This window comes from Pseudoclavibacter sp. AY1H1 (assembly GCF_002931055.1).
Lineage (GTDB): Bacteria > Actinomycetota > Actinomycetes > Actinomycetales > Microbacteriaceae > Pseudoclavibacter.
The window spans coordinates 1-57671 of record NZ_PSXX01000017.1 but is presented as its reverse complement, the minus strand read 5'-3'; the positions used below and the strand labels follow the sequence as shown (position 1 = coordinate 57671).

48 protein-coding genes and 1 tRNA gene are annotated in these 57671 nt (G+C 68.6%); 19 read left to right on the top strand and 30 right to left on the bottom strand.

The window, feature by feature from the left end:
* Positions 1–1058 precede the first annotated feature (1058 nt).
* The 11 genes from serA to C5E05_RS18570 all read right to left on the bottom strand — a co-directional run bounded on the left by serA (position 1059) and on the right by C5E05_RS18570 (position 14854).
* The gene (serA, locus tag C5E05_RS18620) at positions 1059–2651 is read right to left on the bottom strand and encodes a phosphoglycerate dehydrogenase (protein ID WP_104298334.1); all 1593 of its coding nucleotides are present in this window, start codon (positions 2649–2651) and stop codon (positions 1059–1061) included.
* A gap of 184 nt (positions 2652–2835) precedes the next feature.
* A complete protein-coding gene (gene ilvC, locus C5E05_RS18615; protein ID WP_104342769.1) occupies positions 2836–3861 on the bottom strand; it encodes a ketol-acid reductoisomerase in 1026 nt (341 codons plus the stop codon).
* A 69-nt stretch (positions 3862–3930) separates the two neighbouring features.
* On the bottom strand, positions 3931–4437 hold the full coding sequence (gene ilvN, locus C5E05_RS18610) for an acetolactate synthase small subunit (protein ID WP_104240428.1): 507 nt from the start codon (positions 4435–4437) through the stop codon (positions 3931–3933).
* 3 nt (positions 4438–4440) lie between these two features.
* Positions 4441–6246 carry an acetolactate synthase large subunit gene (locus C5E05_RS18605; protein ID WP_104240427.1) on the bottom strand — a complete coding sequence of 602 codons (1806 nt, stop codon included), beginning with the start codon at positions 6244–6246 and terminating at the stop codon, positions 4441–4443.
* Between the two features lie 62 nt (positions 6247–6308).
* A complete protein-coding gene (gene ilvD, locus C5E05_RS18600) occupies positions 6309–8009 on the bottom strand; it encodes a dihydroxy-acid dehydratase (protein ID WP_104240426.1) in 1701 nt (566 codons plus the stop codon).
* 50 nt (positions 8010–8059) lie between these two features.
* The gene (mnhG, locus tag C5E05_RS18595) at positions 8060–8557 is read right to left on the bottom strand and encodes a monovalent cation/H(+) antiporter subunit G (protein WP_104342768.1); all 498 of its coding nucleotides are present in this window, start codon (positions 8555–8557) and stop codon (positions 8060–8062) included.
* Positions 8544–8828 (bottom strand): monovalent cation/H+ antiporter complex subunit F, encoded by a 285-nt coding sequence (locus C5E05_RS18590; protein WP_104240424.1) that lies wholly within the window; start codon positions 8826–8828, stop codon positions 8544–8546. The genes mnhG and C5E05_RS18590 overlap by 14 nt, the downstream gene beginning before the upstream one ends.
* Positions 8828–9535: a Na+/H+ antiporter subunit E gene (locus tag C5E05_RS18585; RefSeq protein WP_104306085.1), complete on the bottom strand. Its 708-nt coding sequence runs from the start codon at positions 9533–9535 to the stop codon at positions 8828–8830. The genes C5E05_RS18590 and C5E05_RS18585 overlap by 1 nt, the downstream gene beginning before the upstream one ends.
* Positions 9532–11097 (bottom strand): Na+/H+ antiporter subunit D, encoded by a 1566-nt coding sequence (locus tag C5E05_RS18580; protein ID WP_104240422.1) that lies wholly within the window; start codon positions 11095–11097, stop codon positions 9532–9534. Before C5E05_RS18580 ends, C5E05_RS18585 begins: the two co-directional genes overlap by 4 nt.
* On the bottom strand, positions 11094–11780 hold the full coding sequence (locus C5E05_RS18575) for a Na(+)/H(+) antiporter subunit C (protein ID WP_104306084.1): 687 nt from the start codon (positions 11778–11780) through the stop codon (positions 11094–11096). The genes C5E05_RS18580 and C5E05_RS18575 overlap by 4 nt, the downstream gene beginning before the upstream one ends.
* Positions 11777–14854 carry a Na+/H+ antiporter subunit A gene (locus tag C5E05_RS18570; protein WP_104342767.1) on the bottom strand — a complete coding sequence of 1026 codons (3078 nt, stop codon included), beginning with the start codon at positions 14852–14854 and terminating at the stop codon, positions 11777–11779. The genes C5E05_RS18575 and C5E05_RS18570 overlap by 4 nt, the downstream gene beginning before the upstream one ends.
* A gap of 97 nt (positions 14855–14951) precedes the next feature.
* Between C5E05_RS18570 and C5E05_RS18565 the strand changes: the two genes are divergently transcribed.
* Genes C5E05_RS18565 through C5E05_RS20295 form a run of 4 tightly spaced genes read left to right on the top strand, consistent with a single transcriptional unit; the run spans position 14952 to position 18920 of the window.
* Positions 14952–16178 (top strand): DUF418 domain-containing protein, encoded by a 1227-nt coding sequence (locus tag C5E05_RS18565; protein ID WP_104342766.1) that lies wholly within the window; start codon positions 14952–14954, stop codon positions 16176–16178.
* A 28-nt stretch (positions 16179–16206) separates the two neighbouring features.
* Positions 16207–17172 (top strand): magnesium transporter CorA family protein, encoded by a 966-nt coding sequence (locus C5E05_RS18560; protein WP_181059738.1) that lies wholly within the window; start codon positions 16207–16209, stop codon positions 17170–17172.
* A gap of 60 nt (positions 17173–17232) precedes the next feature.
* On the top strand, positions 17233–17592 hold the full coding sequence (locus tag C5E05_RS18555; RefSeq protein WP_104342764.1) for a PadR family transcriptional regulator: 360 nt from the start codon (positions 17233–17235) through the stop codon (positions 17590–17592).
* Positions 17589–18920 carry a hypothetical protein gene (locus C5E05_RS20295; RefSeq protein ID WP_181059737.1) on the top strand — a complete coding sequence of 444 codons (1332 nt, stop codon included), beginning with the start codon at positions 17589–17591 and terminating at the stop codon, positions 18918–18920. Before C5E05_RS18555 ends, C5E05_RS20295 begins: the two co-directional genes overlap by 4 nt.
* A 130-nt stretch (positions 18921–19050) precedes the next feature.
* On the opposite strand, the gene C5E05_RS18540 is transcribed toward C5E05_RS20295, so the two are convergent.
* A complete protein-coding gene (locus tag C5E05_RS18540; RefSeq protein ID WP_104240417.1) occupies positions 19051–20430 on the bottom strand; it encodes a cation:dicarboxylate symporter family transporter in 1380 nt (459 codons plus the stop codon).
* 161 nt (positions 20431–20591) lie between these two features.
* Here C5E05_RS18540 and C5E05_RS18535 point away from each other — a divergent pair, with 161 nt between their 5' ends.
* The 3 genes from C5E05_RS18535 to C5E05_RS18525 are packed head-to-tail and all read left to right on the top strand — an operon-like array spanning position 20592 to position 23871.
* Positions 20592–22289, top strand: coding sequence for a sensor histidine kinase (locus C5E05_RS18535; protein WP_181059735.1), 1698 nt, complete (start codon positions 20592–20594; stop codon positions 22287–22289).
* Positions 22279–23001 (top strand): response regulator, encoded by a 723-nt coding sequence (locus C5E05_RS18530; protein WP_104306079.1) that lies wholly within the window; start codon positions 22279–22281, stop codon positions 22999–23001. The genes C5E05_RS18535 and C5E05_RS18530 overlap by 11 nt, the downstream gene beginning before the upstream one ends.
* A gap of 54 nt (positions 23002–23055) precedes the next feature.
* Positions 23056–23871 carry a sugar phosphate isomerase/epimerase gene (locus C5E05_RS18525; RefSeq protein ID WP_104240414.1) on the top strand — a complete coding sequence of 272 codons (816 nt, stop codon included), beginning with the start codon at positions 23056–23058 and terminating at the stop codon, positions 23869–23871.
* 132 nt (positions 23872–24003) lie between these two features.
* Here C5E05_RS18525 and C5E05_RS18520 read toward each other — a convergent pair whose 3' ends face one another.
* Genes C5E05_RS18520 through C5E05_RS18510 form a run of 3 tightly spaced genes read right to left on the bottom strand, consistent with a single transcriptional unit; the run spans position 24004 to position 29809 of the window.
* On the bottom strand, positions 24004–26226 hold the full coding sequence (locus C5E05_RS18520; RefSeq protein WP_104342760.1) for a YhgE/Pip domain-containing protein: 2223 nt from the start codon (positions 26224–26226) through the stop codon (positions 24004–24006).
* Positions 26223–29183: an MMPL family transporter gene (locus C5E05_RS18515; RefSeq protein ID WP_104342759.1), complete on the bottom strand. Its 2961-nt coding sequence runs from the start codon at positions 29181–29183 to the stop codon at positions 26223–26225. Before C5E05_RS18515 ends, C5E05_RS18520 begins: the two co-directional genes overlap by 4 nt.
* A gap of 29 nt (positions 29184–29212) precedes the next feature.
* Positions 29213–29809 carry a TetR/AcrR family transcriptional regulator gene (locus C5E05_RS18510; protein ID WP_104240411.1) on the bottom strand — a complete coding sequence of 199 codons (597 nt, stop codon included), beginning with the start codon at positions 29807–29809 and terminating at the stop codon, positions 29213–29215.
* A gap of 178 nt (positions 29810–29987) precedes the next feature.
* Here C5E05_RS18510 and C5E05_RS18505 point away from each other — a divergent pair, with 178 nt between their 5' ends.
* Complete coding sequence (locus C5E05_RS18505) at positions 29988–30179, top strand: hypothetical protein (RefSeq protein ID WP_104240410.1); 192 nt, start codon at positions 29988–29990, stop codon at positions 30177–30179.
* Between the two features lie 253 nt (positions 30180–30432).
* The gene (locus tag C5E05_RS18500) at positions 30433–30942 is read left to right on the top strand and encodes a hypothetical protein (protein ID WP_104330602.1); all 510 of its coding nucleotides are present in this window, start codon (positions 30433–30435) and stop codon (positions 30940–30942) included.
* A gap of 101 nt (positions 30943–31043) precedes the next feature.
* Here C5E05_RS18500 and C5E05_RS18495 read toward each other — a convergent pair whose 3' ends face one another.
* Both C5E05_RS18495 and C5E05_RS18490 read right to left on the bottom strand, forming a co-directional pair.
* Entirely contained in the window at positions 31044–31691 is a 648-nt protein-coding gene (locus C5E05_RS18495) for a vitamin K epoxide reductase family protein (protein WP_104240408.1), read from the bottom strand.
* Positions 31692–31703: 12 nt separating this feature from the next.
* A complete protein-coding gene (locus tag C5E05_RS18490) occupies positions 31704–32495 on the bottom strand; it encodes a thioredoxin domain-containing protein (RefSeq protein ID WP_104240407.1) in 792 nt (263 codons plus the stop codon).
* 135 nt (positions 32496–32630) lie between these two features.
* On the opposite strand from C5E05_RS18490, the gene C5E05_RS18485 reads away from it, so the two are divergent.
* Positions 32631–33893 (top strand): MFS transporter, encoded by a 1263-nt coding sequence (locus tag C5E05_RS18485; protein ID WP_104240406.1) that lies wholly within the window; start codon positions 32631–32633, stop codon positions 33891–33893.
* Positions 33894–33929: 36 nt separating this feature from the next.
* Here C5E05_RS18485 and C5E05_RS18480 read toward each other — a convergent pair whose 3' ends face one another.
* The gene (locus C5E05_RS18480; protein WP_181059734.1) at positions 33930–35237 is read right to left on the bottom strand and encodes a D-arabinono-1,4-lactone oxidase; all 1308 of its coding nucleotides are present in this window, start codon (positions 35235–35237) and stop codon (positions 33930–33932) included.
* 210 nt (positions 35238–35447) lie between these two features.
* Positions 35448–35520: transfer RNA gene (locus tag C5E05_RS18475), tRNA-Lys, on the bottom strand.
* Positions 35521–35609: 89 nt separating this feature from the next.
* On the opposite strand from C5E05_RS18475, the gene bcp reads away from it, so the two are divergent.
* The gene (bcp, locus tag C5E05_RS18470; RefSeq protein ID WP_104240404.1) at positions 35610–36089 is read left to right on the top strand and encodes a thioredoxin-dependent thiol peroxidase; all 480 of its coding nucleotides are present in this window, start codon (positions 35610–35612) and stop codon (positions 36087–36089) included.
* Here bcp and C5E05_RS18465 read toward each other — a convergent pair.
* A complete protein-coding gene (locus tag C5E05_RS18465) occupies positions 36086–36502 on the bottom strand; it encodes a hypothetical protein (RefSeq protein WP_104240403.1) in 417 nt (138 codons plus the stop codon). The two genes, bcp and C5E05_RS18465, sit on opposite strands and share 4 nt — an antisense overlap.
* A 179-nt stretch (positions 36503–36681) precedes the next feature.
* Between C5E05_RS18465 and C5E05_RS18460 the strand changes: the two genes are divergently transcribed.
* Complete coding sequence (locus C5E05_RS18460; RefSeq protein ID WP_068476994.1) at positions 36682–36930, top strand: WhiB family transcriptional regulator; 249 nt, start codon at positions 36682–36684, stop codon at positions 36928–36930.
* A gap of 48 nt (positions 36931–36978) precedes the next feature.
* On the opposite strand, the gene C5E05_RS18455 is transcribed toward C5E05_RS18460, so the two are convergent.
* From C5E05_RS18455 to C5E05_RS18445, 3 genes are read right to left on the bottom strand one after another with little or no spacing between them, the layout of a single operon-like run.
* Positions 36979–38481: a sensor histidine kinase gene (locus C5E05_RS18455; RefSeq protein WP_104240402.1), complete on the bottom strand. Its 1503-nt coding sequence runs from the start codon at positions 38479–38481 to the stop codon at positions 36979–36981.
* A 9-nt stretch (positions 38482–38490) separates the two neighbouring features.
* Positions 38491–40002: a P-loop NTPase gene (locus C5E05_RS18450; protein ID WP_104240401.1), complete on the bottom strand. Its 1512-nt coding sequence runs from the start codon at positions 40000–40002 to the stop codon at positions 38491–38493.
* Between the two features lies 1 nt (position 40003).
* Positions 40004–40630, bottom strand: a complete 627-nt coding sequence (locus tag C5E05_RS18445) for a hypothetical protein (RefSeq protein WP_104240400.1) — start codon at positions 40628–40630, stop codon at positions 40004–40006.
* 125 nt (positions 40631–40755) lie between these two features.
* On the opposite strand from C5E05_RS18445, the gene C5E05_RS20655 reads away from it, so the two are divergent.
* Positions 40756–41067 carry a helix-turn-helix domain-containing protein gene (locus tag C5E05_RS20655; RefSeq protein WP_104240399.1) on the top strand — a complete coding sequence of 104 codons (312 nt, stop codon included), beginning with the start codon at positions 40756–40758 and terminating at the stop codon, positions 41065–41067.
* Positions 41068–41158: 91 nt separating this feature from the next.
* On the opposite strand, the gene C5E05_RS18435 is transcribed toward C5E05_RS20655, so the two are convergent.
* Entirely contained in the window at positions 41159–41755 is a 597-nt protein-coding gene (locus C5E05_RS18435) for a hypothetical protein (RefSeq protein WP_104342758.1), read from the bottom strand.
* Positions 41756–41893: 138 nt separating this feature from the next.
* On the opposite strand from C5E05_RS18435, the gene C5E05_RS18430 reads away from it, so the two are divergent.
* The gene (locus tag C5E05_RS18430) at positions 41894–42361 is read left to right on the top strand and encodes an Rv3235 family protein (protein WP_146081182.1); all 468 of its coding nucleotides are present in this window, start codon (positions 41894–41896) and stop codon (positions 42359–42361) included.
* 89 nt (positions 42362–42450) lie between these two features.
* Here the strand turns inward: C5E05_RS18430 and secA are convergent, their stop codons facing one another.
* From secA to mtrA, 6 genes are all read right to left on the bottom strand, one after another.
* Positions 42451–45405, bottom strand: a complete 2955-nt coding sequence (gene secA / locus C5E05_RS18425; RefSeq protein ID WP_104240396.1) for a preprotein translocase subunit SecA — start codon at positions 45403–45405, stop codon at positions 42451–42453.
* A 142-nt stretch (positions 45406–45547) separates the two neighbouring features.
* On the bottom strand, positions 45548–46216 hold the full coding sequence (hpf, locus tag C5E05_RS18420) for a ribosome hibernation-promoting factor, HPF/YfiA family (protein WP_104240395.1): 669 nt from the start codon (positions 46214–46216) through the stop codon (positions 45548–45550).
* A 111-nt stretch (positions 46217–46327) separates the two neighbouring features.
* Positions 46328–47116 carry a ComF family protein gene (locus tag C5E05_RS18415; protein ID WP_104240394.1) on the bottom strand — a complete coding sequence of 263 codons (789 nt, stop codon included), beginning with the start codon at positions 47114–47116 and terminating at the stop codon, positions 46328–46330.
* Positions 47117–47193: 77 nt separating this feature from the next.
* Positions 47194–48912 carry an LpqB family beta-propeller domain-containing protein gene (locus tag C5E05_RS18410; protein WP_104240393.1) on the bottom strand — a complete coding sequence of 573 codons (1719 nt, stop codon included), beginning with the start codon at positions 48910–48912 and terminating at the stop codon, positions 47194–47196.
* The gene (gene mtrB / locus C5E05_RS18405; protein WP_258064924.1) at positions 48909–51047 is read right to left on the bottom strand and encodes an MtrAB system histidine kinase MtrB; all 2139 of its coding nucleotides are present in this window, start codon (positions 51045–51047) and stop codon (positions 48909–48911) included. The genes C5E05_RS18410 and mtrB overlap by 4 nt, the downstream gene beginning before the upstream one ends.
* Before the next feature lies 1 nt (position 51048).
* Positions 51049–51738 (bottom strand): MtrAB system response regulator MtrA, encoded by a 690-nt coding sequence (gene mtrA, locus C5E05_RS18400; protein ID WP_104240392.1) that lies wholly within the window; start codon positions 51736–51738, stop codon positions 51049–51051.
* 118 nt (positions 51739–51856) lie between these two features.
* Between mtrA and C5E05_RS18395 the strand changes: the two genes are divergently transcribed.
* The 5 genes from C5E05_RS18395 to C5E05_RS18375 are packed head-to-tail and all read left to right on the top strand — an operon-like array spanning position 51857 to position 57463.
* Positions 51857–53182 carry a hypothetical protein gene (locus tag C5E05_RS18395; RefSeq protein ID WP_146081181.1) on the top strand — a complete coding sequence of 442 codons (1326 nt, stop codon included), beginning with the start codon at positions 51857–51859 and terminating at the stop codon, positions 53180–53182.
* Entirely contained in the window at positions 53182–53859 is a 678-nt protein-coding gene (locus C5E05_RS18390) for a DUF4129 domain-containing protein (RefSeq protein WP_104240390.1), read from the top strand. The genes C5E05_RS18395 and C5E05_RS18390 overlap by 1 nt, the downstream gene beginning before the upstream one ends.
* Entirely contained in the window at positions 53856–55154 is a 1299-nt protein-coding gene (locus tag C5E05_RS18385; protein WP_104240389.1) for a DUF4350 domain-containing protein, read from the top strand. Before C5E05_RS18390 ends, C5E05_RS18385 begins: the two co-directional genes overlap by 4 nt.
* Positions 55144–56097, top strand: coding sequence for a MoxR family ATPase (locus C5E05_RS18380; protein WP_104240388.1), 954 nt, complete (start codon positions 55144–55146; stop codon positions 56095–56097). Before C5E05_RS18385 ends, C5E05_RS18380 begins: the two co-directional genes overlap by 11 nt.
* Before the next feature lie 58 nt (positions 56098–56155).
* Complete coding sequence (locus C5E05_RS18375; protein WP_104240387.1) at positions 56156–57463, top strand: DUF58 domain-containing protein; 1308 nt, start codon at positions 56156–56158, stop codon at positions 57461–57463.
* Positions 57464–57671 lie beyond the last annotated feature (208 nt).

Genomic DNA, 57671 nt, shown 5'->3' with positions numbered 1-57671 from the left:
ACTCTCCCGGCAACGAGAATGCGGTTTGGGAAGGACACCGCCTCCGTGCTGCTGACGTGCTTTTCTGTGCATGCGGCTAGCGTTGCATTCGCGCGGTCCGCGGACCATCCTTCGAAAGTTCGACCCTTGGACAATTCACCTGATTCCACGCACCAATGCGTGTTTCGCCCGAACATTGGGCGACAAGCATCCCCACCACGGAGCCGCGCACTTCAGGTCCACCCCATCCCGAGCGCACAACAATGCTGCTTGTGTGCACAACCGCGGCGATCTGTGACGCCTCGGGTGTGAGTTCACGGGACATCGGTGACAGTTTTGCCCGCGAATGATCTGGAGCTGAACGGTGCCACCGGCGGCTGACTGATCGCGGGACCGACACGGGCATCAACAGGCTCATTCGACGACATGCCCCGGGTTGATCAGCACGCCCACCCAACCGATAAGCCCGAGAAGTGTCACTACCGGCCCCGCTCGAACTGTCACCGATGTCCCGCGACATGACGGATGCCAAAGAGGCCACTTGGCTGGCAGCGACGGGCGTCGCTCGCCTCGAGAGCGCCACTTGCCTGGCAGCGCTCGCGCCAGCGCAGCATCGTCCAACTTGCGTGATGGACGCGCCAGAACAGCCTCGCAAGGCCCCGCCGACCCGCATCCATCCCGGAAGTTGGTCACGCCACGAGCCGGCCGCGGCGACAGACCAACCACCGGGACCGTCCACGCCCCGCCACCCGCTCCGGCCCCGAGCCTCCATCGCTGCCCAGCAGTCGCCCTCCAGCCGGGGCGTCAGCGGGGCAATTGGCTGGCAGCGATCGCGCCCGCGGCGGGACGGGACGGGACGGGACGGGACGGCTCTCCACCCGCCCGGGCGTCGGCCAGCTTGCGTGACGGATGCACCGCAGCACGTCCACCGGGTCCCACCGGGCGGCATCCATCCCGCAAGCTGGCCATGACAGCCACTGACCAAAAAACGCTGCCTGCGTCTTCACCCCCGGCGAGCTCTCGCAGGGGGTGAAGACGCAGGCAGCGTTCGCCGGGGCGGCAGGCCGCCGCTGGAAGTGCTAGCTCTCGATGATGTCGATCTCGTGCAGCTCGGAGGCGCCGATCGCGTCGCGCAGCTTCGCGAGCAGCTCGTCGCTCGCGGGCTCGTCGATCGTGAGCACGGAGAGGGCCTGGCCGCCCTCTTCATCGCGCGCGATCTGCATGCCGGCGATGTTCACACCGGCGTCGCCGAGCGCGGCACCGTAGACGGCGACGACGCCGGGGCGGTCGCTGTAGACCATCACGAGGTGGTGGTTCGCGAGCGGCACTTCGATGCTGTATCCGTTGATGCCGACGAGCTTCTCGATCTGCTTCGGGCCGGTGAGCGTGCCGGACACGGAAACCGTCTTGCCGTCGCTGAGCGTCGCGCGGAGGGTAAGCACGTTGCGGTACTCGTCGCTGTCCTCATCCGCGTTCATGCGAACCTCGAGGCCGCGCTCCTCCGCGAGGAGCGGCGCGTTCACGTAGGAGACCTGCTCGGTAACCATGTTCGTGAAGAAGCCCTTGAGCGCGGCGAGACGCAGCGCCTTGATCTCGTAGCGTGCGAGCTCGCCGTGCACCTCGATGTCGAACGCCACCGGGGAGGCGCCGATGAGGCCCTGCAGGAACTGGCCGAGCTTCTCCATGAGCGGGATGCCGGGGCGCACGTACTCGTCGATGACGCCGCCGGCGACGTTCACCGCGTCGGGCACGAGCTCACCGGCGAGCGCGAGGCGCACGGAGCGGGCAACCGAGACGCCGGCCTTTTCCTGGGCCTCGTCGGTGGATGCGCCCAGGTGCGGCGTGAGCTGCAGGTTCGGCTGGTCGAGGAGGTCGCGGTTCGACGGCGGCTCGGTGACGAACACGTCGAGGGCGGCGCCGGCGATCTTGCCCGACTCGAGGGCGTCGCGGAGCGCGTTCTCGTCGATGATGCCGCCGCGTGAGCAGTTCACGATGCGCAGCTCGGGCTTGGCGAGCGCGAACTCCGCGTCGCCGATGAGCCCCGTCGTCTCGGGGGTGCGCGGGATGTGGATGGTGATGAAGTCGGACTGCGCCATGAGCTCTTCGAGGCTGAGGAGCTGCACGCCCAGCTGGGAGGCGCGGGCGGGCGTCACGTAGGGGTCGTAGGCGACGAGCGTCACGCCGAAGCCCTTGAGGCGGTCGACGACGAGCGTGCCGATGCGGCCGAGGCCGACGATGCCGACGGTCTTCTCGAACAGCTCGACACCCGTGTACTTCGAGCGCTTCCAGTCGCCGGCCTTCATCGACGCGTTGGCGTTCGGGATGTGGCGAGCGAGCGAGATGATGTGGCCGACCGCGAGCTCGGCGGCCGACGTGATGTTCGAGGTGGGCGCGTTGACGACCATGACGCCGGCCTTCGTGGCGGCTGGCGTGTCGACGTTGTCCAGGCCGACGCCGGCGCGCGCGATGATCTTCAGGTTCGGGGCTGCCGCGATCGCCTCGGCGTCGACCTGGGTCGCGCTGCGCACCAGGATGGCGTTGGCCTCGGCGAGTGCCTCGAGGAGCGCGGGACGGTCGGTACCGTCGACCTGGCGGACTTCGAAGTCGGGACCGAGCGCATCCACGGTTGCGGGGGAAAGCTGCTCGGCAAGCAGAACGACGGGCTTTGACACGTGAAGAATCCTCCAGTGGAGACAGGGAGTCTGCGGGCGCAGGCCGAACCGATCCTATCGCGGGGCGCGCCAGCGGCCCGCGCCGCCGTAACACGCGGCCCCTGGCATGCGCAGAAGGGCCGGCCCCGAGCGGATGCTCTGGGCCGGCCCCGTGCAGTTCAGGACTGCGGACGGCTGGTGACGCTTAGCGCGCGACCTGTCCGTCGACGTAGTCGCTGTCGGTCTGCTTCCAGGCGAAGAGCTTGCGCAGCTCCTGGCCGGTCTTCTCGATGGGGTGCGACTCGCCCTTCTTGCGGAACTCGGCGAACTCGACGCCGCCGTTGTCCTGGTCGTCGATGAAGCGCTTCGCGAAGGCGCCGGACTGGATGTCGGCGAGAACGGCCTGCATGTTCTCCTTGACGCTCGGGTCGATGACGCGCGGGCCGGAGACGTAGTCGCCGAACTCCGCCGTGTCGGAGACCGACCAGCGCTGCTTGGCGATGCCGCCCTCCCAGATGAGGTCGACGATGAGCTTCAGCTCGTGGAGCACCTCGAAGTAGGCGATCTCGGGCTGGTAGCCAGCCTCGGTGAGCGTCTCGAAGCCGTACTGGATGAGCTGCGACGTGCCGCCGCAGAGCACAGCCTGCTCGCCGAAGAGGTCGGTCTCGGTCTCCTCCGTGAAGGTCGTCTTGATGACGCCGGCACGGGTTCCGCCGATGGCGGCTGCGTAGGAGAGCGCGGTCGCCCAGGCGGTGCCCGACGCGTCGTTCTCGACGGCGATGATGTCCGGGATGCCGCGGCCTGCGACGAACTCGCGGCGCACCGTGTGGCCGGGGGCCTTCGGGGCGACGAGGATCACGTCGACGCCCTCGGGGGCGTCGATGTAGCCGAAGCGGATGTTGAAGCCGTGGGCGAACGCGAGCGTCTTGCCCTCGTTGAGCTTGTCCTTGACGCTGTCCGTGTAGATGGAGCGCTGGTGCTGGTCGGGGGCGAGGATCATGATGACGTCGGCCCACTCGGCTGCATCCGCAACGTTGAGGACCTCGAAGCCATCTTCCTGGGCCTTGGGGGCCGACTTGGAGCCGTCCTTCAGGCCGATCTTGACCTCGACGCCGGAGTCGCGAAGGTTCTGCGCGTGGGCGTGGCCCTGCGAGCCGTAGCCGACGATGGCTACCTTCTTGCTCTGGATGATGCTCAGGTCTGCGTCGGTGTCATACAGGATTTCAGCCACTTGTGTGCTCCTTGATTGTTGGCGTTCTGGCGTTTGGGTGGTGCTGAGCGGATGCGCGCGACGCGAGGGTCAGCGTGCGACCCGCTCGGTCATGGATTTGGCGCCGCGCCCGACGGCCACGAGGCCCGACTGGACGATCTCGCGGATGCCGTACGGCTCGAGCACGCGCAGGAAGGCCTGCACCTTGCCCGTGTCGCCCGTGGTCTCGATGACGAGCGCATCCGTCGCCACGTCGACGACGCGGGCCCGGAACAGGTTGACGGCTTCGATGACCTGCGAGCGCGTCGTCGCGTCGACCTTGACCTTCACGAGGAGGTGCTCGCGCTGCACGGAGGCGTCGTATTCGAGTTCGACGATCTTGATGACGTTGATGAGCTTGTTGAGCTGCTTGGTCACCTGCTCGAGCGGAAACTCCTCGACGTCCACGACGACCGTGATGCGCGAGAGCCCTTCGACCTCGCTCGTTCCGACGGCGAGCGACTCGATGTTGAAGCCTCGGCGGGCGAACAGCCCGGCGACGCGCGTCAGGAGGCCCGGCTTGTCCTCGACGAGGAGGGAAAGTACGTGCTTCGACATGTTCTACTCCCCCTCGAAGGTCGGGCTGTGTTCCTTGGCGTACTGGACGAAGCTGTTCGAGACGCCCTGCGGCACCATCGGCCACACCATGGCGTCGGCGCTCACGACGAAGTCGATGACGACGCTGCGGTCGTTGGTCTCGAGTGCGAGCTTGATCGCGGCGTCGATCTCCTCCTCCTTCGTGACGCGGATGCCGAGCGCCCCGTAGGCGTCGGCGAGCTTCACGAAGTCGGGGATGCGGACCGTCTCGTGCCCCGTGTTGAGGTCGGTGTTCGAGTGGCGTCCGTCGTAGAAGAGCGTCTGCCACTGTCGCACCATGCCGAGCGACGAGTTGTTGATGATCGCGACCTTGATGGGGATGTCGTTGATCGCGCAGGTCGCGAGTTCCTGGTTGGTCATCTGGAAGCATCCGTCGCCGTCGATCGCCCACACCGTGCGGTGCGGTTCGGCGACCTTGGCGCCCATCGCCGCTGGGATGGCGTAGCCCATGGTGCCGGCGCCGCCGGAGTTGAGCCACGCGTTGGGGCGCTCGTACTTGACGAACTGCGCCGCCCACATCTGGTGCTGGCCGACGCCCGCCGCGTAGATGGCTTCGGGCCCGGTGAGCTCGCTGATGCGCTGGATGATGCGCTGCGGCGAGAGGAGGCCGTCGCTCGGCTCGGTGAAGCCGAGCGGGAACTCCGCCTTGAGGCCGTTGAGGTAGGTCCACCACTCTTCGAGGCGCGAGGCCTCCGCGGGAGCGTGGTCGGTGACGGCGGCGAGGAGGTCGATGGCGACCTCGCGCGCGTCACCCACGATCGGCACGTCGGCCGTGCGGATCTTGGAGATCTCGGCGGGGTCGATGTCGACGTGGATGACCTTGGCGTTCGGCGCGAAGAGCGCCGACTTGCCGGTCACTCGGTCATCGAACCGGGCACCGATCGTGATGAGCAGGTCGGCTTCCTGCAGCGAGAGCACCGCGGGTACCGTGCCGTGCATGCCGGGCATGCCGAGCATCTGCGGGTGCGAGTCGGGGAACGCGCCGCGTGCCATGAGCGTCGTGACGGCCGGCGCACCGGTCTTCTCGACGAGGCGCTGCACTTCGGCGGACGCACCGGAGCGGACGATGCCGCCACCGAGGTAGAAGACGGGCTTCTTGGCCTGCGCGATGAGCTGCGCCGCGGCGAGGATCTGCTTGCCGTGCGCCTTCAGGACCGGGCGGTAGCCGGGCAGGTCGAGCTTCACCGGCCAGACGTACGGCGCCTTCTTCTGCTGCGCGTCCTTCGTGATGTCGACGAGCACGGGCCCGGGGCGACCGGTCGACGCGATGTGGTACGCCGCGGCGATGGCCGCCGGGATCTCCTCCGGCGTGCGGACGAGGATGCTGTGCTTCGTCACCGGCATGGTGATGCCGATGATGTCGGCCTCCTGGAAGGCGTCCGTTCCCATGAGGTGCGAGAACACCTGGCCGGTGATGGCCAGCAGCGGCACCGAGTCCATGTAGGCGTCGGCGATCGCGGTGACGAGGTTCGTTGCGCCTGGGCCGCTGGTCGCGATGCAGACGCCGGTGCGGCCACTCGCCGAGGCGTAGCCCTCGGCGGCATGGCCGGCGCCCTGCTCGTGGCGAACCAGGATGTGGCGGAGCTTGGTGCTGTCGAGGAGTGGGTCGTACACCTCGATGATGGCGCCACCCGGCAGTCCGAAGACGTCCGTGACCCCGAGGTTCTCGAGGGTGCGGACGACAGCCTGGGCTCCGGTCAGCATCTCGGGCTCGTGCCCAGCGGAGGGTGGTGACGCCGCGGCGATGCGGGCGGCAGTTTCCTGCGTCATGAGATCCGTTCTTCTTCGTACTCGATGAGTCGAGCGCGGTCGATGAGGGACAGCCCTGAGGGCTAGCCCGTGGTCGCGCCCTCGGACGCGCTGCGAACGAGCTTCGAGTATTTCGCAAGCACGCCGCGCGTGAACTTCGGAGGGAGCGGTTCCCAGCCTTCTCGGCGGGAGGCGAGCTCAGCTTCGTCGACGAGTAGGTCGATCGAGCGAGCCGCGATGTCGACCCGAATCAGATCTCCACTGCGGACGAAAGCGATAGGACCTTGGTCGACCGCTTCCGGTGCAATGTGGCCGATGCACAGGCCGGTTGTGCCGCCTGAGAATCGTCCGTCCGTCAAGAGTAGTACATCCTTGCCGAGACCTGCGCCCTTGATGGCCGCCGTGATGGCGAGCATCTCGCGCATGCCCGGTCCACCCTTCGGGCCCTCGTAGCGGATGACGATGACGTCGCCCGCTTCGATCTCGCCGTTCGTGAGGGCATCCATCGCGCCGCGTTCGCGCTCGAAGACACGCGCTGGGCCCTCGAACACGTCGGCGTCGAAGCCGGCCGTCTTGACGACCGCGCCCTCGGGAGCGAGGGAGCCGTGCAGCACCGTGATGCCGCCGGTCGCGTGGATGGGGTTGCTGACCGTGTGCACGACGTCGCCGTCGACGGGGTCGGGATTGAGGTCGCGGAGGTTCTCGGCGAGCGTCTTGCCCGTCACCGTGAGCGCGTCGCCGTGCATGAGGCCCTCGTCGAGGAGCGCCTTCATGACGACGGGGATGCCGCCGTGGCGGTCGACGTCGTTCATGACGTACTTGCCGAAGGGCTTCATGTCGGCGATGTGGGGAACCTTGTCGCCGATGCGGTTGAAGTCGTGCAGGGTGACGTCGACCTGCGCCTCGCGGGCGATCGCGAGGAGGTGGAGCACGACGTTGGTCGATCCGCCGAGTGCCATCGCGATCGCGATCGCGTTCTCGAAGGCCTCCTTCGTGAGGATGTCGCCCGTCGTGATGCCCTGGCGGAGCAGGTTCACCACGGCCTCGCCGGAGCGGTGCGCGAACGCGTCGCGGCGGCGGTCGGCCGACGCGGGAGCCGCCGAGCCCGGCAGGCTGAGGCCGAGGGCCTCGGCGACGGAGGCCATCGTGTTGGCCGTGTACATGCCACCGCAGGCACCCTCGCCTGGCGCGAAGGCGCACTCGATGCGCTTCAGGTCGGACTCGGACATCTTGCCGGCCTTCGTGGCGCCGACCGCCTCGAAGGAGTCGATGATCGTGATGTCCTTCTCGGTGCCGTCCGAGAGCTTCACCCAGCCCGGCGCGATGGACCCCGCGTAGAGGAAGACGCTCGAGAGGTCGAGGCGTGCGGAAGCCATGAGCATTCCGGGGATCGACTTGTCGCATCCCGCGAGGAGGACCGTGCCGTCGAGGCGCTCGGCCATGACGACGGTCTCGACGGAGTCGGCGATGACCTCGCGCGAGACGAGCGAGAAGTGCATGCCCTCGTGGCCCATCGAGATGCCGTCGGAGACGGAGACGGTGCCGAACTGCAGCGGGTAGCCGCCGCCCGAGTGCACGCCCTCCTTCGCGCCCTGCGCGAGGCGGTTGAGGGAGAGGTTGCAGGGGGTGATCTCGTTCCACGAGGACGCGATGCCGATCTGCGGCTTGTCCCAGTCCTCGTCGCCCATGCCCACGGCGCGGAGCATGCCGCGCGACGTGGTGGCTTCGATGCCGTCGGTGACGACCCGACTGCGTGGCTTGATGTCGATTTCTGGCTCAGGCATGCCCGCCATTCTACGCCGCGGCGACGGCCGGGCAGTGCCGTCGCGACAGGCTACTTCTCGCCGTGCCCGAGGCCCTCGTGCTCGGGTGCCGGCTCTCGTTCCGGCTGGCCGGTCCGGACGGCGTGCGCCCGAGTCAGTTCGTCGTCCGTGCGGCGCTGCGCGCTCTCGACGGCGGCCGCGAGCTCGTCGGCGTACAGGGGCACGTTGTCGAACTGCCTGCTGCGGTAGCCGGCTCGCGCGAGCATCGTCGCACCCGCCGGGGTCGTCAGCATCTGGAAGAACATGATCGGGATGAGGAACAGGATCGTCGGCAGGTGCGTCTGCTGGACGGCGAGGCCGATGAGCAGGAACATGAGCCCGGCGATCTGCGGCTTCGTCTGCGCGTGCATGCGCATGAGCACGTCGGAGAAGCGCATGAGGCCGACGCCCGCGGCGAGCGACAGCAGCGCGCCGAGGCCGAGGCAGACGAGGGAGATGACGTCGAGGATCTCGAGTGGCCCCTCGGAGAGGAGCCCCCCGGATGCGAGAAGCGGGTCAGAAGCGCTCACTGGCGTTCGCCTCCTGCCTGGTGACGTGCCTGGCCACTGCGACCGAGGCGATGAATGCGGTCATCGCGAGCGCGAGGACCAGCGGGAGGGTGTCCGTGTGTCCGCGGATGATCATGTCGGCGACGAGCACGCAGATGAGGATCGTGAGGAGCGCGTCGGACGCGACCATGCGGTCGATGATGGAGGGGCCGCGGATGATGCGGATCACCGCGAGCAGCGCGGCGACCGCGAACATCGTGCCGAAGATCCAGACGAGCACGTCGACGACCATCACTTGTTCCCCTCCGGAGCCGTTGAGCGGCTGCCCGCCGCGCCCTCGATGAAGACGGGCATGTCGTGCGCGAACTGCTTGTCGCGGATGCCCTCGTGCTTCTTCTGCGCCGGCGACTGGCCGATGGGGCCGAGGCCGCGGCGCACCCGGTCTCGGTTGACTCGCCAGAGGTCGTCGCGTGTGCCCAGGGCGAGCGCGAGGCCCTCCTCGACGTCGAGCGCAAGCGCCTTGACGGACTCGACGGCCTCGTCGGTGGAGGCATCGAGCACGTGCAGGTACAGCACGGAGTGCATCCGGTCGACCTCGACCACCATGGAGCCGGGGATGAGCATGTTCACCTCGGCGGTGAGCGTGAGCACGAAGTCGCTGCGCGTGCGCAGCTGCACCGAGACCACGGAGCCGAGTGGCGGCTTCGCGGGCCGGAACGCGAGCCACGCGACGATGAGGGATGCGCTCACGAGGCGGTAGAGGAACTTCACGAAGAAGACGAGACTCCACCACAGGTTGAAGCGACCCGAGAGGTCGACCGCCGGCAGGTAGAAGACCTCGACGATGATGACCGAGAAGATGATCCCGGTGACGACGCTGATGACGTCGACGTGCCCCCACAGCACCAGCCAGAACGCGACGAGCGCGAGCAGCAGCGGCAGCTGGACGAGGATGGCGTGTCGCCTCGGCTTGCGGGCGCTGACGTCTTTCACCTTCATGGCTTGAGCACCTCCCCGTTGGAGACCGAGCTGATGTACTCGGCGGGTACCAGGTCGAACGCGGCCGTCTCGGACCACTCGTAGATGGGGCCGGCGAAGACCGTGATGGCGACGCTCACGGCGACCATGGTGGTCGTCGCGATCGTCATGAGGCGCGACGAGGACTTCGTCTCGGTCACGACGGCGGACTCGGGGGTGTCGGAGATGCGCTCCGTCATGGGCGACGAGAAGTCGACGACCTGCTCCTGCGTGCGCCAGAAGCCGAGGTTCCAGACGCGGATGAGGGCGTAGAGCGTCAGGAGGCTCGTCACGGCACCCGCGCCGATGAGCACGTAGCTGAGCACGCTGCCCTCCGCCGCGCCAGCCGTGAAGAGGCCGACCTTGCCGATGAAGCCCGAGAACGGCGGGATGCCGCCGAGGTTGAGCATCGGGATGAAGAACAGCACCGCCACGAACGGCGCGCGCTTGAGCATCCCGCCCAGGTGCGTGAGCGAGGACGAGCCCGCGATGCGCTCGATGAGACCCGTGACGAGGAACAGCGCCGTCTGCACGATGATGTGGTGGACGATGTAGAACACCGTCGCGGCGTCACCGAGCTCCGTGCCGAGCGCGACGCCGAAGATCATGTAGCCGATGTGGCTGACGAGCGTGAACGACAGCATTCGTCGGATGCCCGCCTGCGCCACGGCGCCGAGGATGCCGACGACCATCGTCAGCAGCGCTATGACCATGAGCAGCACCGAGATGTCGTTGTCCCAGAACAGCAGCGTCTCGGTGCGCAGGATGGCGTACACGCCCACCTTGGTGAGCAGGCCCGCGAACACGGCCGTCACCGGTGCTGGCGCCGACGGGTACGAGTCCGGCAGCCAGAAGGACAGTGGGAAGAGCGCCGCCTTGATGGCGAACGCGATGAGGAGCGGCATGTGCAGCATGAGCTGCACGTCCTGCGGCAGCTCGGCCATCCGCACGGCGATCTCCGCGAAGTTCACGGTGCCGACTGCGCCGTAGATGAGGGCGATCGAGCCGAGGAAGATGAACGAGGACACGAGGCTGACGACGATGTACGTCACGCCCGCCTTGATGCGCTCCGTCGTGCCGCCGAGCGTGATGAGCACGAAGCTCGACACGAGGAGGATCTCGAAGCCCACGAACATGTTGAAGAGGTCGCCGGCGATGAACGCGTTGTAGACGCCAGCCGCCAGCACGAGGTAGGTGGGGTAGAAGATGGAGACGGGCGTCTCGTCGTCGCCGTCCGCTGCGCCCTGTCCGATGGAGAACGCCATGACGGCGAGCAGCACGATGCTCGTGACGAGCACGAGCATCGCCGACAGCTGGTCGACGACCAGCGAGATGCCGAAGGGGGCGAGCCAGCCGCCGCCCTGCACGACGAGCGCCTCACCCGAGGTGTTGACGGCCACGAGCAGGCCGATGCTCACGACGAGTGCGAGCACGAGCGTCGCCTGGGCCAGGAAGATCTGGAGGCGTGCCGCGCGAGCCGCGGTCAGCGTGAGGGCCGCTCCGATGAGCGGCACGAGCACGATGAGGGGAACGAGCCAGGTCATGAGCGGTCCCCCTTCCCTGCGTCGTCGTGCGGTTCGGCGTGGTCGTCGGCGCCGGAGTCGAGTCCGACCTCGCGAGCACCGTCGGGCTGCGAGCCCTGCTCGGCTTCCGCATCCTGCTCACCGGCCCGGAACTCCTCGAGCTCCTCGTGCCGGTTGCTCGGCTCGGTGGCCTTGAGCGATGCCTCGGCGAAGCTGTCCTTGCCCGAGCCGGGTTTCGGCCCCCCGCCCATGTTGATGCGGGCGGTCGAGACCGCCGCTTCCGCGTACTCCCCGAACTCCGTGTCGCCCGAGTCGTCCTCGTCGAACTCCTCGTCGTCCTGAGACAGGTCGGCCGTGCGCATCGCGATGTCCTCTTCGTCGTCGCTCACGGTGTCGGCCTGCGCCAGGCGCCACGAGCGGTAGATGAGGGCGAGCATGAAGGCCGTCACGCCGAAGGTGATGACGATGGCCGTGAGGATGAAGGCCTGTGGGATCGGGTCGGAGTAGTCCTCCGGCGCGACATCAGGGTCGTAGATGGGGGCGAGGCCGAAGCTGCCCGACATGAAGAAGAGCAGGATGTTCGTGGCGTTGCCGACGAGCAGGATCCCGAGGAGCATGCGCGTGAGGCTGCGCTCGAGGAGCAGGTAGACGCCGCACGTGTAGAGCGCGGCCATGCCGACGAGGAGCACGAGGGACAGGGTCATGAGCGGGTCACCTCCTCGGATTCGACGGGTTCGATATCTGACTGAACGGCTTCGACCTCTTCGTTGACGCGGGCGAGCGCCCCCGTGTTGTAGCCCGTCTCGCCACCGTCCGGGGTCTCGCCCTGGAGGCCGTCGTGCTCGGCAGCCGAGTCGGAGTCGGGGGACGCATCCTGTTCGATCTGCAGGTCGATCTCCGAGCCGAGGGAGCGCAGGATGTCGATGACCAGCGCGATGACGATGAGGTAGACGCCGATGTCGAAGACGGTCGACGTGACGAAGACGAACTGGCCGATGCCGGGGATGTCCTGGTCGATCCACGAGGAGGTGAAGGGTGCCTGGCCGAAGAAGATCGGCACGAGCGCCGTGAGCGTCGCGAGCAGGAACCCGATGCCGAGCAGCCGACCCGCATCCACCTTCACTGCCTCATCGAGCTCGGCCCTGCCGCCGGCCAGGTAGCGCGCGGCGAGCGCGAGGCTCGCGACGGCACCGCCCGCGAAGCCGCCACCTGGGGTGTTGTGGCCGGTGAAGAGGAGGAAGAGGGATGCGATGAGCAGCGCGTGGAACACGAGCCGCACGACGACCTCGAGGATGATCGAGCGGTTGTTCGGGGCGAGCGACTTCCCGGCGATGAGCCAGACCTTGCGGCGCTCCCCCTGCAGCTTGTCTGCCTTGCCGAGCTTCTGGCCGGCGGCGCTCACGGCCGCGAGGTCGATGGGCTCGGTGACGGGACGCGAGGCGCGCAGGAAGCGCGGGCCGCGGGCGGCGTCCACGCGCGAGCGGCCGCGGTTGTTGAGGTAGACGAGGCTCGCGACGCCCGTGGCGGCGGCGATGAGCACGGAGAGCTCCCCCATCGTGTCCCAGCCGCGGATGTCGACGAGCGTGACGTTGACGATGTTCGAGCCGTGCCCGCCCTTGAAGGCGAACTCGGGGAAGAACAGCGAGTCGGGGGAAGCCTGGCGGGAGGCGAGCGCGATCCAGGCGACGATGGCCATGACGATCCCGACGGAGCCGCCGATGAGCCAGCGCAGCCACGATGGCGGGTTCTTGAGCGCCTTGCCGTGGCGTGCCGGGAGCCGGCGCAGCACGAGGACGAACACGACGAGCGTGATCGTCTCGATGAGCGCCTGCGTGATCGCGAGGTCCGGGGCGCCGGAAAGCGCGAAGAGCCCCGCCATGCCGTAGCCGGTGACGCCCACGAGGATGACGCCCTGGAAGCGCTTCTCCGAGCTCGTCACGAAGAACGCGGCGAGGATCATGATCAGGATGATCGCGATCTCCTGCCAGCGGATCTCGGTCTCGAACGCGGGCACCGGGGTGTCCATCGTGACGAGCGTGAAGACGGAGGCGACGACGAACATGATGAAGATCGACGCGAGGTAGAAGGGCAGCGAACCGCGCTGGGTGGTCGCGGTGGTGCGGGCGGCGATGACGTCGACGACGCGCATCGTGGTCCAGTAGCCGCGCGACGACTCGATGAGCGGCGGCACCTTCGCCTGGGCGCGGGCGACGGGCGCCCGCCAGAGGAAGAGCAGGCCACCGAGGATGAAGGTGCCGATCGTGATGAACAGCGCTGGCTCGAATCCGTGCCACAGGGCCAGGTAGTACGGCTTGGCGCCCGGCATCTCCGGCAGCGTGTCCGCGTACATCGCGAGCACGGGGTCGACGAGGCCGGAGGCGAAGCCGAGGCCGAGCGAGGCGGCGACGAGGATGAGCGGGGAGAACATGAAGTCGAGGTGCTCTGGCACGTAGCGGACGCGCTCGACCTCGGGCTTCGACGCGAAGGCGCCGTAGAGGAAGCGGGCCGAGTAGGCGACCGTGAACACGGTGCCGATGATGACGCCGACAAGTGCGACCCAGCCCCACATGTTGCCGGCCTCGCCCGCCTCGAGGAGGGCCGTGAGGATGGCCTCCTTGGCCACGAACGTGAACATCGGGGGCACGCCGGCCATGGCGGCGATCGCCAGCGCCGTCATCCAGAACAGCACGGGTGCGGCCTTCGCGAGGCCGGAGAGCTTGCGGATGTCGCGGGTTCCCGTGCGGTGGTCGATCATGCCGACGATGAGGAACAGCGCGGCCTTGAAGCACGCGTGGGCGATGACCATGGCGAGGCCCGCGAGCGCCGCGTCCCGCGTGCCGAAGGCGACGACGATGGTCATGAAGCCGAGCTGGCTGACGGTGCCGTAGGCGAGGATCAGCTTGAGGTCGTGCTGGCGCAGCGAACGCCACCCGCCGATGAGCATCGTCGCGATGCCGATCGTGACGAGCACCTCGCGCCAGCCGGGCATCTCCGCGTAGCCGGGTGCGAGGCGCGCGATGAGGTAGATGCCGGCCTTCACCATGGCCGCGGCGTGCAGGTACGCGCTCACCGGGGTGGGCGCGGCCATCGCGGCGGGGAGCCAGAAATGGAACGGCGCGAGGGCCGACTTCGTGACCGCGCCCGCGAGCACGAGCATGATGGCCGTGATGGTGAAGCCGTCGAACTCGGGCGGGTTCGCGATGATCCCGGACAGCAGCGACGTGCCGGTCGAGGCGTGCAGCATGACGAGGCCGACGAGCATGGCGAGGCCGCCGAGCGTCGTGACGAGCAGCGCCTGCATCGCAGCACCGCGGCTCGCGCGCTTCGACGAGTAGTGCCCGATGAGCAGGAAGGAGAGCACGCTCGTCGCTTCCCAGAAGATGAAGAGGAGGTAGATGTCGTCGGCGAGCACGAGGCCGAACATGACGCCGGCGAAGGCGAGCAGCACCGCGGCGAAGCGGCCGATGTCGGGCTCGTCCGGCTTGAAGTAGCGGCCGCAGTAGACGAGCACCAGCGAGCCGATGCCCGTGACGATGAGCGTCATGACCCAGGCGAGCACGTCCATCCGCATGGCGATGGCGATGTCGATCTGCGGGATCCAGGGGATGCTCTCGACGAGCACCTCGCCACTCAGGATGCGCGGACCGAGCAGCGCGGTCCAGACGAAGGCGACGGCGGGGACGGCGGCGGCGACGAGGAACGTCACGTTCCGAAGCCACCTGTGGAGCACCGGAATGAGGATGCTCGCGCCGAGGAAGATAGCCAGGAACGCGATCATTCGGCCTCCTGGAGCTCATGCAGCGGTGTGGACAGATTTATTTTACCTGGCAGTTGACTGCGTGTGTGCCGAATGCCGTTCTCGGTAGCGTGTGTGCATGCAGCTCTCACCGCCAGGACTCCAGCCCACGGCGACTCAGGCGCGTGCTCTCGCGCCGGATGCGGCTCGAGGTTTCGCCCTCCTCTTCATCGCGATCGCGAACCTCACCGTGTACCTGTACGGCAGGGAACAGGGCATCCTGTTCCGCCCACTGGACCCTGGCGTCGGCGACCGCATCGCCGATGTCCTCGGTGCGCTCTTCATCGACAACCGCAGCTTCCCCCTCTTCTCGCTGCTGTTCGCGTACGGCTTGCATCAGCTCGTCACCCGCGAGGAGCGCAGGGGCACGCCGTGGCCGGTGGTGCGCGGGCTCCTCGCGAAGCGCAACACGTGGCTGTTCGTGTTCGGCGCCCTCCACGGGCTTCTCCTCTTCATGGGCGACATCATGCACACGTACGCCCTCGCAGGCTTCGTCCTCATCCTGCTGATGCGCTCACCGAGCTGGGTACTCTGGCTCGTCTTCGGCATCACCGCCCCGCTTGCCATCGCGTTCGGCAGCGGCGACGGGGCTGCGGCGTCCGGGCTCAGCGAGATGGAGACGGGGGCGATCGTCCAGATGCCGTCGGTCCTGAGCGAGACGTTCCTGGATGCGCAGGCCACGCGCGTGGGCGAGTTCCTGCCGTTCCTGGCGTTCGCGCCGCTGACAGTGCTCGGGGTCCTCCCACCCATGATGCTCGGCCTCATCATGGCGAGGCACCAGCTCCTCGAGCGGCCGTGGGAGCACGCTCGCGCCGTGCGTCTCATCGCGACGGCCGGCGTCGCGGCGGCCGTCATCGGCGGGATCCCGTTCGCCCTGGGGCTCGCGTTCGGCTTCGAGCCTGGCCCGGTGTGGTTCCTGGCCGGATCGCTGCACTCCGCCACCGGCATCCTGGCCGGGGCTGGCTACGCGGCGCTCTTCGCCCTCATCGTCGCCCGCAGCCAGCGGGCCGGGACCGCGCCCGGCCCCATCGTCGGGGCACTGACCGCCCTCGGGCGCCGCTCCATGTCCGGCTACCTGGCACAGTCCGTCATCTTCCTGCTCCTCATGCCCGCCTGGTCGCTCGGTCTGGGCGGCACGGTCGGCACCGGTGGCGCGTTCCTCATCGGGGCCGGCGCGTGGCTCGTGACGCTCCTCGGCGCCGTCCTGCTCGAGCGGGCAGGCAAGCCGGGACCGGCCGAGTGGGCCATCCGCAGACTCAGCTACGGCAAGCCTCCCGCGAGCGCCGCACAGTCCCCGCACAGCTGACGCCAGCCGCGGTCGTACGATGAGCCGCATGCAGACGAAGAGGCTCTACCGCGAAGGAAAGCGAGTCGAGGGTGAGCATTCGCTGACGGCCCTCGCCGAGCACCGAGCATCCGCGAACTGCACCGTCTGGGTCGACCTGACGCTCGACGAGGAGGGTGCCCTCGACGAGCTGGCGACGCTCCTCGACCTGCACCAGCTCGCGGTCGAGGACGCGCGATCCCACCTCGAGCGGCCACGGCTCGCGAGGTTCGATTCGCACCTCCTGCTGACGCTCTCGGCGTCGGAGTGCGACGAGGAGGGCACCGTCGAGATCTCGCGGCTGACGGCCTTCATCCTGCCCGGCATCCTCGTCACCGTCCACGAGGATCGCTTCCCCATCGACGCGGTCGCGAAGCGGCACGACGACAACGAGGAGCTCTCCACCTACGGGGTCCCATGGCTCGTGTGGGCTCTGCTCGACACCGTCGTCGACAGCCACACCGACTCGGTCGAGCGGCTCGACGAGGTCATCGAGGCGCTCAGCGACGGCCTCTTCAGCGAACGGCCCGACACCAGCGAGGTGCAGCGGCGCGCATTCACCCTGCGCCGCAGCGTCTCCAAGCTGCGCCACGCGACGCTCCCCCTCAAGGAGGTCATCACCCTCCTCATCCACCAGGGAGAGGAGAAGGTGGCGCCGGAGCTGCACCCCTACTTCGCCGACGTCGGAGACCATGCTGGCCTTGCCGCCGACTGGTCGGAGACACTCGCCGACCACATCTCGACGGCCATCGAGACCAGCATCGCCCTGCAGGGCAACAAGATGAACGAGATCATGAAGAAGGTCACGGGCTGGGCGGCGATCATCGCCGTCCCGACAGCCATCACGGGCTTCTTCGGCATGAACGTCGACTTCCCCGGCCACGACCAGGTCGAGGGCCTCATCGCGTCCATCACCCTCGTCATCGGCTCCTCCGTCGTGCTCTACATCGTGTTCAAGAGGCGCGACTGGCTCTAGGCAGACCGTGATGACCTCGCCGATTGACGAGATATTCCCAATGTGGGTATATTCCCACACATGACTGAAGCTGCATTCTGGATCCTGACGGCGTTGGCAGGCGGTCGCCAACATGGCTACGGCATCCTCAGAGACGCCGAAGAGCTGAGCGACGGTGCCGTGAAGCTGCGAGTGACCACGCTCTACGCCTCCCTCGACCGCCTCGAACGCGACGGGCGCATCCAGCGGGCAGGCGAAGAGACCGTGGATGGTCGCGCACGGCGCTACTACGAGCTCACGCCGGACGGCAGGGAAGCCCTGAAGGACGAGACCGCACGGCTCATGGCTCGGGCACGCGCCGCCGAGGAGCGCCTGGCCACGCCTCCACCAGCGGCGTTCCGCCCGGGCACCGTGGGCATGAGCGCAGTGGTGCCCCTGTGAGCTACGGCAAGCTGCTCCGCTGGTACCCGAGGGCCTGGCGCGAAGAGAACGGCGAGGTCTTCCTCGGGATGCTCGAAGACGACGCGGCAGCGCGCGGCGCGATGAGGCCCGGGGTTGCCGAAGCGTGGTCCATCCGCGTGCACGGCCTGGCGGAGCGCGCGAGCTACAAGGTCGCGCTGGTCTGTGCATTGCTCGCTCTGGTGAGCCTCTCTGGTCCCGCCACAGTCGGCCTCATACAGCGACTCATGACCGGCGACACCTTTCTGTCCATCAGCCCTGCGCTCCTCGCCGCCGTCCTCATCGGGCGTGCCATCGGCGTCACAGCGTTCGGGGTCGCCGTGGTCGTGCTCGCGGTCCGCGCGCGCTTGCTGAATGCCTGGCCCGCGGCACTCGCGGCGGCGGCATTTGCACTGAGCGCCCTGGCGGGGAGCATCGAATTCGCTTCCTGGCTGTTGCCTCTCGCCGGTGCTGCGGCGGAGTTGCCCTTCCCGCTCAACCTCACCTGGCCGACGAGCACGGCTCTGTTCATGGCGGGCGCCGCACTCGTCTTCACCGGCGCCCTCCGCGACGCATGTCCGGTCTGGATCCGACTGCCATCGGGTATCGCACTCGGCGTGCTCAGCGGGGCGGCCTACTCAGAGATCATGCGCGAGGGGTCAGGCGTCGCATCGCTGGCGGCCTGCACATTGCTCGTCGTGGCGCTGGCCGCCGCGAGCGGGCGTCAACCGGGCTGCGTGAGGAGCTCCGGCCTGGACCGGCGGCGTTCCTTCCGCGACCCTTCAGTGTTCGGGATCGTTGCAGCCTCGAGTGGCACGATCGGTGCCACCTGTCTCGCTGTCCATCACTTCAACCTCGCCGGCGCGGAGCTTTGGACTTCGCTCATTCTCGTCCTCGCCGTCCTCGCGCCCCTCCCCACTCTCTTCGTGGGAAGCGCACTGCTTCGACGCCGCATGGGGCGCGTCACGGACTGGGCGACGGCGGCCTGGGTACTGGCGCTCGCACTGATCGCGGCCTGTTGGACAGTTCGACCGCTCGCCGAGGGATACCTGTTCGCCCTCGTGCCGGTCTTGGCCGCGGCGCTGGCGTTGTTCGGAACGGGTCTCCTTCTCGCAGCCGACTTGGGGCCGCCAACGGCTCGGGTCGTGACTGCCGTAGCCGCACTGGCGCTCTCCGGTGGAGCTCTCCTCGGCGTCGCCATCCTTCAGCTCTTCGCCATCACCCCGTTCCTCTGTCTCGGAGCGGGCTGTTGGGCTCTCTGGCGCCAGCGAACCCTCACCAGGAACGCGCGGACACCAGCCAGCACCGGTGTTCGCGACCTGACGGCGTGATCTGACCGCGCGGGGCAATCCTCAAGCGACTCGCGCAGACCTGTGGGGTGTGCATCCGGTTCTTGCGAAACGGATGCACACCCCACAGGTCTGCGTGCGCGGGCCGCCCCAGCCGACCGCGCCGAGCGGCCTACGCGGTCGCGCGCTCCTGGTCGATGACCTGTGCGCTCTTCGCGTCACGGGAGTGGTCGGTCGAGCCATGCACGTCCTCGTTCATGGTCGCCTCGTCGAAAGGGGCGCCTCCGCTGAGCACGAGGTCGACGCGCTGCTTGTCGATCTCCTTCGTCCACGTTCCGACGAGCACCGTCGCGACGGCGTTGCCCGTGAAGTTCGTGAGGGCACGCGCCTCCGACATGAAGCGGTCGATGCCGACGATCACGCCGACGCCATCCACGAGGTCGGGGCGGTGAGCCTGCAAGCCACCGGCGAGCGTCGCGAGGCCAGCACCGGTCACACCGGCGGCACCCTTCGAGGCGATCATCATGAAGACCAGCAGCGACACCTGCTCGCCGATCGAGAGCGGCGTGCCCATCGCGCTGGCGATGAACAGCGACGCCATCGTCAAGTAGATGGCCGTGCCGTCCAGGTTGAAGGAGTAACCGGTCGGGATCGTGATGCCGGCGACCGACTTCGAGACGCCGACGTGCTCCATCTTCGCGATGAGGCGGGGCAGCGCGACCTCGCTCGACGACGTCGACACGATGAGGAGGTACTCGCGGCCGAGGAACTTCATGAGCTTGAAGATGTTGACGCGGGCCACGAGCCACAGCAGCGAACCGAGCACCACGACGATGAACAGCGCGCACGTGATGTAGAAGGCGATCATGAGCGTGCCGAGCGCGATGACCGCGTCGATGCCCGTCGCCCCCACGACCGCGGCGATGGCACCGAACGCGCCGACCGGGGCGACCCACATGATCATGCCGAGCACGCGGAACACGAGCGCCTGGATCTGCGCGATCGCGTCGATGATGGGCGCCGCCTTTGTGCCCATCTTCTGCAGGCCGAAGCCGAGCAGCAGCGCCACGAACAGCACCTGCAGGATGCTGCCGTCCGTCAGCGATGAGAACAGCGACGTCGGGATGATGCCGAGGAGGAAGTCGGCCGTTCCCTCGCTCTTCGCCGCATCCGCCTCGTACGACGCGCTGGCGATGTTGAGGCCCTCACCCGGGTGGATGAAGTTGCCGACGACCATGCCGATGCCGAGCGCGAAGGTCGACATCGTGATGAAGTAGAGGAGCGCGAGCCCACCCACCTTGCCGACCGTCGCGGCCTTCGCGATGGAGCCGACGCCGAGCACGATCGTGCAGAAGATGATCGGGGCGATCATCATCTTGATGAGGGCGACGAACGCCTCCCCGACGGGCTTGAGCGCCTTCCCGAACTCCGGGAGGACGAGACCGACCGTGATGCCCGCGAGCACCGCGATGATGACGGCGATGTAGAGCCAGTGCGTCTTGTCGATGCCGCGCTTGCGCGGAGCCTTCTGGTCCTGAGATGTGAGCGCCATTGCTGTCTTCTCTCCTTTGAGATCCGACGCGAGCTGCGTCGGGAACGATGGATCGAGCATCCGCTCCCCCACATGACCGCCGCGACTTGCGTTCATACTGTTCTCACCGCCGGCGGTGCAGTGCAGCGCCGGGAGAAGCGACGACCGTGAGGAGGAGCGCCATGCGATTCGCAAGCTGGAGCGTCGCGACGCGCCTCTTCGTGCTGCAGTTCGTCGCCATCCTCGTGCTCACCGGCATCGGCGTGGCGATCGTGTGGGCGGATGCCAGACGCGAAGCCGAAGACGACGCCGCGCTGCGCAGCCTCGCCGTCGCCGAGACCATCGCCCACGACCCGTTCGTCGTGGAGCAGCTCGAGACCGCCGCCCCGAGCAGCACCCTGCAGCCCTACGCGATCTCCATCTCCGACTCCACCGGCGTCGACTTCATCACGATCATGGACACGGACGGGGTGCGCATCACGCACCGCAACCCCGAGGAGATCGGCCGCCCGTTCCAGGGCAACATCGACGCTGCACTCGCCGGCTCCACCTTCACGGAGACCTACACGGGCACCCTCGGCCCCTCGGTGCGCGCCGTCGCCCCCATCTGGGACGACGGCGAGGTCGTCGCCCTCGTCTCTGCGGGCGTCACCGTGTCGAACGCGCACGTCGCGACCGGGTCCCGTATCGCGCTCATCCTCTGGTCCGCGCTCGGCGCGCTGCTCATCGGCGGGGCTGGCGCCTGGGCGCTCAGCCGCTATCTTCGCCGCGTGACCGACAATCGCGGCCCGGAGGACCTCGCGCGGATGTTCGCCTACTACGAGGGGGTACTGCGCTCCATCGACGAGGGCCTGGTTCTCATCGACACGAAGGGCAGGATCGCGCTCACGAACGTGAAGGCCGCCGAGTACCTCGGCCTGCCGCCCTTCGACGAGCACGCCGCGCCGGTCCCGGTGCGCGACCTGGAGGCACCCGAGATCCTCCGCGAGGTGATGCTGCGCGGCGAGGCCGTCGTCGACGAGATCGTGGTGACGGAGCGCCACGTGCTCGTCGTGAACGGCGAGGCGGTCGTGACGCGCGGCCCCGGCCACGACGCTCCCCGGTTCGCGGGCACCGTCGTCACGCTGCGCGACCATTCCCGCATCGAGGAGCTGAGCGGCGAGCTCGAGACCTCCCAGACCCTCGCCGCGGCGCTCCGCTCGCAGGCGCACGAGTTCGCGAATCGACTCCACACCATCATCGCCCTCATCGAGCTCGGGCAGCCGGAGGAGGCGATGCGCCTCGCCAGCTCGACCCTCGGAGTCAGCCAGGAGCTGGCCGACCGCCTCGTGCGCGCCGTCGAGGACCCGGTGCTCGTCGCCCTGCTCCTCGGCAAATCCGCGCAGGCCGACGAGATGGACGTGCGCTTCGAGCTGCACCTGCCGGAGCGGGTCCCCGCGAGCGCCTCGGCTCGCGACCTCATCACGATCGTCGGCAACCTCGTCGACAACGCGCTCGAGGCGGCCCGGACGACGCCCTCCCCCGCCGTGCGGGTGCTCGTCGAGGAACTCGACGGGGAGGTGCTCATCGAGGTGAGCGACAGCGGAGAGGGACCCGACCCGGACTTCCTCAGCCGCATCTTCGACTTCGGCGTCTCCGGCAAGCCCGGCAAGGGCCGAGGCGTCGGGCTCGCGCTCGTCCGCCAGGCCGTGCGCAGGTCCGGGGGAAGCATCGACGTCGAGGGGTCCGCGTTCACGGTCTGCCTGCCGCTGCGCGAGCAGCCGGAGGCCCGAGCAGAGGGCACGGTGACCGAGACCGGGCACGGCGTGCCGCGAATCCACGTGCCCGCGGGCACCCGAGGCGCCACCTCGCGCAGTGCAGGAGCGTCGGATGACCGCTGACGAACGCTCGCCGCGAGACCTGCATGTGCTCGTCGTCGACGACGAGCCCATGACCGCACGAGCGCACGCCTCCTATGTCGACCGGCTCGCCGGCTTCACGACGGTCGGCGTCGTCGGCACGGCGTCCGCCGCGATCCTCGCCGTCCGAGCGTCGGGCCACGGCGATGCTGCTCGCATCGACGTCGTCCTCCTAGACATCAACATGCCGGATGCGACCGGCATCGACGTCGCCCGCAAGCTTCGGGCAGAGGGACACGACGTCGACATCATCGCGGTGACCGCCGTCCGCGAGGCCGCGACGGTCAAGCAGGCGGTGTCGCTCGGCATCGCCCACTACCTGCTGAAGCCCTTCACGTTCCAGACCTTCGCGGAGAAGCTCGAAGCGCTCCGCGAATACCGTGCCGGCCTCTTCGACCACGTCGTCTCGAGCCAGGACGAGGTCGACCAGACCCTCGCAGCGCTCCGGCACGCCGCACCGCAGTCGAGCCTCCCCAAGGGGCTGACCAGCGAGACCCTCACGGGCGTCATCGCCGCCCTCCGCGGCCTCGACGCCGGCAGCGGCATCTCCGCCAAGGAGCTCTCCGAGCAGCTCGCCCTCTCCCGAGTCACTGCCCGCCGCTACCTGGAGCACCTCGTCGACACGGCAGCCGCCGAGCGCACGCCGAGGTACGGCACACCCGGTCGACCGGAACTCGAGTACCGGCTCTCCTGAGCCGGGCCGGGCTCCGTCACCTTTCGGACAGACGGGAGGAGTAATCTCCGGAAAATGATCACCGTCGGCATGAGCACCTCCTGCACGTTCCCGAAGTCTGTCGAGACCTCGTTCCAGATAGCTCGCGACGCGGGCTTCGACGGTATGGAGATCATGATCTCGACGGACCAGACGTCACGAAGCGTGGATGCGCTGAAGCGGCTCATCGACAAGTACCAGCTCCCGGTGCTGGCCGTGCACGCACCCGTTCTGCTCTTCACGCAGTTCGTGTGGGGCCGCGACCAGCGCACGAAGCTCCAGCGCTCCGCCGAGCTCGCCCGCGACATCGGCGCCTCCACGGTTGTCGTGCACCCGCCGTTCCGGTGGCAGTCGGGATACGCGGAGAACTTCCTCGGCATCGTCCGCGAGATCAACGAGGACACCGGCACCGAGATCGCCGTCGAGAACATGTTCCCGTGGAAGGTGTCCGGCCGGGCGCTGCAGGCCTACAAGCCGGGAATCGACCCGGTCGACATGGACTGCGACGCCATCACGCTCGACTTCTCGCACGCCGCGCTCTCTGGCCGCGACTCCCTGCAGATGGCGAAGGCGGCCGGCGACCGGCTGCGGCACATCCACCTCTGCGACGGACAGGCGCCCGAGGCGAACGACAAGCTCTTCGACGAGCACCTCGCGCCCGGCGAGGGCGGGCAGCCCGTGGCCGAGACCCTCCAGTACCTCGCGTCGATCGGCTGGTCTGGCCATGTGGTCGCCGAGGTGAACACGCGCAAGGCGAAGAACGAGCCGGATCGCCTGCGCATGCTGCGCGAGACGGTCGCGTTCGCGCACGAGCACCTGCAGCTCGGCCGCCCCGTCTCCGACACCGTCTAGGCCCGGTCGCCTCCCGCACTCGGTTCTCGGGATGGCTTGCACGACTTCGGATGGCTTGCAGGCCATCCCGAGGCGAGAAAGCCATCCAGAAACCTGCAGTGGTGAGGCGAGGCCGGGCCGGCCGAGCCGGGGCTACACGGTGACGGGCTCGCGTCGGCTCGCCGTGAGTCCAGCCACGAGCGACGGCTTCGAGCGCCGCCTGCGGCCGATGACCAGGCTGGCGGCCCCGAAGGCGACGGCGGCGATGACGAGCATGCCGACAGCGGCCATGACGACTCCGGATGCGGTGCCGCCCGAGTAGGCGAGCTGCAGCCCAGCGGCGAGGTGCGTGCCGGGGAGCAGCCCCGACAGCATCTCGACGAAGGGCGACTTCAGCTCGAGCGGCACGAGACCGCGCATGGCGAGCACCTGGATGCTCAGCAGGCCCATGGATGCCACGGCCGCGGCACGCCTGCCCCAGAGCGTCGTGAAGAGCAGGTGCACCCCGATGAGGGCGAGCGCGCAGAGCGCTCCGAGTCCGAGCGTCGCGAACGCGGCTGTGACGGGAACCCCCACGAAGCCGTGGGCGATGACCATGACGGCGAAGAGCACCGCGCTGAGCGGGAGGAGCATGCGCCTGGTCGCGTCGAGCAGGATGCGCCCGTTCGAGGCCATGGAGGCGTAGGCCTCGGTCGGCACGAGGCGCCGCATGAGCGTGGTCGCGAGGGCCGTGAGCCAGAGGGCGAGCGGCAGGATGAGGGTGGTGAGGATCTCGCCGAAGCTCACTTCGTGCTGCATGGTCTGGTTCGCCTGCACGGGGTTGGCAACCACTTCGGCGAGCGCGTCGGGGTCGCCGACGGCGTTCTCGGCCTGTGCGGCGCCGTCGCTCAGGCCCGTCGAGAGCTGGCTTGCACCGGAGGTGAGCTCTCCGACGCCGTCCTGGATGGGCGCGACGCCGTCGACGAGCAGTTGCTGCCCGTCGCGGAGCTGCCCGAGCCCTGTCGCGAGCGCGCTGGCACCCGTCTCGAGCTGGGCGCCGCCGGTCACGAGCTGGGACGCGCCGCTCTCGAGTTCGTCGCCTGCCGTCGCAAGGTCGGAGGCTCCCGTCGTGAGGCTGCTTGAGCTGGCGGAGAGCTGCGTGGCCCCGGCGTTGAGCTGGACGAGGCCGTCGGCGAGCTGGACGAGGCCGGCGCCGAGCGTGGGCAGATCGGATGCGCCCTCGGTCACGGCGGTGAGCTCGCCCGTCGCGCTGTCGAGGGTCTCGACGAGGCCGTCGACGCCACCGGTCGTGCCGACGAGGCCCTTCAGCTGCGTCTCGCACTCGGTCTTGAGGGTCGGGTCGGCGAGCGCGGCGCACCAGGCGACGAGACCGTCTGTGGAGTCGTTCAGGGCGACGAGCGCTGGCCTGATCTGCTCCTGGTAGGTCGCGGTGCCTTGTGTGACGGCGCTCGAGTATCCCTCGAGCTGGGTGCCGGCGTCCTGCAGCTGCTGGCCGCCTTCGCGGAGCCCTGGCGCCTGCGCGGCAAGCTTGCCGACACCGGCCGCGAGCTGGTCGGCGCCGCTCGTGTACTGCGTGACGCCCGCCGAGAGCTGGTCGACGCCCGCCGTGTACTGGCTGATGCCGCTCGAGAGCTCGCCGACTCCGGACACGTAGGTGGTCACACCGGTGGAGAGCTCGCCTGCACCGTCGGCGCTCTGCACGAGCCCGGTCGCGAGCTCGTCCTGCCCGTCGGCGAACTGGGAGAGCCCGGAGCCGAGCTGCGTGCCGCCGTCGGCGAGCTGCGAGGCGCCGTCTGCCGCGTCGCGCAGCGAGGTCGCCGTCTGACCGATGCCGTCGAAGAGCTGCACGGCGACCATCTCGGTCACCTGCGTGCCGAACTGGGCGGTGAGGGCATCTGCGAGTCCGTTGGCGATTGCCGGGGAGAGGTAGTCGTGCGACTCGTCGGTGGTCACGTCGATCGTGGCCGGCTGCGCCCCATCATCGGCGATGCCCGTGATGCGCGCGGAGAAGTCCTCCGGGATGGTGACGACGACATACGCGGAACCGTCTTCCAGCGCTGCCTTGGCCGTGTCCGCGTTGGCGAGCTGCCAGTCGAAGCCCGTCGCGGTGTCGGGATCGGTGAGGGCGCTGACGACGAGGCGTCCGGCGATGACGGTCGTCTCCGTGCCGTCTGGCGCCGTCTGGGTCTGCAGCTGGTCGTTGTTGACGATCATCGCGGGGATCGCCGAGGTGCGTGCCTCCGCGCCGGCGAGGCCGGCGAAGTAGGCACCCGCGACGACGAGCGGCACGAGGATGGCGACGAGCAGGTTGCGCAGGCGCCTCTGGCGCAGGGCCCCGCGGTCGGCCGTGACGGCGTGGAGGACGGCGGCGCTCATGCGAGTGCTCCCTTGTGCGTGCTGGTTGCTGCTTGGGTGGATGCTGGGGTGCCGGTGGGTGCGCTCGGCTGCGCATCGAGGCGGATGCGCCCGGCGGGGCGGCGGACTTCTCCGAGGATGGCGGCGGCGTCGAGTCCGCTGGGGAGCCCGAGCACGATCGTCGTCTCCGGTGCGGCGAGCGAGCTGGCGGCGGCGAGCACGGCGGCCGCCAGGCGCGTCGTGACGTCCGGTTCGGCTCCCGGCCCGAGGTCGAGGACAAGCACTTCCGGCCCTTCGGCGAGCGCGATGCGGGCGAGCGCGACTCCTCTGGATGCTGGCCGCAGCTCGCCGAGGCTCGTCTCGGCGCTGACGCGCGGCGAGCCGTCGCGCAGGCGGGCTGTGGCGGCCGAGATCTCGGCCACTCCCTGGTCGATGAGTCCCGACGGCACGGCTCCCCCGGCGGCGCCGCGCCCGAGGCGGAGGCGCTCCTCGAGGAGCGCCCCGACGGTGAGCTCCGCGGATCTGGCGTCGAGCGTCGACGCGTCGACGACGGCGACGCGCTGCATGAGCGCGCTCTCGTCTCCGGGAGTGAGGTGCCCGTGGGCGTGGGCGTGCCCGCTCACGGGGGCGATGCGTCCGGCGAGCGTCGCGGCGAGCAGCCGCCGTTCGGCGAGCTGTCCTTCGACGAGCAGCACGCCGCCGCGCTCGATGCCGCCCGTGACGGGGCGTGTCGCCGCCGAGTCGGAACCGGCGATGAGCGCGTCCATGGCGATGCCGTCTGGCTGGTCCCGCATCCATTCCGCGTTCTGCCGGTAGTGGCGAAGGTGCTCGCCCTCCACGTCGAGGTCGGGGAGGATGCGCTCGAGCCAGGCGGGCAGGGCCCAGGCCCGCTTGCCGAGCATCGCCATGATGGCGGGAACGAGTGTCATGCGCACGAGGAACGCGTCGAAGAAGATCCCGGCCGCGAGGCCGAGGGCGATGGCTTTGATGACGCCGGCTCCCTCTGGCACGAAGGCGGCGAACACGAAGAACATGATGAGTGCGGCAGCCGTGACGACGCGCGCGCCGTTCGCGAAGCCGGTCTCGACCGCCTCCTTGGCGTTCCCGCCGCGAACGTAGGCCTCGCGCATCCCGGAGACGAGGAAGACCTCGTAGTCCATGGCCAGCCCGAAGATGATGGCCATGAGCAGGATGGGCATGAAGCTGATGATGGGGCCGGGCACGACGTGCAGGGCGTCGGCGAACCACCCCCACTGGAAGATCGCGACGACCACTCCGAAGGCGGCGAAGACGCTCAGCAGGAAGCTCAGCGCCGCCTTGAGGGGAACGAGGATCGACCGGAACACCATCATGAGCAGGAAGAAGCTGAGCCCGACTACGACAGCCGCGAACGGCAGGAGCGCCTGGTTGAGGCGATCGGAGATGTCGAGCGCGATGGCGGTCGCACCGGTCACCGAGGTCTTCATGCCCGTCTCGGCTTCGAGCTCGTCGCCGAGGTCGCGGATCTCGCCGACGACCCTCAGCGTCTCGTCGTCGTCCGGTCCGGTCGAGGGGACGACCTGGATGATCGCGGAGTCGACGGTCAGGTTCGGCAGCGGGTCGCCGACGGTGTCGATGCCGTCGACCTGCGCGACGCGGTCGGCGATGAGCTGCAGGTCGTCGAGCAGTGTGTCGTTGTCGCCCTGCGTGATGTCGACCATCACGATGAGCGGCCCGTTGGCCCCCGGCCCGAAGTGCTCGGAGACGAGGTCGTAGCCGATGTGCGCGACGCTGTCCTCCGGCTCGGAGGCGCCGGAGGGCAGTGCGAGCTTGAGGTCGAGGGCGGGGATGGCGAGCGTGCCGAGGATGGCGACGACCGCGAGCGCGAAGGCGAGCGGCGCCCGCATGACGAGTCGCACCCACCTTCTGCCCATGGTGGGCTTCGCGTTCGCGCCGGTCTCGCGGCGGAAGGCGCGCGACCCGGCCTTGGGCCGCATCCGCTCGCCGGCGAAGCCGAGGAGGGCTGGCACGAGGGTGATGACGGCGGCCATCGCCGCGAACACCGCGGCGGCGGCGGCGACGCCCATGACGCTCAGGAACGGGATGCCGACGATCACCAGGCCGAGCAGGGCGATCATGACGGTCACGCCAGCGAAGACGACGGCGTTGCCCGCGGTGCCGACGGCCGTGGCCGTGGACTCCTCCGGGTCCATGCCGGTGGCGAGCTGCGTGCGGTGGCGGGAGACGACGAAGAGCGCGTAGTCGATGCCGACGGCGAGGCCGATCATGACCGCGAGCAGCGGGGTGGCGCTGGAGACGACCACGAACTTCGCGGCGAAGAGGATCCCGCCCATCGTCACACCGACCCCGACGATCGCGGAGGCGAGCGGGAGACCTGCGGCGAGCACCGACCCGAAGGCGACGAACAGCACGATGGCCGCGAACACCACGCCGATGACCTCGGTCGGGGTGAGGCCGTACTCGAGGTTCTGGAAGATCTGACCGTCGAAGCCGACCTGCAGGCCGGACCCCTCGAGCGAGGTGCCGATCTCGGTGACCTCGTCGATCGTCGCCTCGCTGATGTCCTCGCTGGTGCCGTCGAACTGCACGCGGATGATGCCGGCTTCGGCATCGTCGGAGATCGCGTCGGTCGCGAACTCGGAGAAGGGCGACAGCGCCTGGCTGACTCCGTCGAGCTCGCCGAGCCGGTCCGCCGCATCGTCGATGGCGCCGCGGTACGGCTCATCCTCGACGGAGTCACCCGTCGGCGTGACGACGACGATGCTCGCGCTCGCGCCTGCGGCCTCGGGGAACACCTCGCCGAGCCGGTCGAGCGCCGCCTGCGACTGGGTGCCTGGGATCGCGAACGACTCCTTCAGCGCCCCTCCGGCAGCGACGCCGACGCCGAGCAGCACGGCGAGCAGCAGGATCCAGGCGGACAGGACGCGCCACGGGTGGCGGTAGGAGCCGCGGGCGATTCGGAAGAGGAGGAGGGCCATGGGTTCTTTGCCTGACTGTCGTCGGTCGACTACCGGCGCGTGGCCGAGATGAAGGTGAGGGCGGCGACGAGCTCGTCGCGTGTCGGCTCCGGCTTGTTGGCCTCGCCTGGGATGTTCTCGTTGGCGAGGCAGTAGGCGACTCCCGCGAGGCCGATGGCGATGCGCAGGGCGCGGTCCGGGTCGTCGTCCGAGAGGGCGACGACGAGCCGCTCGATGATGGGGTCGACTCGGGTGGCGATGAACTCGCCGGCCCCGGTGCTGCGGTGGTTCACGAACATGTGCACGGCGAGGCGGTGCTGCAGCAGGAAGTCGACGAAGGGGCCGACGAGGCGCTCCTCCTCCGTGCCGATGTCGAGGTGCTGCAGCGAGTCGACGAGCTCCTCGAACGCGCCGAGGGCCTCGAGCACTGCCTGCTCGAAGAGCCCCTGCTTCGAACCGAAGTGGTAGAGGAGGTTGGCCTTCGTGTACCCGGCCTTGCTCGCGATCTCCTGCAGTGAGGCCCCTTCGTAGCCGTGCGCGGCGAACTCGACGAGTGCGGCTTGCTTGAGGAGGTCGGTCGGGTGCTTGCGCTGCCCTGCGTGGGGCGCTTCGGCCTGGGCCTTCTCGGCTGGGGGGATCTCGGTCACCCGTGGAGTCTATTGACCGAACGGTCAGACTTCAACCGATCGGTCAGGAAACGTGGGGTGGCGCTTCACGGCACTCTCCAAGATGCAGACAGACGGCACCGCTAACCTGACCACGTCCACCAGAACGTCGGCGCGATCACAACGACGCGACCCCCGGCACAAGCAGGGAGCGGAAGCCATGCGCAAATTCCTCACCAACGGAGCGATCCTGTCCTCGATCTTCGGTATCGTCGGCGTCTTCCGACAGACCTCGATGGAGACCAAGCGCTGGCGCGCGGTGCTCGTCTGGCTCGCCTGGGGCATCTCGACGGCCCTCGCCATCAGCGCCGTCATGGACGACGCCAACCAGCGAAAGCTCGAGCTCGACTAACAATCCCGGCAGCGTGCGGCGTGTCTCTCGACTCGCCGCACGAACGCCGCGAGACTAGTGCCGTCTCATTTCGGGCGCAGATGACCTGTACCCGGAAGAAGAGCCCATATTCCCGGTGCAGAAAGGGGACTCCGTGTTCGGTTGGTTCCGCAAGCGGCGACACCCCGAGGGTGACGCCACGTCGACGACAGACTCGACACAGCCCACCCCCCAGCAGGGAGCCCCCACTCCCCCCGTTTTCCCCCAGCAGCCGATGAGCGCGATTCCTGCGCCGATCCCTGCAGTCTCGGCACCGTCAGCCCGCCCGGCCATGCCGCTCGGAGGCCACCCGAACTTCTCGGGGCTCGAGCGTCCCGGCAGCGAGCTGGAGCCGCCGCGCCTGCTCGAGCCGAGCGCCATCATGAGCGACGAGGCACGCGAAGAGCTCACGCTCCTCCTCGACGACATGTTCGGGGCAGAGGGCCGCTACCGGCTCGAGTGGCGCCCAGACCGCGAGCCAGGCGACGACGCCATGTTCTCCGAGATCATGGTCGCCGACCTCGTTCGGCGCATCCAGAACACGCTCGGAACGGTTGCCGCACTCGAAGCCGGCGACGCGGCTCCGGCCCGACTGACGCCCGTGAGCGAGCAGGAACGTCAGCGCGCCATCGAGACGTTTCTGAAGCCAGAGGAGTCGCTCGAGGACCTCGTCGAGACGGTCACTCCTCGCCCCGCCGACATCGCCGCTCGGGCAGCAATGTCCGCAGAGCGGAAGATCGCCTGAGTCTTCATCGGCTGAGTCGTCACCGACTCTCCAGCTGAGCTGCACAACGAAGAACCCCGGTCCGAAGTTCGGACCGGGGTTCTTGCGTGCGCGCTGCGCGCCTAGAAGGCGAGGTAGGGCAGGAGCCCCGTGAAGATCACGGCGGCGACCACGAGGTACCAGACGATGATGATCGTCAGCAGGAACGGGGCGAGCTTCTCCCCTACGCGCTTGGCGCCGGCACCGAGGTGCCCGTGCGCCATGTTGAAGATCGTGCCGGTCGAGACGAGGGGGATCGTCGCGGCCCAGATGATCATGCACCACAGGCACAGGCGGGCGAGCTCGAAGGCGCTGTACCACTGCAGGTAGCTGACGAGCGCTGCGGCACCCACGAGCCCGACCTGGAACGCGACCCAGAACCAGCGGCGGTAGCTCGCGCCGGCGAGGATCCCCGCGCCGATCGCGACCGTCACCGCGAAGGTGACGAGCCCGATGATGATGTTCGGGAAGCCGAGGATCGCGCCGGCGGACGACTGCATGGCAGGCCCGCACGTGACGAAGACGTTCAGGTCGCAGATGAGCGCTTGCGTGGGCTCCTGCAGCTTGTGGATGTACTCGACGGTCAGGAAGAAGCTCGCAAGCAGACCGACGCCGCCGAAGACGACGAGCGCCCACGCCACGTTCTGGGGCGTTCGGACGAGCCAGGGCAGCTTGGCTGCGCCGCCCTGCTCGTCCTCGATGGTCTCTGCCGGTTCGGAAGAGCTCGCCATCTCGCGTGCCCGCTACTCGCCGGTGTTCGCGGTGCCGGCAAGCGCCATGAGCGCCTCGACGTCCGGAGGAGTCTGCTGCAGCTCGCCGTCCACGAAGATGCTCGGGGTGCCGGAGACGCCAGCCTCGCGCGAGGCGGTCGTGTTCGAGGCAGCCCAGCCCGAGAACTCGCCGTTCGTCGCAGCGGCGAGCGCTTCCGGGTTCGTGACGCCCAGCTGGCTGAGCGCCGAGGAGTAGTCCGCGGGGCCCCAGCTGGTCTGCGTCTGTGCGGGGATGCCGAAGAGTCCGTCGTGCACCGCGAAGAAGGCGGAGGGCTCGTACGCCACAGTCGAGGCGATGGCGGCTGCGGCCTCGGCACCGTACGGCGCGACGATGTTGATCGCGTGGTAGGTGACCTGCATCTCACCGGCTGCGACGAGGTCGTTGTACACGGCCCCGGTCTGCTCGTGGTAGTCCACGCAGTGGGGGCACGAGTAGTCGTAGTAGTAGTCGATCTTGACCGGAGCATCCGCTGCGCCGACGACGATCGCCGAGTTGTCGACGACCTGGATGGGCTGCTCGACGGTCGAGCCGTCGAGGCGCGCGACGGCGACGTTTCCTTCAGCCGAGATCTCGATCTTCTTGCCGAACCAGGTCGAGCCGAACACGGCGAGCAGCACGATCGCGCCAAGCACGACCACGGCGCCGACGATGATGCCGACCTGCGTCAGGACGCGCGTGCGCTTGGCGCGCGCTTCTTCCTGCTTGCGGATGGCGTTGGCCTCCTCGCGAAGCTTCTGGATGTGTTCGCGGTTCTTGTCTGCCATTGCGGCTCTCCTCGGGTTCGACGACCGGCGTCATTGTACGTGAGATCATTTTGTGACCTTCACATAAATACTTGCGGCCACAACCATTACATTGTGCACCCCCGCGACCAAGACCACCCCCAGGGAGCCGCTGCCGTGAGTTCGATGTTCCGCTCGCTCCGTGAACGGAACTACCGCATCTGGTTCGCCGGGTCGCTGACATCCAACGTCGGAACGTGGATGCAGCGCACCGCCCAGGCGTGGATCGTGCTGACCGAGCTCACCGACAACGACGCCACCGCGCTGGGCGTCGTCATGGCCCTGCAGTTCGGCCCCCAGCTGCTGCTCGCCCCCTACGCGGGGGTGATCGCCGACCGCGTGTCGAAGCGGAAGGTCCTCATCTGGACGCAGTCGGTCATGGCCGTGCTCGCGCTCGCGCTCGGCGCCATCGTCACTGCGGGCGTCGCCGAGCTCTGGCACGTGTACGTCTTCGCCCTGCTGCTCGGCTGTGCCGCGTCCCTCGACGCCCCAGCACGCCAGGCCTTCGTCTCGGAGGTCGTCGGGCTCAAGCTGCTGTCGAACGCCGTGGCGCTCAACTCAGCGTCGTTCAACGGTGCCAGGATGATCGGCCCGGCGGTCGCCGGGGTCCTCACCGTGTTCATCGGCGCCGGCCCCGTGATCCTCGTCAACGCGCTCACGTACGTCGCCACGATCGCCGCGCTCCTGGCCATGCGCACCTCGGAGCTGCTGCCGTCTCCCCCGTCGAAGCGAGGTCGTGGCCAGATCCGGGAGGGCATCCGCTACGTCGCGAACCGCCCCGATATCGTCGCCGTGCTCGTGCTGGTGTTCCTCCTCGGCACCTTCGGACTCAACTTCCCGATCTACACCGCGACGATGACGACCATGGAGTTCCAGGGCGGCGCCGACAGCTTCGGGCTGCTCTCCTCGATCCTGGCCATCGGCTCGCTCGGCGGTGCGCTGCTCGCCGCGAAGCGGGAACGCGCCAGGTTCCGCGTACTGCTCTCCTCGAGCGGGTTCTTCGCGCTCAGCTGCCTCGCGGCGGCCCTCGCGCCGACCTTCTGGCTGTTCGCGCTGGCGCTCATCCCGATCGGCTTCACCTCGCTGAGCGCCATCACGACCGCGAACGCGCTCGTGCAGGGCAGCGTCGAGCCGTCCATGCGCGGACGGGTGCTCTCGCTGTACATGGCGATCTTCCTCGGCGGAACCCCGATCGGCGCGCCCGTCGTGGGGTGGATCGTCGAGCTGTTCGGGCCGCGAGCCGCCCTGCTCGTGGGCGGCGCATCCGGAGCCGTCGGAGCCCTGCTCGCCGCCTGGATCCTGCATCGGGCCGGAGCGTTCAGATGGCGCGACAGGCCATGGCGCCAACCGGACGACCCGCGAGCCGACCAACCGCTCTGAGCGGCCCTGAGCACGCCCCGCAGGGCCGCAGGGCCGCTAGTGCGCCCCGAGGACCCGCGTGAGGTGCGCGTTGTCGAACACGCCTGCGGGGTCGAGTCGCTCCCGTGCCGTATGGAAGTCGCCGAAGCGCGTGATGACGTGCTTGAACTCCTCGGCCCGCACCGTGTGGAAGCTCCCCCAGTGGGGCAGACCCCCGAGGCGGAGGAACAGGTCTTCTGCGGCGCTGAAGATGGGCCGAGCGTCGAGCGTCGACGGAACCCGGACGGCGATGTTGCCGACGGCCCTGCGGTACGCGTTCGACAGGCACGCGTCGTCGGCGGCAGTCGTCGAGATGCGCACGGCGTACGGCAGGTTCAGGTGAGCGCGCTCGATCGTCTCGTCGAGGGCGCGAAGCACCTCAGGCGTCTCGGCGATGGGGAACGAGTACTCGAGCGACGCGAACCGCACCGGGGCGGGCTCCGCGAGCGCCCGCATGGGGCCGAGGGTCGATTCGCCCACCGGATGCACGCGGTTCGCGAGCCTGTTCACGGCGGGAGTCAGCAGCGGCAGCGACTTCGAGAGCCCGATCGCGAGCACCTCGCCAAGCGCACCGAACGACGCCGAACGCCGTGACGGCGTCGGCTCGTCGGCGATCTCACCGGACTCGCGGAACCCCTGCGTCACGAACACCTCGTCGGTGTGCGGCCGCCAGCTCGCGGAGAAGTGGTCGGCCCCGGAGGCGAGGACCTCGAACTCGTCGACGAGCGCGCTCATGCGCATCTCCTCGGCGGAGGTGCGGATGCGGTAGCCGGGCACGATGCGGAACACGAGCTCCGTGAAGACGCCCAGCGCGCCGAGGCTGAGCTTGACCGATGGCCAGAGCTCGAGATCCTGGTGGGCGCTGACCGTGACCAGCTCGCCCGTGCCCGACACGAGCGTGGCCGAGACCAGCTGGGACGAGAGGCTCGCGAAGCGCGCGCCCGTGCCATGGCTCCCCGTGGCGACGGCACCGCCGAGCGTCACGGCCGGGTTGTTCGGGATGTTCTCGAGCTGCCAGCCGTAGGACTCGAGGAGGGCCCCGGCCTCGGCGATCGTGGTGCCCGCGCCGAACGCGGCCTCGCGGCTGTCGAGGTCGATCCAGTTCAGGCCGCGCAGCCCGCGCGCGTCGAGCAGGACATCAGGTGCTGCAGCCAGGGCGTTCGAGGTGTGGCTCGCGCCGACCGGACGAACGTGCCTGCCACTCGCGTAGGCGTCCGCGACGATCTGCTGCACGTCTTCAGCGACCCGTGGAGCAACGATGCTCGAGGGGTTCGCCCGTGCGGTTCGCGGCCAGTTCGCCCACAGTTCACCGGGTGCATTCGTCACGGAATCCGCCTCCTCGTCGTCGGCGCGTTCCGCGCCAAGCCAGTGCATGCCCATTCTGCCAGCACCCAGCCTCCAAGAACGGCAGACCGGCGATGGGCGGGCCGGCGAGGCACCCTGCGGGGAGATGCAAGAGCCTGCGTACCGACGCCGGGGACTGCGCACAGATGCAAGAAGGCCCGGTAGCTGGCGAGAGCTACCGGGCCTATCTCGTACACCCCCTCGGACTTGAACCGAGAACCCATTGATTAAGAGTCAATTGCTCTGCCAATTGAGCTAGAGGTGCATGTCGTTCCGTTTCCGTGGCGACCGAGAGAGCATAGCACTGTTTTGAACTCGAAGTCCAATCGGCCGCAACATGCCACGATTGAGGGCATGACGACAACAACTCCGGCCCGCCTCGAGCCGGGCACCAGCGCCCCGGACTTCACCCTGACCGACCAGGACGGCAGCGCCGTCTCCCTCGCCGACTTCCGCGGCAAGCGGGTCATCCTCTACACGTACCCCGAGGCCTTCACGCCCGGATGCACGGCTGAGGCCTGCGACTTCCGCGAGAGCGACGCTCCCCTGCGCGCAGCCGGCTACACGATCCTCGGCATCTCCTCGGACGACCCGGAGAAGCTGGCCGAGTTCCGCGAAGCGGAGCACCTCGACTTCACGCTCCTGAGCGACGCCGATCACGCGGTGCAGACCGCCTACGGCGCGTACGGCGAGCGCAACAAGTACGGCCGCGTCGCGGTCGGCTCCATCCGCTCCACCTTCGTGATCGACGAAGAGGGGCGCATCGTGCACGCGCTCTACAACGTTCGAGCTGCGGGCCACGTCGCCCGCATCCTCAAGCTGCTCGAGGTCTAGCGGGACTCGGCCAGCTCGTCGTCGTCGCGGTGCAGTGCACGGCCGGTCGCCGGATGCACGGCCGCGACGACGCCGACGAGGCTGACCGCGGTCAGCGCCCAGCCGACCCAGACCGCGATATCGCCCTGGAGGAACACCCAGGCGACTGCCAGCTGCATGATCTGCCAGGTGATGGCGGCACCACGGACCCAGGAGCGCAGGCGGAGCGTCGAGACGGCGACGAGCGCCAGCAGAACGGCCCCGAGCAGCGACAGGCCAGCGAGCGCAAGGGATGAGGCGAGGAACTCCGCCTCCTGCGCAACCGTCTCGATGACGAGGAACACCGTCGCGGCGGCGAGGATCGCGGCCTCGAGCCCGAGGACTCCGGCGAGCAGCAGGACGGTCTTCGGGCGCTTGGTCGTGCCGGTGCTCACGAATTACCCCTTGCCTGGAAAATCACGCTGTGGCAAAATCTTTCTCTAGGTAGAGATACCCGGAGGAATGCAAAATCGAGGCCAAGTCTATAGGCCAGTCACCGCATCCCGGGTTCCAGAACTTCGCTCCCAGCGGAGCGTTTTTGTGCGCGAGGCGCACTCGATAAGGAGCACCACTGATGGATTGGCGCGACACTGCCGCCTGCTTGGACGCAGATCCCGAGCTTTTCTTCCCCGTCGGGAACACCGGCCCAGCTGTAGACCAGATCGATGCTGCGAAGGCCGTCTGCGCTTCGTGCAAGGTCACCGAGGTATGCCTCCAGTACGCACTCGACACCGGTCAGGATTCCGGCGTCTGGGGAGGCCTCTCGGAGGACGAGCGGCGCGCACTCAAGCGACGCGCAGCGAGGGCTCGACGAGCTTCCTAGCAACCGAACATTCCGCGGCCTGGCCGCGGATCGCCCGACGGGCGGCGCTCACGCGCCGCCCGTTTCGCGTTTCCAGCGGCTCGGGATGCGCAGCTTCACCTGCGTGCCCTCACCTGGCTCCGAATGCCATTCGATCGAGCCACCGAGTTCGCCCTCGACGAGCGTGCGCACGATCTGCGTTCCGAGACCCGCCCCGATTCGTCCGGCGACGAATCCGGAGCCGGTGTCGGCGACCGTGACGGAGAGGCCTCCCGGCGTCTGCTCAGCGGTGACCGTCACCTCGCCTTCCTGGCCGGCGAGGCCGTGCTCGACGGAGTTCGTGACGAGCTCGGTGAGCGCCAGGGCGAGGGGGGTCGCGTACTCGCTCGGCAGCGTGCCGAAGCGCCCGCTGACGACGGGCCTGACGACCGTGTTGGAGGTCGAGGACACTTCGGTGATGAGCTTCATCACGCGGAGGAAGACCTCGTCGAAGTCGACGGTCTGCGAGAAGCCGCCGGAGAGCGTGTCGTGCACGACCGCGATGGAGGACACACGCCGCATCGCCTGGGTGAGGGACTCCCTGGCTTCGTCGCTGCGGGAGCGACGGGCCTGGATGCGCAAGAGGGCCGCGACGGTCTGGAGGTTGTTCTTGACCCGGTGATGGATCTCGCGGATCGTGGCGTCCTTGGTGATGAGCTCCTGCTGCTGGTGCCTGACGTCGGTCGTGTCACGGCAGAGGACGATCGCGCCCGTGCGCTCTCCGTGCGCTCGCAGCGGGAGTGCACGCAGGGTGACAGTGATGTCTCGTGCCTCGACGTCGGTCATCCAGGGTGCTCGACCGGTGACGACAAGCGGAAGCGCCTCATCGACCGTGACGCGGCTCTTGTCGTGGACCAGGGCGGAAGCGACTTCCGAGAGCACCTCGCCTTCGAGCTCGCCGCCGAAGCCGAGCTTGTTCATCGCGCTCAGCGCGTTTGCGCTCGCGAACGTGACGACCCCATCCCGGTCGAGCCGGATGAGGCCGTCGGAGGCGCGTGGCGCGCCCCGGCGGGAGATCTGCGGGGCTTCCGGGTCTGGGAAGGCGCCTTCCTCGATCATGGCGAAGATCTCGTCCGCGCAGTCACGGAAGGTCTCTTCCTGACGAGTGATGGAACGCGTGCTGCCGAGATTGGTGTGCCGTGTGATGACGGCGATGGGGTGCTGGCTCACACCCTCGCCGGGGAGACGGCAGAAGACGGGCGTCACGAGAAGCTGTGTCGGGATCTCGTCGAACCAGTCGGGTTCTGTCGATCGCACGGTTGTGCCCTCTTCGTAGGCACGGCGGACGGCGACCGCCCACTGCTCGCGAACGGGCTGCCCGATGAGGTCTCGGTAGAACAGCGTCGGGGCGCTCGATGGGCGGCCCTGCGCGACCGCTACGAAGTCGTCGTCCTTGGTGTGGACCCAGAGAACCACGTCGGCGCACGAGAGGTCGGTGAGGAGCTGCCAGTCGGCGCTCAGCTGGAGTATCCACGACTGCTCAGCTTCACTGAGGGTTCCGCGGCGCTGGAGTTGCGAGGAGAGACTGGACACTCGGTCAGCTTAGGAGTTCTGACCTTGCAGTTCGCCACGACCGCGCCAGAATCGACGAAATGGGGCACTTCCTGCTGTCCGCTTGCCGAGGCGCACGCCGTCGACAGCCGGGGTGTTGACTTCCGCCTCCGCCAGCAATGAGTCTGCGACGTAGCTGGAGATCGCGCGTGCGAATCCGGAGCGGGGACTCGCGTAGGTCACGGGCTCGCCTGCGAGGAGCGCACGGTCGCACGCCGACTGGTCGAGCGGGATGAGGGCGCTCGCCTGCAGACCGGCGAAGCGCGAGAGCACGTGCTTGATCTGTCCCGCTGCGCCAAGGCCGACCGCCTCCCCCCGCACTCGGTTGACGATCACGTCCACAGGGGTCTCGCCGGTGATCTCGATGAGGTTCACCCTCGCTCGCAGGAACCGCTGCAGGCCGACCGCCTGCCCGTCTGCGACGGCCAGGATCCGGTCCGCAGCGCCGAGTGAGGTGAGCGTCGCCGCCGATCGACGAGGGGAGAACGCATCGCTCGCGATCTCGTCGTCCCTCTCGAGGCTGAACCCCACGTCCACGACGACGAGATCGGCGATCTCCCGGCATCTCTCGAGCACCGTGAAGACACGCTCCCGACTGAGCTCCGGCCACCTGGCAGGGTTGGCGATGCCCGTGAGCACCAGCAGCTCGTCTCGACCGATTGCAGAGGGGGCCGCGATCCGCTCGAGCTCGGCGAGCGTCAGCCGCGCCGCACCCGCGAGACGGCACGCGGCTGCGAAGCCAGGGGCCTCGTCGGTGATGCCGAGCATGGCGGCGAGCGATCCCCCGTAGCTGTCGGCATCGATGAGGAGCACCCTCCGGCCTGCCGCGGCCGCGCTGGCGGCGACCGCGGCCGCGACCGTCGACGCCCCCGGCGCCCCGTGCGAGCCCCAGACTGCGAGCAGGGCGCCCCTTCCTCCCCGCTCTCCTCTTCGTGCTGGACGTGGTGCCTCTGCGGCGCCCGGCTCTCTCGTCGCCCGAGTCGCCGCGTGTGCACGGGCTCGCCCAGCACGCCTGGCCGCTGAGCGGCTGCCCTCGGCCACCGGAACGCGCTCCGTGTCGCGGGCTGCATGCCGCGCGTCCGTCGGGCGAGGCAGAGCCGCAGGAGGCCTCGCGAACGAGGGCGACTGCTGTGGGATCGGCCCCGTCGAGACATCGCCGACGCCGTCTGGCGCGGACTCGAGCAGCATCTCGATCTCGCTCCAGCTCGCCGCCGCCTCCACGACCTCCCGCGCGGAGAGCGCCTCCGCGTTGCGGCGCTCGAGGTCGCTTGCCACCACGACGATGAAGCGCGCCCCGAACCGGACGCAGGCGGCGAGGCTCCGTGCCGTCAGGGTCTCCGGCGCGCCCTGCAGGAGGACGATCTCGGGGCGGAGACGCTCGATTGCTGTTGCGGCGGCGAGTCCTCCGGAGACCCGGTCGACGATGTCGTGCCCGGCCGCGATGATGCCCTCAAGGAGGCGGGCCTCGATCTCGAAGTCGATGGCCATGAGGATGCGCGCCACCTCAGTGCTCCGCCTCGAGGTACACAGGCACAAGCGCGACGCGGGCGTCGTTGCTGACGACAGCGAGCAGCGTCGGTATCTCGCTCTTCGGGAGGAGCAGTTCGACGCGATCGGCCTGGCTGCGCGAGAGCGCTCCTTCCCGGGGGAGGATCTTCGCGACGATGGCGCTTGCCGAGATCAGGACTGGCGCACCGTAGGTTCCTGGGCTGCTCTCCTGGCTCGACCAGAGTTCCACCGCGCCGCCCGCACCCAGCTCGGTCGGGAGGCCGCCCGCGATCTCCACGACGATCGAGGTGCGGCTGGTGTCTGCGGCTCCGATCAGGGATCTCGGGACGAGCTCGCCCGACTGCACTGCCTGCGTCACGACGAACTCGCCCTGCGGGGCGGTCCCGACATCGAGGTACGCCCCGGCGCTCGCTCCGAGACCCACCTCGACCGGGACGAGGTCATCGACCGTCAGCACCGCGCCTGGCGCGATCGTCGATGCCGCCGCGTAGGCGACCGATGTGCGGTTGCCGACGACGAGCACCCCCACGACCCCCAGCACCGAGACGGCGACGAGAAGCACGCCGATGACGACCCGCGGGTCGACCCAGCGTCTCGGTTTCCGAGCCTTGGTCACGGTCATGCGTCTCTCCCCCACCGTCGGTCGCCAGGCGCGGCGACTCGGACATCGTGGCGCAAGGTGGGAAACGGCGCAGAAGTTATCCACAACGCGGGGCGAGCAAGCGAGGTCGGGCGATAATCGACGGCATGAACGCATCCGTTGACCCCCAGTCAATCGGCCGCTTCCTGACCCTCGCCGAGGTCTGCGAGATCCTCAACGTCACGATGGATGTCGCAATGGGACTCGTGCAGAGCGCGGAGCTGCCCGCGATCCGCATCGGCGGAGTCGGCGAGTGGCGGGTCGAGCGGAGCATGCTCGAGCAGTACATCGACGACCAGTACGACTACCAGCGCCGTGTCGCCGCGCTCCGGCAGGCCGAGTTCGCCGACTCCGGCGACTTCCTGACCGCTGACGAGCATCAAGACGAGGCACCCCCGCGACTTCGACCACTCCTCTAGCTCGCACCTCTTCAAGCGCTCACACCGAGCCAGCGACGCGGGAGAGTGCCGCGCGGGCGTGCGAGGCCGCGATCCTCGGCCGGTCCGCGGCTCAGTCGCCGGCGAGGATCACGAGACGCAGATCGTCGAGCGGGATGATCCGGTAGGCGACGACATCCCTCGAGCGACGCGCGACCCCTCGCTCGTGCACCGCGACGTCGACGTGGTCTCGGGCGACGCGGTCGATGGTGCCGACGATCGACCCAGTGGTCACGACGAACTCGCACTGCGCTCGGCGCCGACCAAGGTCTCGGAGTGCGAACGCCAGCCCCAGCCTGCCGGAGAGATCGCCCGGCCTGTTCCCCGTTGACTCGCGGAGGCTCGCGAGCAGCTGCGCCTCCGTGAGCACCAACGACGCGATGCCGGCAGTCGGCACGATGCAGACGCGAACTCGCCCCGATTCCGCGACGAGCTCGGCCGAGAGCCAGTCGCTGCCGAAGGCCCGTGGGCGCACCGCCACGATCGAGCCGTCGGACATCTGCAGCGACACGGGCTCGTCACCGCTCTCCGCGAGCGCGACGAGCCGTTCACGCAGCGAGAGCCGACCGACCCGCAGCCGTTCGTCGTCGATGGCGCGCCTGGCGGCCTCGTCGTCGATCCCGCCCTGAAGCTGACCTGCGAGGTCGTCGAACATGTCGTCCCAGCGCACGCGGCCAGCGTAGGGGCAGGCGCAGCAGCGGCGAGGGTTATCCACAGGGCAGTTCGAACCTCGCGAGCCGAGCCGGACGCGTGGTTTCATGACGCCAGGCGGTTCGGGGGGAATCGCCGCAGAACATTCGGGGGCCGCATGTTGCCAGCGCGCAGCATCGGGGCGCTACGCGCCGTCGATGCAGCTCATCCATCCGCCACGTCCGGGGCGGGGGTGCTCATCGATGCCGATCCGCTGTTCGTCCGCGAGCGCACGGCCGCGAGCGACCTGCCGGAACCGAGCCCGCTCATCTCGAACCTCGCGAGGAGCGTCGTCGAGGTGATCGCGGGCGTCCGAGACATCGAGCAGCTCTCACGGTGGGTCACCGACGACGTCTTCCGCCATCTCCTCATCCGCACGCAGCACGCGAACAGAGCGCGGCAGGCACGACGGCGACCGACGCGACGCCCGCACTTCGTGGAGCTCAGCCTGCGAGTGCAGACCACAAGCGAGAACATCGTCGACGCGGTTGTCATCCTCGATTTCGGGGCGCGCGTTCGCGCGGTCACCGTGCGGCTGGAAGGGCTCGACCGTCGCTGGCGGGCGTCCGCGATCCACGTGCTCTGATCGCGGTTGCGGCGCCTCGGACGACGCAGCGGGCGCCCCACACTGAGGGACGCCCGCTGGTCAGGGTGCTCGACTCCGAGCAGCCGTCGTTACTTCTTCCTGCGGCGCTGAGCCCGGTTGCCCGCTGGCTGTCCACCCGGCTTGGACGTCGCGCCCTTGCCGAACGAGCTGCCTGCAGCCGGCCCTGAGGACTCCGCCTCCGCCTGCTCGCCCTGCTCCGCAGCCTGACGCTTGGCGGGGTTCCCCGAGCGAGAGACAGGCTGGCGGGGTCGCGTGCCCTGCGGGGCCTTCGCGACCGGTGCCGCGGGCTCCTCGCCAGCTTCCTCACGAGCCTGGTCGAGCGCCGACGAAGTGCCGAGGTCGCGCTCGCGACGCTTCGCGTCCGCCGTCGCCCGCTGGTTGAGCTGGCCACGCTCGTTGCGCACCTCGACCTCACCCTGGTCGGTCGCGGCAGAGTAGCTCAACGCGGTCTGGGCCTTCTCGTCCAGCCCCTTCGCGACGATCTGCACGTCCGGGGTCTCACTCGCAGACGGGGTCTCGTCCTTCTTGACGGTGACCTCGAGGTTGTAGAGGAACCCGACGGACTCCTCACGGATGCTGCCGAGCATCTGCTGGAACATCGCGAAGCCCTCACGCGTGTACTCCACGAGCGGGTCGCGCTGGGCCATCGCACGCAGACCGATGCCGTCCTTCAGGTTGTCCATCTCGTACAGGTGGTCGCGCCACTTGCGGTCGATGACACTCAGCACGACGCGTCGCTCGAGCTCGCGGGTCGCTTCCTCGCCGATCGACTCCTCACGACGCTCGTACGCGAGACGTGCATCGGAGAGCACCTCCTCCTCGAGCATCTTCCTCGTGAGCTTGCTGCGCCCGCCAGCCTCCTCGAAGAGCTCGTCCTCGGTGATGCCGACCGGGTAGAGCTGCTTGAGGTCGGTCCACAGGGCGTCGAACTCCCAGTCGTCGCCCGTGCCGTCTCCCGTGTGCTCCTGGATGATGTCGTCGATGGCGTCGGTGAGGAAGTTCTGCACCTTGTCGGCGATGTCGTCGCCCTCGAGGATGCGGCGGCGATCGCTGTAGATCGCGGTGCGCTGCTCGTTGAGCACGTTGTCGTACTTGAGCACGTTCTTGCGGATCTCGGCGTTGCGGGACTCGACCTGGGACTGCGCCGACCGGATGGCCCTCGACACGATGCGGGACTCGAGGGCGAGGTCGTCGGGTGTTCCGTCGCCTGCCATGATCGCGCGCGTCGCTCCCGTGTTGAAGAGACGCATGAGGTCGTCGGTCATCGACAGGTAGAAGCGGCTCTCGCCGGGGTCGCCCTGACGGCCGGAGCGGCCGCGGAGCTGGTTGTCGATGCGGCGGGACTCGTGACGCTCGGTGCCGAGGACGTAGAGCCCCCCTGCCTCAGCCACCTCGTCAGCCTCGCTCTTCACCTGCTCCTTCATGGAGCCGAAGACCTCGAGCCACTTCTCGTCGTACTCGTCCGCGTTCTCCTGCGGGTCGAGACCGAGCGCCGTCATCTCGGCGACGGCGAGGAACTCGGCGTTCCCGCCGAGCATGATGTCGGTACCGCGGCCGGCCATGTTCGTCGCGACCGTGACGGCGCCTCGGCGCCCAGCCTGGGCGACGATCGCCGCCTCGCGTGCGTGGTTCTTCGCGTTGAGCACTTCGTGCTTGATGCCGCGCTTCGCGAGGAGCTTCGAGAGGTACTCGCTCTTCTCGACGCTCGTGGTGCCGACCAGGACCGGCTGGCCGGTCTCGTGGCGCTCGACGATGTCCTCGACGACCTGATCGAACTTGACCTTCTCGTTCTTGTAGACGAGGTCGGGGTTGTCCTTGCGCTGCATGGGGCGGTTCGTGCGGATGGGCACGACGCCGAGCTTGTAGGTGCTCATGAACTCCGCGGCCTCGGTCTCGGCCGTACCGGTCATGCCTGCGAGCTTGTCGTACATGAGGAAGTAGTTCTGCAGCGTGACCGTCGCCATCGTCTGGTTCTCGGCCTTGATCTGCACCCCTTCCTTCGCCTCGATGGCCTGGTGGAGACCCTCGTTGTAGCGTCGGCCCTTGAGGATGCGGCCGGTGTGCTCGTCGACGATGTTGACTTCGCCGTTCTGCACGACGTATTCCTTGTCGCGCTTGAAGAGCGCCTTCGCCTTGATGGCGTTGTTCAGGAACGAGATGAGCGGGGTGTTGGCCGACTCGTAGAGGTTGTCGATGCCGAGGGCGTCTTCCACTCGGTCGATACCCGGCTCGAGCACGCCGATGGTCCGCTTCTTCTCGTCGACCTCGTAGTCGCGGCCTTCCTTGAGCTTGCGCACGATCGAGGCGAACTCCGAGTACCACCTGTTCGCGTCACCCTGCGCTGGCCCGGAGATGATGAGAGGCGTTCGGGCCTCGTCGATCAGGATGGAGTCGACCTCGTCGACGATCGCGAAGAAGTGGTCGCGCTGCACCATGTCCTCTGATCGCCAGGCCATGTTGTCGCGGAGGTAGTCGAAGCCGAACTCGTTGTTCGTGCCGTAGGTGACATCGGCGGCGTACTGCTCACGGCGCTCGGCCGGGGACTGCCCCGCGACGATGCATCCGGTCGTCATGCCGAGGGCGCGGAAGACGCGGCCCATGAGGTCGGACTGGTAGGTCGCGAGGAAGTCGTTGACCGTGACCACGTGCACGCCCTTGCCGGCGATGGCGTTGAGGTACGCGGGCAGGGTCGCGACGAGGGTCTTGCCCTCACCGGTCTTCATCTCGGCGATGTTGCCGAGGTGGAGCGCCGCCCCACCCATGAGCTGCACGTCGTAGTGCCGGAGGCCGAGCACACGTCCCGCGGCCTCGCGGACGGCACCGAAGGCCTCTGGGAGGAGAGCGTCGAGCGACTCCCCAGCCTCGTGACGCTCACGGAACGAGACCGTGATGTCACGGAGCTCGTCGTCGCTGTACTCCTTGAAGGCGTCCTCGAGGCGACCGACCTGCTTGGCTACGCTCTCCAGCTTGCGAAGGGTGCGCCCTTCGCCCATGCGGAGGATCTTCTCGAGAACTGAGGCCAAGGTCTGCTCCTACTGGTTGACGCAAGTGGCGCGAGAACGCGCGGCGAAGCACAGCCCGTGCTGTGCACATCGGTTGATTCTACGCACCTCGCCCCGTCCGATGCTGGATGCATCGACCGGGGCGAGGTGGGCGAGAACGGAACTAGGAGACGGGAACCGAGTTCTCGTCGAGCGCGATGACTCCGTAGTCCCAGCCGCGGCGTCGGTACACGACGCTCGGACGGAGGGACTCACTCTCGATGAAGAGGAAGAAGTCGTGCCCGAGGAGCTCCATGTGGTCGACGGCTTCGTCGTTGCTGAGGCGCTTGGGGGCGAAGGTCTTCTCCCGGATCACCACGGGCGAGTAGAGCTCCTCGAGGCTCTCCTCCTCCGCCTCGATCTCCGACGCGGTGGCGCCGGATTCGACGAGGCGGATCGTGTCGGTGTTGGCGGGAGTGACGTCGATCTGCGCGAAGTTGTCGGCGGCCGCCTCCTGGAGACGGAGTGGCGTGTGCTGGCCGCGGTGGATCTTCTTGCGGTCCTTGTTGCGGCGAAGTCGCTCGACGAGCTTGTCCAGGGCCAGATCGAAGGCCGCGTACTTGTCACCGGCCTCGGCCTCGGCGCGGACGACCGGGCCGGGTCCGAAGAGCGTGATCTCGACTTTGCCCTTGTCGAGCAGGTTTCCAGCCCTGTCGGTTCGCTTGGTCAGCTTGATTTCCGCTGCCTGCGTCTTGCCATCGAGAAGCGAGACCTTCGCAAGCGCCTTCTCGGTGGCGTACTCGCGGAAGCGGTCCGGGATCTCGGTGTTGCGACCGGTGATCGTGATTTCCATGTCACTCTCCTGTCGTTCTGCACGAGGCCGAGGTGTCACTGCCTCGTGATGCTGTGCCGCAATCGTAGACCCCTATTCACCCGGTGTTGTCTGCGATTTCGCAGACATGCCCTACCCTCCGCGCGTGTCGACTTCCGGGCGCGCTGCCCTCGCAGATCTGCCGACTGTCTCGGCGACGACGACGCATCCGACCACGACCGCGCCGACGCTCTCCAAGGCACGGACCGCTTCACGCATCGTCGCGCCACTCGTGACGACATCGTCGACGAGCACCACCCGCGCGCCTGCCAGTCCCGGGTCGGCGGCGAAGGCGCGCCGCAGGTTCTCGGCCCGAGCGGGGGCCGTGAGCCCAGCTTGGTCCTGCACGCGCCGGACGAGTCGGAGCGCCCGCACACTCCTCGTCCCTGGCAGCGCCTGCTCCCAGAGCAGAGCGAGGTGCACGTAGCCACGAGCACGGATCGAGCTCGCCGACGACGGGATGAGCACCGGCACCCAGGTCGCGGAGACGGGCCCGGAGTGCGGCGCCGCCTCCCGACCGCTTCTGGCAGCGGCGGCGAACCCCGAGACCGCCGACCGCAGGAGCACCCCGAGCGGGCGCGCCGCATCCGCTCTCCCCCGTTCCTTGAGCGAGGCGAGGAGCACCTTCACGGAGCCCTCGTAGGCGCAGGCGGCGATGACGGGGATCCGGCCTCCATCAGCGGCGATGATCCTCACGCCGCACGCCCGCACCGCAGCGAGCCGGGCAAGCTGCTCAGCGCAGCCCCGGCAGAGCGCGCGACCGAGCCGGCCGCAGGCGGCGCAGGCGACGGGGAGGAGAACCGCCAGTGCGTCGAGTGAAGCTGCGCGCAGTCGCTCCACCCGGTCGTGGAGCAGCGCTGTGACGCCGGCGGGCAGGGGCATCGTCCAAGCATGACGACAAGCGAGGGCGAGACGCTGCCTCGATCCCGGTGCTGTGGAGAACCGAGACCGGCCCTCGATCACACCTGGGTCAGGATGAAGTCGACGACAGCCTCCGACTGCTGCCACCTGTTGCCCTTCGGCACGTAGATATGGCGGTCCTTGTCGAGCACTCGAAGACCGGCGGGCGTGTTGCTCCCCGTGATCTGCTGCCCTTCGAGCACGGCGCCGTTGACGCTGACCGTGCCGCCGACCGTCTGCGTGCGCACCTCGGCAGTGCCCTCGCTCCCCGTCGCGAGCACCGCGAGCGAGGTCTCATCGACCCAGGCGAGGTCGATCGGCGAGGCGCCGCCCGGCTCGAGGATGAGCGGGTTGCCGAGCGCGATCGGCCGGTTGGTGCTGGGCTCGCGTTCGATCGCCATGACGGCGACCTTGACTCCGACGGAGCTGTTCTCGAGCACCGCGAGCCTGGCGCCGTCTCGAGACACGGCGATGGACCGATAGCCGGTCGCGCCGACGTTTTCCGCGGGCTCCAGCCAGCTGTGCTGACGGTCGTCGACATCCGTGGCACGGAGCCCGGAACCATCCGTGCTGCCCGTCCAGGTGTACCCCCAGCTGTCGAGGCTCATCGCGAGGGGACCCGGCCTGGCGTCGACGAGCAGCGGGTCGGGGACGGCGATCGGGGTCGTGTAGACGCCGTCGGGCGTCACGAACGAGGCGACATCGCCGGCGCTCGAGTAGGCGCCCTTCTGCGGGGTGAGGGAGGCGATCGCCCCCTGCAGGGCCGCGGTCTCCGGCGACGCCGTCACGTTGACGCCGCTCAGGAATCCGAGCTCGCCGCCCTTGTAGACGAGGGGGGTGCTGGTCACCTGTCGGTTGACGACGACGGCGTCCTCAGGAGGGAGATCCTGGTCGATCGGGACGCCTGTGATGGACATGGTGACGCTCGTGATCGACTCGAAGTCGGCGAAGCTCTCGGTGAGCTGCAAGAGCATCCGCGAATATCGTTCGGGAGAGGCCGAGGAGAGAACCGACGAGAAGTCGACATCGGCGACGTCTCCCTCGACGGTCACGGCGCCGAGCAGCGTCACGTCGGAGGGGATGGCGCTGACGACGTTGCCCTCGGCGAGCCAGGGCGCCGGCCCGTTGACCAGGGCACGCGCGATGCGCGTCATCGCGGTCTGCTGCGCGTCGAACCACCGGACGTCCGGGACGAGCCGCGAAAGCGTGTCGTCGTAGAAGTAGAGGGTGTAGCTCTTGAAGAGACTGCGGAAGTTCTGGTTCAGCAGCACGATGCCGGGAGGCGCCTCCGTGATCCTCCACTCACCGTCCGCGTTCTGGGCGAGCGTGAAGTCGAGGCGCTCGGTCGTCCCGCTCTTGAGCTCGCTGTAGATGCCCTCGGCATCGACGCTGGCCGAGGACTTGTAGCTCGCTTCGACCCGATCGGACCCGTCGTCGACCACATCGGGGACGGAGGCGGTGACGATGATGCGCGCGTTCGGGTCCCACTCCTGCCGGAACGATTCGTCGAGGTACTGCCGAGCGACCTCGTAGTCGTTCTGTGTTCCCGTTCCTGCATCGAGGAACCCCTCGATCACCTCCTCGCGGCTCATGCCGTCTCGCGGCGGATCGGGGAAGAAGCTGTACGACTGGTCGCTCTCCTGCTGCTCGGACTCGCCCGCGAGGACCTGGCCGGAGGTCGGGATGCGGGCGCATCCGACGAGCACGAGCATCGCGATGACCAGGATTCCTGCCGCGGCTCCCCGCGTCGCGCGCCGTCGGTTCGCAGCTCGTCTCATGTCCGCTCCTCCTGCCCCTGCTCTGCTGATTCCCCGACGGGCGGGTCCTCGTCCTCTGTGTCCTCGCGCGCATCCTCGCCGCGCGTGCCCTCGTCGCCTTGGTCGTCCTCGCGGCGCATGTCGGCATCGCCGTCGTGATCGTGATCGTGTTCGTCGCCATCGTGGTCGTCGATGCTGGGAAGCGAAGGCACGGACTCGGGAGCCGAGCTGGTCACCACAACAGCTTCCGCATCGTCCCAGGGTGCTGGGGTCTGCGCCGGCTCGTCGAGGGACGTCGCCTCGATGACATCCATCGAGTTCGTGGGTGCCGAGGAGACGAGCGGTTCGGCGTTGGAGGAGCGCATGCCGACGAGGTCAGGCAGCTCGATCGGCTGAGTGTCGACGTCTTCGTCGGTGAACGCCTCGGAGGACGCATCCTCCTCGTCGATCGTGACGGTGGCGGCACCTGCATCTCCGGGCTCGAGCGGAAGCGGTGAGCCCATGATCTTGCCGCCGACGAATCTCGGCAGGGTGAGCCGGAAGTTCGTCCCCTTGCCCGATTCCGACCAGACCTCCAGGCGCCCCTCGTGCAGGCGAACGTCCTCGAGCGAGATCGCGAGACCGAGACCGGACCCGCCCATCGTGCGCTTGCGCGACGGGTCGGCGCGCCAGAAGCGGTCGAAGACCCTGGTGCGCTCGGCCTCGGTCATGCCGATGCCGTAATCGCGCACGGACAGCGCGACGGCAGACTCGTTGGAGTCGACCGACACGACGATCGGCTTCGCCTCCCCGTGCTCGATGGCGTTGCCGAGGAGGTTCCTGACGACGCGGTTGATGCGGCGGGCATCGAACTCGGACTCCCCGTAGCCACCTGGCGCCTTGAGCACGAGGCGCGTGCCGTGATCGAGCGCGACCGGGGTCATGGCGCCGATGACGTCGTCGGCGACGGTCGCGAGGCTGTTCGATTCCCGCAGGATCTCGACCGCTCCGGCGTCGTACCTGGAGATCTCCAGGAGGTCGGCGAGCAGGATCTCGAACCGTTCGATCTGGTCGTGGAGGAGCTCGACCGACCGCGCCGTGACGGTGTCGAAGTCGTCGCGACGGTCGAAGAGCATCCCACCGGCGAGACGGATGGTCGTGAGCGGCGTGCGCAGCTCGTGCGAGACATCTGAGACGAAGCGCTGCTGCACCTGGGACAGGTTCGCGAGGCGCTCGATCTGGTCCTGCAGGCTGTCCGCCATCTCGTTGAACGACCTCGCGAGCGTCGCGATGTCGTCCTCTCCCGACTCCGGCACGCGCTGCTCCAGGTGCCCCGCCGCGAGGCGCCTGCTCGTCTTCGCGGCCTCCCGAATCGGCTGGATCACAGCCCGCATGACGAACCCCGTGATGACGGCGACCAGGAGCACCAGGACGATCATGGCGACCACGAGGGTGCGCTGCACGAAGTCGAGCGTCTGCTGCGTCTCCTCCATCGAGTACACGAAGTACATCTCGTACTGGCCGAGGCTCTGCACGGTGACGGTCGAGCCGATGACGATGCCGGGCACCTCGTTGCCGAACTCGTCGACGAGCGCGATCGACTGGTAGTACGTCTGCGGCGACGCCGAGGTCGTTCCGGTCGCCGCGGTCTCCGCGCCCGACCTCACCGCTTCCTTCAGCTCCGGCGAGACCAGATCGGCCGAGACTGGCCCCTTCGCCAGCGCCCGCAGCTCGTTGGATTGCTCCTCGCCGTCCGACGCCCCCTGCATGAAGATGACGCCGTAGCTGTTGGCCGCCGAGTCCTGCGCCGCGTCAACCGCAAGCGTCTGCAGGGTCTCGAGGGCCGCGCTGTCGGTCTCCTCGCCTGAGGCGAAGACCGTCTGAGCCGCGGTCACAGCACGCTCGGTCTCCGAGACGAGGGGCCTGAGCCTCGAGTTGAACAGGTCGCTCGCGATGGAGTTGGACATGACGAAGCCGACGGACAGCACCGTCGCCGTCGTCAACGCGACCGAGAGCGCGATCGTCCGGAAGGGAAGCGACGTCCGCCAGAGGAAGACGAGGTTCCGCCAGACCCCGTGCGCGGAGCGCCACCGGTACGGGACGCGGATGCCCTCCGTGTCGACGTCGGGCGTCCGAGAAGAAGGGGTGGAGGTCGTCCGCCGGGCTACTGCGCTCACGTCAGGAGAACGCGGTCGTGTTCCCAGCGCGGTACCCCACGCCGCGAACCGTCGCCACGATCTTCGGGTGGTCCGGGTCGTGCTCCACCTTCGCGCGCAGGCGCTGCACATGCACGTTGACGAGACGCGTGTCGGCCTTGTACTGGTAGCCCCAGACCTGCTCGAGCAGCTCCTCGCGTGTGAAGACCTTCTGCGGCTTCGCGGCGAGCGTGAGCAGCAGATCGAACTCGAGCGGAGTCAGGTTGATCTGCTCCTCGCCGCGCAGGACCTCGTGCGCGTTGACGTTCAACGTGAGGTCGCCGACGCGGATGATGCTCTGCACCTCCGGCTGGCTCGCGCGCAGCCGGGTCTTGATGCGAGCGACGAGCTCCTTGGGGTTGAAGGGCTTGACGATGTAGTCATCGGCACCGGCTTCGAGCCCGCGGACCACGTCGGTCGTGTCCGACTTCGCGGTCAGCATGATGATGGGCGTGCCGGATTCCGCGCGAAGCAGGTGGCAGATCTGGATGCCGTCCAGGCCGGGAAGCATGACATCGAGCAGGACGAGTTCCGGCTTGACCCGACGGAACTCGCCGAGGGCAGCCGCGCCGTCGCCGCAGAACTCGGGTTCGTAGCCTTCGGCCCTGAGAACGATGCCGATCATCTCCGACAGCGCGAGGTCGTCATCGACCACGAGGATGCGTTCGCCCACAGAACCCTCCCTGTTCCAGAACCTGCCCGAGACCGGGCGCTTCCCTCAGCGTAGCGGGCATAGTCCCCTCAGAGGCTCAACCCAGAGTGCGCGGCGCGGGGTGTGCCACGATGGACGCGTGACGCATGGCCCATACGAGCACGCACCCGAGCCCAACCACGCGTATCCGCCGCAGCCCGGAGCGCCGACGCCGAGCGCCTTCCCGCAGGCCGGTCACTGGCAGGGCCAGGGGCAATGGCAGGGACAGCAGCCCGATCAGTACGGCGCACCCGGCCCGGCGAGCTGGCAGTACGGACCTCCGCAGGAACCGGGCCAGGGCCAGCCGGGCGGTCAGTGGATGCCGGCCCCGACGCCCGGCCTCTTCCCCCTCCGTCCGCTCGCCTTCGGCGACGCTCTCGCCGCGACGTTCCGCCTGTTCCGCACCTCACCGAAGACAACGCTCGGGAGCGCCGTCATCGTCATGGGAGCAACGACGCTCTTCGCGAGCCTGCTTCCCGTCGTCGTCGGAATGCTCATGTTCACGCGCATCCCCTTTGGGGGAAGCCAAGAGGACATCGCGCCGATGCTGGTCTCCTCCATCACGCTGACATCGCTTGCCGCGATCCTCGGCCTCGCCGTCGCGGGGGTCGGCTCAGCGCTCCTGCAGGGCATCCTCGTGCGCGTCGTCGCCCGTGGCGCGATCGGCGAGAAGCTCGGCTTCAAGGAGGCCTGGCGCGCGGGGTGGCGCGGCATCTGGCGACTGATCGGGTACGCGCTGCTCGTCGGAGTCGGCGCGGTGGTGCTCATCGCCGTCGGCTGGCTCCTCATCCCGCTCATCATGTTCGCCGTCCTCTCGGGGTCAGGCGGAGATGAGGCGACGATCGCCGGCTCGATCGGGCTCGGCGTCATCTTCACGCTGCTCCTCGGCGGGGCGACGGTCGTGCTCATGGTGTGGCTCGGCATCAAGATCATGTTCGCCCCGAGCGCCATCGTCCTCGAGGGCCTCGGCCCCATCGCCGCCATCCGCCGCAGCTGGAACCTCTCCCATGGCAACTTCTGGCGAGTGCTCGGGGTCGTCGTCGTCATCCAGGTGATCCTGAACGTCGCCACCGGCGCCGTCTCGACGGTCGCGCAGCTGGCCGTCAGCCTTGGTCAGGTCATCATCCTGCCCCTCGGAAGTGGCGAGTCGTCCGAACCTGACGCTGGCACGATCGTCGCGTTCGCGCTGATCCTGCTCATCACCTCCGCGCTGCAGGTGCTCCTCGGGGCGATCGTCCTCGTCCTGACGAGCGGGAACGCGACGATCCTGTACTTCGACCTGCGGATGCGCAAAGAGGCGCTCGGCGTCACCCTGCAGCGATATGCGGAGCAGTCCGCGGCCGGTGCCGACATCGCCGATGCTGACTTCGACGTGCAGGTGCAGCGGCCGGTCTCCGCGACGGGGGCTCCGGGGTACGTGCGCTGATGCGGCTCGGCCCGTGGGTCGGCTCGATGGAGCCGCCGCTCGAGATCGACGAGGATCCGGCGCGCGATCTTCTGCAGGGTGAGCTCGCGAAGGCCGAGTACACGCAGGCCTCCCCCACCTGGCTCGATCTCTGGATCGACGATTTCTGGAACTGGGTGAATGACCTGCTCCAGCCCATCGAGGGGGTGCCAGGGGGCTTCTCGCCGATCGCGCTCATCCTGGGCGGAGTTGTCGTCCTCGGCGTCCTCGCGCTGCTCATCGGCCGGCCGATCCTCGCGCAACGAGCGAGGCGACGGACCGGAATGCCCGCGGATCTCTTCGACGGCGATGAGCGCTCTGCTCGCGACCTGCGCGGTTCCGCTGCGGCGGCGGCATCGCGAGGCGATTTCGAGACGGCCGTCGTAGAGCAGTTCCGGGCGCTCGCTCGGGCAGTGCACGACCGCACGGTTCTCTCTCTCAGTCCTGGGATGACGGCGACGGCGGTCGCGGAGGCGACGGGCGTCTCGTTCCCCGGTCACGCTCCAGCGCTGCACGTCGCCGCGAAGTCCTTCGACGCTGCCAGATACCTCGGCCTCGGAGCCTCCGAGGCCGACTGGCACCAGCTGCGCGATCTCGACCTCGCGCTCGACTCGGCAGCACCGGTCAAGCTGGCCTCGTTCTCCGGGCGGGCCTCGTGAGCATCACGCGGGCCGCGACGCCGACCGTTTCGGAGCGGCTCAGACGCGCGCGTCCGTGGCTGCTCATCGCCGCGGGCGCGGTCGTCATCGCCGTGACGAGCGCGCTCCTCGCCGGGGGGATAGCAAGCGCGACCTCGCCGTATCTCGGCGTGGACTCCGCACAGCCCAACGGAGCGAAGGCCGTCTTCACCGTGCTCGGCGACCAGGGCGTGTCCACGAGCGCGGCGACGAGCCTCGAGGAGGCTCGGTCGCAGCTGCGGGATGCTGAGGGCGATACGACGCTGGTCGTCCACGACCGTGACGGCCTGGCTGTCGATGACCTCGCCGCGCAGATCGCGGAGCTGGACGCGGAGCGGGTGCTGCTGCTCGCGCCGAGCCGGGACCTCCTCGAGGCGTTCGACGGGGCGATCGTCGTGGGCGGCGTCGGTGCCGACGGTGAAGATGCAGACACGGTCGCCGCCGGCGAGGAATGCGCTTCACCGCTCGGAGATCTCGCCCCCGACATCTCCCAGCGGGGTGCGCGGCTGTACCAGCTGAGTGACGAGGCCTCTGGAGGGAGCGCCTGCTACGCCGAGTCCGGGCGCTTCGCCTACGTCGAGACGGAGCTCGCCTCCGGAACGGAGCTCGCCGCGCTGGGCGCGACCGACAACCTCAGCAACGGCGAAGTGCTCAGCGCCGCGAACGCGGCCATGGGTCTCGCGGTCCTCGGCGAGACGGAGTCGCTGGTCTGGTACGTGCCGGGCGTCGCCGACGCCGAGGCGGTCTTCGGAGCGCAGCCGTCGCTCGGCACCTACGTCCCGCCGTGGCTCACGCCGACCATCCTCATCGCGCTCGCTTCGCTGCTCGGAGTGATGGTGTGGCGAGGACGCCGCTTCGGGCCCCTCGTCGAGGAGCGGCTGCCAGTCGTCGTCGAGGCTTCCGAGACGATGCAGGGCCGCGGCAGGCTCTACGCGCAGCAGCGGGCCCGGCTTCGCGCCATCGACAATCTCCGCATCGGCACGACGACTCGTCTCGCGAGGTCGCTCGGGCTAGCCCGCGCGAGCCACGTCCAGGACATCATCACATCGAGCGCTGCGGCCCTCGGGGCGAACCGAGCCGCAGTCGCGTGGACGCTGCTCGACGCCGTTCCCGGCAGCGAGGCCGAGCTCCTCGATCTGAGCCAAGCGCTGCTGACCCTTGAACGGGAAGTCGCAGCAGCCGTCGATCCGAGCAGCGCCCGCCCTCGCCAGGCCCGCCCCACGACCACCGACCCAAGCAGCACCGCCGAGAACAACGGAGGCACCTATGAGCACTGATGTCCGTGAAGCACTGCAGCGAGTCCGCGGCGAGGTCGCCAAGGCCGTCGTCGGACAGGAGCGCGCCGTCGACGGCCTCCTCGTGGCCCTCCTGGCAGGAGGGCATGCACTGCTCGAGGGTGTACCCGGCGTGGGCAAGACGCTGCTCGTGCGCACGCTGAGCGAGACCCTGTCGCTCGACACGAAACGGGTCCAGTTCACCCCGGACCTCATGCCGGGCGACATCACCGGGTCGCTGGTCTACGACTCCGCAGCCGGCGAATTCGAGTTCCGCGAGGGCCCCGTCTTCACGAACATCCTCCTCGCCGACGAGATCAACCGCACGCCGCCGAAGACGCAGTCGGCCCTGCTCGAGGCGATGGAGGAGCGACAGGTGTCCGCCGACGGCGTGACCCGCGCCCTCCCGGCTCCCTTCCTCGTGGCGGCGACGATGAACCCCATCGAGTACGAGGGCACGTACACGTTGCCCGAGGCGCAGCTCGACCGCTTCCTGCTGAAGCTCGTCCTCGAGCTCCCATCCCGGGACGCGGAGTTCGAAGTGCTCCGGCGGCATGCCGCCGGCTTCTCGCCGCGTGACCTGCGGGCTGCCGGGGTACGGAGCGCCCTCTCTGCCGAGGAGCTGCGCCGAGCGCAGGCTGAGGCGGCTGCCGTCGAGGTGCGAGCGGATGTGCTGGCGTACATCGTCGACATCGCCCGCGCGACCAGGCAGTCTCCGTCCGTGCGGATGGGGGTCTCTCCCCGCGGGGCGACGGCCCTCATGTCGGCCAGCAAGGCGTTCGCATATCTGAGCGGCTACCAGGCGGTGACTCCGGATCACGTGCAGGCGATGGCGCTTCCCGTCCTCCGCCACCGCCTCCAGCTCCGGCCCGAAGCCGAGCTGGAGGGGGTCGGCGCCGATGCGATCCTCCGCTCCGTGCTCGCGCAGGTGCAGGTTCCGATCTGAGCCGTGCAGGCTGCGCAATCACCGTTGAAGTCGAGAGCTGGAAGGGAAGCGTGAGCACATGGTCGTGAGTGGACGCCTCGTCCTCCTGACCGCCGTCGGGGCGGTACCCGTGGTGCTCTTCGGGCAGACCGCCGAATCGGCGTATGTGACATTGGCGATCTGGCTGCTCTTCGTGCTGCTCACGTCCATCGCGGATGTCCTCCTGGCGGGGGCACCGCGTCAGGTCGAGATCGAGCGGAGTCTGCCTTCGCGGGTCCGCCTCGGCGAGGCGGCCGTCAGCCGCGTCGCCATCACGAACCGCGGCTCACGCACGCTGCGGCTGCAGGTGCGCGACGGCTGGGAGCCGACGGCCGGCGGCACGCAGCACCGACCGAAGCTGGATGTGCCAGTCGGCGAGCGCCGCGTGGCCGAGTTCCCGCTGCTCCCGTCGCGCCGCGGCGACCGTCGGGCCGAGCTCGTCACGCTCCGCAGCTGGGGTCCGATGGGGCTGGCGGCCCGACAGGTGAGCCTCGCTGACCGCGGAGTCCTGCGGGTGCTCCCTCCCTTCAACTCGAGGAAGCATCTCCCCTCACGTCTGGCGCGCCTCCGCGAGCTGGACGGCGCCACGCGCCTCATGGTTCGTGGGCAGGGCACGGAGTTCGATTCGCTGCGCGAGTACGTGCGGGGCGACGACGTCCGCTCGATCGATTGGCGAGCCACCGCTCGTCGTCAGGACCTGGTCGTACGGACCTGGCGGCCCGAGCGTGACCGCCGCGTGGTGATCGTGATCGACACCGGGCGAACGTCGGCGGCTCGCGTCGCGGACGAGACGCGCCTCGATACTGCCATCGAGTCGGCGCTGCTGCTCGCGGCGCTGGCGACGCGTGCGGGTGACCGCGTCGATGTCGTCGCCTGGGATCGTCGAGTGCGGGCGCGCATCCAAGGCGTCTCGGGGGCTGAGCTGCTGAGCCGCATGGTCGAGTCGCTCGCGGATGTCGAGCCCGAACTCATCGCGACGGATTGGCGGGCCATCCCAGGGCTGGTGCGTGGAGTGACGACACACCGTTCTCTTGTGGTCATTCTCTCGACACTGGAGACCGGTGGCACCCTCGAGCCCGTCATCGCTGCGCTGCCGCAGCTGGCGAGCAAGCACGTCGTCGTGTTGGGGTCGGTGCTGAACCCGGATGTGCACGAGGTCGCCGTGCGTCGTGAGACGCGTGAGCAGACGTATGCTGCGTCGGCCGCGGAGCGCGCGCTCCTGGACCAGGAGCGCGTGCGTCAGACGGTTCTCCGCCTCGGCGGAGACACGGTGACAGGGACGCCATCGGCGCTGCCGCCAGCGATCGCCGACCACTACATCGAGCTGAAGGCCACGGGCCGCCTCTAGGCGTCTCAGCGTGCGCCAGGGCTGCGGGGGCTCATCTCAGCAGGCCTTGGCGCACATCCGCCGCTCCGCCTGCAATGCTGTTGTTTTCGGGCAACAAAAAAGCCGGGGCTGGTCATCGAGGAGCATCTCTGCTCACTCAACAACCAACCCCGGCTTATGAAGAAGTCCGGCGGTGACCTACTCTCCCACAGGGTCCCCCCTGCAGTAC

Bases quoted from the DNA above. Each gene is read 5' to 3' on its own strand.
- ilvN (WP_104240428.1), bottom strand. From the start codon at position 4,437: ATGTCGAAGCACGTACTTTCCCTCCTCGTCGAGGACAAGCCGGGCCTC.
- C5E05_RS18605 (WP_104240427.1), bottom strand. From the start codon at position 6,246: ATGACGCAGGAAACTGCCGCCCGCATCGCCGCGGCGTCACCACCCTCC.
- ilvD (WP_104240426.1), bottom strand. From the start codon at position 8,009: ATGCCTGAGCCAGAAATCGACATCAAGCCACGCAGTCGGGTCGTCACC.
- C5E05_RS18590 (WP_104240424.1), bottom strand. From the start codon at position 8,828: ATGGTCGTCGACGTGCTCGTCTGGATCTTCGGCACGATGTTCGCGGTC.
- C5E05_RS18585 (WP_104306085.1), bottom strand. From the start codon at position 9,535: ATGAAGGTGAAAGACGTCAGCGCCCGCAAGCCGAGGCGACACGCCATC.
- C5E05_RS18580 (WP_104240422.1), bottom strand. From the start codon at position 11,097: ATGACCTGGCTCGTTCCCCTCATCGTGCTCGTGCCGCTCATCGGAGCG.
- C5E05_RS18575 (WP_104306084.1), bottom strand. From the start codon at position 11,780: ATGACCCTGTCCCTCGTGCTCCTCGTCGGCATGGCCGCGCTCTACACG.
- C5E05_RS18570 (WP_104342767.1), bottom strand. From the start codon at position 14,854: ATGATCGCGTTCCTGGCTATCTTCCTCGGCGCGAGCATCCTCATTCCG.
- C5E05_RS18565 (WP_104342766.1), top strand. From the start codon at position 14,952: ATGCAGCTCTCACCGCCAGGACTCCAGCCCACGGCGACTCAGGCGCGT.
- C5E05_RS18560 (WP_181059738.1), top strand. From the start codon at position 16,207: ATGCAGACGAAGAGGCTCTACCGCGAAGGAAAGCGAGTCGAGGGTGAG.
- C5E05_RS18555 (WP_104342764.1), top strand. From the start codon at position 17,233: ATGACTGAAGCTGCATTCTGGATCCTGACGGCGTTGGCAGGCGGTCGC.
- C5E05_RS18540 (WP_104240417.1), bottom strand. From the start codon at position 20,430: ATGGCGCTCACATCTCAGGACCAGAAGGCTCCGCGCAAGCGCGGCATC.
- C5E05_RS18535 (WP_181059735.1), top strand. From the start codon at position 20,592: ATGCGATTCGCAAGCTGGAGCGTCGCGACGCGCCTCTTCGTGCTGCAG.
- C5E05_RS18530 (WP_104306079.1), top strand. From the start codon at position 22,279: ATGACCGCTGACGAACGCTCGCCGCGAGACCTGCATGTGCTCGTCGTC.
- C5E05_RS18525 (WP_104240414.1), top strand. From the start codon at position 23,056: ATGATCACCGTCGGCATGAGCACCTCCTGCACGTTCCCGAAGTCTGTC.
- C5E05_RS18520 (WP_104342760.1), bottom strand. From the start codon at position 26,226: ATGAGCGCCGCCGTCCTCCACGCCGTCACGGCCGACCGCGGGGCCCTG.
- C5E05_RS18515 (WP_104342759.1), bottom strand. From the start codon at position 29,183: ATGGCCCTCCTCCTCTTCCGAATCGCCCGCGGCTCCTACCGCCACCCG.
- C5E05_RS18505 (WP_104240410.1), top strand. From the start codon at position 29,988: ATGCGCAAATTCCTCACCAACGGAGCGATCCTGTCCTCGATCTTCGGT.
- C5E05_RS18500 (WP_104330602.1), top strand. From the start codon at position 30,433: ATGAGCGCGATTCCTGCGCCGATCCCTGCAGTCTCGGCACCGTCAGCC.
- C5E05_RS18495 (WP_104240408.1), bottom strand. From the start codon at position 31,691: ATGGCGAGCTCTTCCGAACCGGCAGAGACCATCGAGGACGAGCAGGGC.
- C5E05_RS18490 (WP_104240407.1), bottom strand. From the start codon at position 32,495: ATGGCAGACAAGAACCGCGAACACATCCAGAAGCTTCGCGAGGAGGCC.
- bcp (WP_104240404.1), top strand. From the start codon at position 35,610: ATGACGACAACAACTCCGGCCCGCCTCGAGCCGGGCACCAGCGCCCCG.
- C5E05_RS18460 (WP_068476994.1), top strand. From the start codon at position 36,682: ATGGATTGGCGCGACACTGCCGCCTGCTTGGACGCAGATCCCGAGCTT.
- C5E05_RS18445 (WP_104240400.1), bottom strand. From the start codon at position 40,630: ATGACCGTGACCAAGGCTCGGAAACCGAGACGCTGGGTCGACCCGCGG.
- C5E05_RS20655 (WP_104240399.1), top strand. From the start codon at position 40,756: ATGAACGCATCCGTTGACCCCCAGTCAATCGGCCGCTTCCTGACCCTC.
- C5E05_RS18430 (WP_146081182.1), top strand. From the start codon at position 41,894: ATGTTGCCAGCGCGCAGCATCGGGGCGCTACGCGCCGTCGATGCAGCT.
- hpf (WP_104240395.1), bottom strand. From the start codon at position 46,216: ATGGAAATCACGATCACCGGTCGCAACACCGAGATCCCGGACCGCTTC.
- C5E05_RS18415 (WP_104240394.1), bottom strand. From the start codon at position 47,116: ATGCCCCTGCCCGCCGGCGTCACAGCGCTGCTCCACGACCGGGTGGAG.
- C5E05_RS18410 (WP_104240393.1), bottom strand. From the start codon at position 48,912: ATGAGACGAGCTGCGAACCGACGGCGCGCGACGCGGGGAGCCGCGGCA.
- C5E05_RS18390 (WP_104240390.1), top strand. From the start codon at position 53,182: ATGCGGCTCGGCCCGTGGGTCGGCTCGATGGAGCCGCCGCTCGAGATC.
- C5E05_RS18380 (WP_104240388.1), top strand. From the start codon at position 55,144: ATGAGCACTGATGTCCGTGAAGCACTGCAGCGAGTCCGCGGCGAGGTC.
- C5E05_RS18375 (WP_104240387.1), top strand. From the start codon at position 56,156: ATGGTCGTGAGTGGACGCCTCGTCCTCCTGACCGCCGTCGGGGCGGTA.